The sequence below is a fragment of the Psychrobacillus lasiicapitis genome (assembly GCF_006861795.1).
In the GTDB taxonomy this organism is placed as follows: Bacteria; Bacillota; Bacilli; order Bacillales_A; family Planococcaceae; genus Psychrobacillus; species Psychrobacillus lasiicapitis.
Genome location: NZ_VDGH01000004.1, coordinates 281,664 through 330,758 on the forward strand (window position 1 = coordinate 281,664; position 49,095 = coordinate 330,758).

Consider the following 49,095-nt stretch of genomic DNA (forward strand, 5'->3'; position numbering starts at 1 on the left):
CTATTGAAGAGCTCATTTCTCTATCAATGCTCCCCCTCTAACATAGTTTTTATTTTTTTTTTATAATCATAGTCCAAAATGTGGCTAAAGAGCAAGTAGTGCCAGCAGGCGTAACATTTGGCGTTGACTTTGAGGTTTTAACGCGTGGACAATGGTATTGGAGATAACAAAAAAAGCGTTATTCCGCATTAGGTCATTACAGTGTCAATTGCTGTGGTGACTTTTTTAATTGAACCTCCCACAGCAGTCTTTGGGGATAGCCCTCAAGTGCTCTGCTCATTAAGTTGAGTGAGGCTTTTTTTTGAAAGAAACCTTGAAGAAGGATTTACCAAGATAAATTACCTTATGCATTTTAAATTCTTTGCATAATCTATATATAGCAAGAGGAAAGGAGGGGGAATAAGATGTCTGGATATTGTGGAAGTGAAGGTGGCGGATACGGTAATCGCGGATCGAACTTCGCGTTGATTGTAGTGCTGTTTATCCTACTAATTATTGTGGGGGCAAGTTTTATGAGCTACTAAACAAATATGATGTAGATTAAGAGAGAATGTCAAGCTTTAACAAAATCACTTTAGTCATACGGTATATTTTGTCCGCTGTACCTGATGACTTCAAGAATGGTTAGTAAGAAAGTTTAAAACGAAAGATGATTTCCCATTTTGTAACTCCTCTTCTAAAAAATCGATCTTCTTCTAATCGAGTTGATCGATTTTTTATTTAACAAAAACAATTAAAGGGTGGAGTCATGAAATTTGAGTGTACTATCAATAATATAATACGTAAAAATTCATAAGGCAGAAGGATTTCTACATATAAATGTGGAAAGTATAGTTAGAAGCGGACATTAGAGGGGGATTTTAAATGGAACAAACTATTTTACATCATATGGAAACCGTACGAAGTATAACGATGAAATCTATAGAGACGATACGAGAAGAAATAGCGGATATTGTTCCTGAAGGCTTCAATAATAATATTCGTTGGAATTTCGGACATATTGCATTTGTACAAGAAAGACTGGTATATAGTGTTTTAGGTGAAAAAATGAGTCTCCCAGTAGAGTATGAGAATTTTTTTGGCCCGGGAACAAAACCTGCTGATTGGCAAGGAACTCCTCCGACACTTAAGGAGATTTGTTCTGTGTTAGTTGTACAAACTGAAAGAATAAAAGGATTCGTTCCAGAACGCTTTTCCGATAAACTGCCAACTCCATTTACAAATAGGATGGGTATTTCTTTCCATACGCTTGGAGAAACCCTTTTATTTAGTTTTTATCATGAGGCAATGCATATGGAAACGATTAAAAGAATATACAAAAATATTTCCAATTAAATATTGCTAGTGGAGCTTGCAAAATATAATCCTCTTTAAGTAGTCAGTGTATGGAATAACACACGACTACATGAAGGGGATTTTATTATGGTGATGCTTAAATAGGAAATTTAAAGAAAACAAACAAACCTTCCATATAGGCACGTCGTCTAATGAAAAGAGAGGAGAGGCAGTCGCCCTTTATAGCGTTCAGTTAGTCACTAATATTACAATGACGCTAGGGTTTCTCCCAATGATTTCTATGTCACTTCCATTTATCAGTTATGAATTGATGCCAACCTTATTTAATGCCTTTCTAATCGGTGTCGTGCTAAGTGTATATCGCCGAAAGGATTTAGTTGCTAGTGGTTTTACAGAAAAAACTGTTTGTGTTAAATGATTCTTTGAAACCTAACCGTTCTTCACACGACTAACTTGGTGGAGGTGTGTGATGAAAAAAGTGATTATGAGTTTAATGATTGTTGCATGCTCTATCTACTTAATTGGATGCACAAGCTCGGAAACTGAAGAAGTGATAGTTTCTAAAAATCCAAATGCAGAAGAAGTTTTAGGTTTAGATCCCCATGCAGATATCTTTCAATGGGATGGAATTATTTACCAAACTAATATCGAGTGGGTGAATGAGATGGATCTTACTAAAGATGAATTGGTAGGAGAAATAGAAGTAGTTTACGATAATAACCTTAATTTTAAGGACCGAATGGCAAACAAATTGCCAATAGGAGCGAGGATCTTCTCAACAAAAGAGCGAAAAGATATTTTATTGGTGGAATACGCAGGAAAAAATAAAAAATACTTAGCACTCGGCGAAGGATAAAGGGAGCAGATGTCTCCCTTTGTGTCGTATTATGTAAGAGTCGAAATGAACTAATTCGATGTTCAACTATAGAGCATGGGGAGTAATCACTTGTATGGTAAAAGCCTGTTGGTCTATATGATTTTTTATCATTATGTCGTTGAAAATCTGTAATATTTCTGATTGTTGATGCTCTGAAATTTCTTTTATATTATTAAGAATGATATCAACCCTAATATCATTGGAAGAATATAACATAGCCGCAATGGAATACTCGTATCCTGCTTTTTCCATTTCAATCCTCACTTGTTCAAAGAATCCTCCATCTGTATAAAGGTACTCTTGAACATCGTATAAAGCTTGCTCTTCCTCTCCGGTAATTTGAAAAAGTGATTCTCTTGCTTCTTTTTCCGATCCAGATGGCTGAGGGTACATAAATAAAGCAACGAGCACTAATAGAAAGAAACCAAAGCTGCCTATAAGGCGATTCCATCTCCTCACATTGCCCCTCCTATAGCGTTTATTCAATTATATGTTTATATAGTTGAAATAATGACCATTTGCAGATTAGTGGGCAGTTTCAAAGTTAACACCAATAGAGTAATTCTTCGTTTAGTACAAAATTGGCCAACAGCTGAAAGATCTCATATTCTTTTACATAAAAAAACAAGCTAAGTCCATGTAGATGTAGACTCAGCTTGTTTGCAATGTTATTCGAAGTTTTCTTAAAATTATTGATTAAAATGATATACATCCCAAATATCAGGCGTTTCAGAACCAACGTACCAAGCAGCTACACCACCCAGATTATATTGTTTCGCTAGGTCAATTCGTAGCCGCATAGATTGTTGATCTTCTACCCAAATTTGATGCATCTCACCATTTGTATTGAATTCTACATAGTTTTGCTGGGTAGTTGGATCCCAAATTTTATCAATACCTTTTGAAGAAATAATTTGCTCCACTTCACCCATTGTGCGGTCTATACTTTTCACTTTTTTTGTAGATAAATTGGTGATCCATTCTCTTGTGAAGAAGGGAACCGCCAATACGATTTTTTGTGATGGTACTTCCTCCATTAAAAGCTCCACCCCTTGTTTTGTCCAAGGCATAGAAGCTACAGAACCAGCTTTCGGACTGCCTCCCCAATGCTCCTCATAGCCCATCATTATTATATAGTCAGCTATCTTTCCTAGCTCTTTACGGTCCAAGCTACCGGACCAAAAAGGGTCGCTGTTTTCGCGTGTGACATCTACAGAGACTTTAATTCCATGAGGCTGAAGTGCTTTTTTCAGTTCCGTTATGAAAAGAACAAAATCTTTTGTGTTTTTCGGATCAATATTTTCAAAGTCCACATTGATTCCGTCACTTTTTGTTTGAACTAAAGAATTCTTTAGCGCTGACACTAGTTTTTGACGATTTCCAGCATTACTTAATACTTTGTCTGTCAAAATTGGATCGAATTTATTTCCAATTAATGGCCATACTTTCTTACCCTTGCTATGTGCAGCTTGTAGATATTTTGAATCGGTTGCAATAGTAACAAAATTGCCCGTATTGTTTAACGTATACCAACGAGGTGACACTACATTTAAATTGGGATGATTTAATTGTTCTGTATAATTTTTAGAACTTCCATTATACTTCCATCCCATGATGATACGCACCTGTGTCTTTATTTGTAAGTATGATTTTTTAACCCATCCTGTTTTACCACCAAGTAACTGAACTTGTACGTAGTAGTCAGGGATTTTTAATATCTGTCCGATTTCCAAGTTGGAAGATCGTAAATTGTTCAATTTAGCTATATCATTTACTGAGACCCCGTATTTATTAGCAATCTTCCATAAAGTATCATCTTTCATAACAGTATATAAGTTGTACTTTTGTGGAATTATTAATTGTTGTCCGATACGAATTTCTGTAGTGTAGAGCTTATTTGCTGTTACTAGGTCATTCAGTGAAATGCCGTATTGGTTTGAAATTTTCCATAATGTATTCCCTGAAACTACTGTATGAATAATAGTATTAGAAGAGTCTCCCGAAAAGGTTGATAGAAGGGGGAATTCTTCTCCTTTATTTAACATAGTGATAGCCGAAGAACCTTGTTTAGGTAAACTCAATACATTTACGTTATCTGTTAGAACAGTTCCGATTGAAAGTGAATTCGCTGCAGCTAAACCTTGTACAGGTCCTGCATTTAAAAGTAAAATAAGTAGAATGAAAGGTAGTATTTTTTTCACTTAAACCCATGCTCCTCTGGTTTGAAAGTATTATTATAACTCTCCTAGATTACTATGGATCAAGACTAATAGATACAGGTACTTTGTGGTAAGGAGACCAATTACCATACACTAATTACTCGCTCTGAAAACGATAAGTTCCAGGATGTAAAGGTAAAAATCTAAATATCCTATTGAGGAGGAAGAGGAAATTGTACGAAGTAAGATACCTAAAAGAAAATGAAAAGAATTTTTTTCTAGAAATGCTTTATGAATCTATATATATGGAAGAAGAGAGAAAACCAAGGATAGAAGTACTCCTATATACAAATGAATTAATAAAATACCACCAGGATTGGGGAAGAAAAGGTGATACGGTATTAGTTGCTACTGATCATCTAGGAACACCTATTGGAGCAGTGTGGTACAGATTATTTAGCAGTGAAAAACGTGGGTATGGTTATGTGGACGATTACACTCCAGAGTTAGGAATTGCACTAAAAAAAGAAGTAAGGGGAAAAGGTCTTGGAAATAAATTAATGCATGCCATTATGGATGAAGCAAAAAACAATAATTATAGAAGATTATCATTAAGTGTAGATATTGATAATACCAATGCTTTAAATCTTTATCGTAGATTAGGTTTTGTTGAAGTAGGTGGTGAGGGAAATTCAATCACTATGCTATCGGGATGAACAGCATTGATTAATTAGACTATATCTTTAAACTGGAATAGCAATGTGCATTATTAAGCGAGACAACACAATCGTATTTTACATAAAGGATGAGGAAAAGATGGCAATGAATCAAAGAGAATTTCAAATTAAGGAGTTAGGTTACATAATACGACCAGCAATGAAGAAAGATGCAAAGGAACTATCTGAAATTAGGGTACAAATTGATGGTGAGACCGAGAATCTTGATAGAGAAAAAGGAGAAGCCTATATAGACACACTTAGTTTTGAGGGACTAATTAATGCGGATACGGAAGAAAGGAATAATCTTTTTTTAGTTGCCGTTATGAATGACAAGATTGTCGGATTTTCAAGATGTGAAGGAAATCTCTTAAAACGATTTGCTCATAAAGTGGAGTTTGGAGTTTGTGTATTAAAAGATTACTGGGGCTACGGTATTGGAACAAACCTGTTAAAAGAATCTATTGGTTGGGCGGATTCAAACAAAATTACTAAAATTACACTACAGGTTATTGAAACAAATGTAAAGGCAGTAAATCTTTATAAGAAATTCGGTTTTAAAATTGAAGGTATACTAGAACAAGATAAAATTCTTTCAGATGGGAAATACTATAATACTATTGTTATGGGAAGGTTTAATGGGTAGAGATAGTTCTCGGTTTTAAAAGAAAACGATGTGCATCTAGCTAGTGCACATCGTTTATGTTATTTATGGAAATAGGGAACAAGTCATTATTAAAAGACACTTCATAATTTAGAGATTTAAACTATGAAAGCGTTCTGCTACAAGCGTCAAGTCCTCCAAAAATAAAGCACGTAAATTAGGACGACGCCTAATTGCAAGTGGATGATAGGCGGCTGTTGTCTCAAAACCTTGTACCTTGTGCCAACTGCCACGCAATGACTTCACTTCGGCTTCTGGGTTTTGAAAAAAGGATTGGACCGCCACGTTACCTAAGCAAAGGATAAGTTTAGGCTGTTTTTCTTTTAGCTGCTGTTCTAAATGTTCCATACAAATTTGACGTACTAACTCTTTGTCATATGCATGGACGGGTTTTCTTTTAAGGATGAAAGTCACATACAAATCATCTATATTTAAGCCGGCTTCATTGGCCACTTCTTGCAGTGTTTGTCGCGTCCCGCAAATAACTGATTCACCTTCACGATTCTCACGAGCTCCTGGATTATCTAAAATGATCATAATACGCGCTTCCGGATTCCCTTCTCCCCAAACCATCCGGGTCCCTTGTTTATAAAGACCGCATTCCTGACAATTTATAAGATGATCGGGGGTCGATTCCTCTTTCAGTATTTTTGGGCAGAATCTTGTCATTATATTCAGCTCTCTTTGACTTTTATTTTCAATAATGAAAGCTTTCCATAATTCAGTGAAGATTAAACATGTATTATAAAACACTAAGATAGAAGTTATTCGCGTTCACTTATTTCCTGTAAATCCTAATTCTTAAACTGGATTTTTTGAATTACTTTACCAAAGATTGCGGCTAGCACTTGTTGAAATAGCATGCCAAAAACTACGGGCATCGCCACTTTTGGTGGGAAATACGTCGTAGCAACAATAACACCAACGGCAATATTTCGCATACCACCAATGAAAACAAATGTTGTTAGGATGCTTGTATCTTTCCATATAAATCGGCCAAGCAGCAAAGCAAAGGTATAACCGGAGATAGCGAGAAGAAGTACTACGGATATCACACCGATTAATTCCCAACTAATCTCCTTTAGGTAAGGTGCCACTGCACTACTATTAATCATCACTACACCAAAAAGACTCAGTTTTGAAAAAGGTGCTAAGTATTTCCCGAAGTTTTTTCGAATGGAGCCTTTAGAAACCTCATTAAGTATAATTCCAACAATTGAAGGAAGTACGATCATCCAAAGTAAGTCGATGATAATGGGCTTTGTATCAATTGCTATACTTTTACCTGCAATTACATCCAATAAAAAAGGCATAACAATAGGAGATAATAACGTATCAATCAATATGATAGATAAACTAAGTGGTAAATGGCCTTTGCACATATTGACCCAAATGACACTTGTAACACCAGTTGGCACAGCAACAGAAATAACGTATCCAACCGTTAATAAATGATCATCAAAAATAAGGGTGGATAAGAAATAGGCCCAAATAGGCATCAAAATATGTAAAAATGCGATGCTAAACAAAATAGTTTTCGGATATGTAGTAAATACCTTGATATCATTAAACTTCATACTCAGACTGCTGGAAAAAGTCATAAAAGCAAATAACCAGGGAACTAAAAATAGTAGATGCCCACCCACATCTTCCAGTAATACACCTAGTACTAAACTTAAAGGAGTTAACACAGCCATCCATTTTTGAATAAAGAAATTGAATTTTTGTAGCAAAAGACTTCCTTCCTTCTAATTATAGTGTGTGTACATTATACACCTGAAAAATAGAAAAGAGAGATTAATATATTAAAAAGGAATTTGAAGTGGATATGGAGAATATTACATATTAGTTCAAAAAATGGGGTGGAAATTAATGAGTAACATAATCAACTACTACAATCAATTCGACGAGTGGGGAAGGCTAGACAGAGAACCGATTGAATTTCAAGTAAACTGGCATTATATAAAGAAATATTTACCTACAACAGGACGAGTGCTAGATAATGGAGCAGGACCTGGAAAATATTCGATGAAGCTTGCGGCAGAAGGTTTTAAAGTGACCTTAACGGATCTAACACCTAAATTAGTAAAGTTTGCAAAAAACAAAGCTATAGAATTAAGGTTGAAAAAGCAATTTGAAGGTTTTTATTCCGCAGATGCCAGAGAGCTTAACATGCTGGGGGATGAACAGTTTGACGCATCCTTAATGCTTGGACCAATGTATCATTTACAGGAAGAAAAAGATCGTATTAAGGCAGTTGAAGAATTATATAGAGTGACTAAAAAGAATGGGCTGATTTTTGTGGCCTTTATGCCAAGGGTTAGGCATATCCTTACCTCCCTTTTATCTCCTGAAAACTGGAAACCAAATAATAATATAGATACAATTGTTCAATTCTCCCAAACAGGTTGCTTTAACCATTCAGATGAAGGACGTTTTACAGGTGCCTACTATTTCAATATAGAAGACATTATCCCTTTCATGGAATCGCAAGGATTTGAAAGCATACAATTGATTGGTTCTAATGTCGGAACCATATTGAACAATGAGAGTTGGAATTATTGGAGAGACAAAGAAGAACAAGAGCTACAAAAAGTAATAGATTTAATCATTGAAAAAGGAGCAGATCCATATATTCTTGGGATTTCTTCTCACTTACTTTACATTGGAAGAAAAAGATAAAGAGTGATTTTAACAATATTTAAGCTATAATGTTTCTTTTTGCGTTTTCCCTTTGGAATATTTGAGTAGTAGGAGAAACAAGAAATTGAACTGGAGGATGTTAGATGCTTTTTTATACAGTCACTTGTTTGTTTTGCAAAAAAGAGTTCAAGCTTTACGACAATGACCCGCAGTATCAAAAGTTTAAACGCAATATGAAAGGGAAATTTTCGTGTCCTACCTGTAAGGAAAGAATTGAAAGCGATGCTAGAAAAATGAGATTTTAATCGAGGTTTTGAAAAGCAGTAAGGATTAAGAAGATAGGGGTGAAATCAAATACAACAACTAAATCAAATTATAAAAAAGTTAAAACTGAATGTGCTTTCAATTGAAGATGTTCCAGATTCTTTTAGCTCAACAGTTTATAAAATAAAGCAAATTAATCAACAAATAGTATATCTGAAAATACCTTATTCTAAAGTAAAATTAGCACGTGAATACGAAGCGTTAGAGATACTAAGTGATACGCTGGAAGTTCCTAGATTATTAGAATATTGGGAAGGGAACGATGAAATAGCAGGAGCGCTTCTGTTGTCAACCATTAAAGGAGAACCACTCTCCGAAAAAGTGGATGAAAAACTAGCTTTTGATATTGGCGTTAACCATGCAAAATTACATCAAGTAGCTCCACAAAAAAAATATTCATATAAGGGAATTTCAAATGTATACGATCAATGGTCCACATTTCTTGAGAACCAATTTTACAGTTTTGCCGAAGATGTAAAAGATGTGATTCCTGAGGCTTTATATGAACAATCACTAGAACTATTTGAAAAACAGCGTAAATCGCTTCCTCATCCAGATGGACCGAGCTTTATACATATGGATTTTCGTCCAGCAAATATAATAATCCATGAAAATCTAGTTTCAGGAATTATAGATTTTGAGAGTGCTCGCTTTGGTTCGACGGAAATGGATTTTACAAAAATTAACCGCGATATTTTTATGAAAAACCCAGGCACTTTAGAAGCTTATCAAAAAGGATATCAAACAATTCGCCAGCTGATAGATTTAGAAATTGTACTACCGTTTTATCGCTTTACGGATGCATTCAATTCGATTGGTTGGTGTAAAAGGCGTGGAATCCAAAAGCATCAACAATTTTTTGACGAAAATTATGTTACTTTAAAATCTATTCTAACGAATGAACGATAATATCAGTTGCTCAAAGCTGTTCATACATTCTTTTATGTTAAACGCCAGGTTAGCGAATCTATAAAGGATATGCAATCTTGCACATCCTTCTTTTTTATTCTAATTCTGGACGTACCCATAGTTTTGAAAAGTCTACATAGCCAAAATGCTTAATGTTAATATTCATCAAATCTGCGGAAAAAGGTATTTGCCGTTTTGCATAATAGAGAGGAACAATAATGGATTGGTCGATTAATTCTTTTTCTACCTTTAGATTTAAATTAGTCCATTCTTCAAAAGGGGTATGTATATATTCCTCTAAATAACTAGCTAATTTCTTTTCTTTTTTGAGAATGCTAGCTAATTTTGAATACCCATTCAGTAGGAAAAAGAAAAATGAAAAGTTTTGGTTCATCTCAAATACTTCACCATGTATAAAAAGATCAGCTTCTTCGTTTGCACTATTATTTATCACTGTGTCCTTAAAAGACACCCACTTCGTTACAACTGGAACGCCTTCCTCTTCTAATAAATTTTTCAACCATAACGTTGTATTTTCTGTGTAATTTACTAATTTTAAAACGAGAGGTTCTGTAAAAACCGGCTTTCTTGTCTTGTGGATAGGGTAGCTTTGACTTTTCCCAATGAGACAGCCTTTATGATTTGGCAGTTTACGAGGATCTGTTCGGACAATTTCCTGTCGTTTTTTCGCAATAATATAATGTATATAATCACGAATTTCCTTCCGTTGTATCGCAGAATTTCTAAATGTATTCATCATTACTATCCCAAAACCAGAATCGCTTTCAACTTGAAATGTAGAGTGATTCTCTTCTAGTGCTGAGGATCGATACACTACGTCAAACTCCTCTGGAACTTGCACAAATTCTATCATATCTAGTAAAGGTCTTTCTCCAAAAAAATCCTTAAACGCTACTAATGTTGTTTTCTTTTCGTCGTTATCTTCCATGTAAAAACAGCCTGTGCCAACCAATCCACTTTTAGTTTCTTTATAAATGCTTGCATTCATCGTGCCCAGCATCTGCAGACAATAGCTACATCCAGTAGGGAAATGAATATCAATTACGAGTGGTGCTGCTATTTGTATTTGTTGAACTGGTCTCCATAGTAGTTGGTATTGTGGATAGGTACGTAATTTTTCTAAGCAAGTTACTACATCTTCAGCGGTTAATATAGAACCGTCGTGGAATTTAATATCTTTTTTCATATAGAGTCGAACTTTAGATGGACTGACATCCCAACTATGAGCTAATTCAGGTGAAACGAAGCCTTTTTCATCGACGGCTACCAATCGATTATATATATTTGCAACCAGGCTGGCGCTATTAACATCGGCGGCTTTTAATGGATGTATAGTCAAAAAAGGGTATCGTCTAGGAATGACAAGTTTGTCATTAGTTGATTGATCGTATCCAAATTTTGATTTGAACTTATTCATCAACCGAAGCTTACTGTCTGGTGACCAATCTAATACTAAATATTTGCTGCTAAGCTCTACAGGATCTTCGTCAATCATTGTCATTACCTGCTCTTCGAAAATCGCTTCCACGTTTTTTAGCCACTTAAGTGTAGAAACATTCCCTCTCCCGTGCCCAGAAATGTATTTTAGCCATCCCTCTTTGGTCCACTTTTGTAAACAACGAGCAGTTTGCTTCGGGCTTAATTGTAGTAAATCGGCTATTTCTATTTGTTTAATACTACCTGAAGAGATGGACTGCCATAAAGTCAGTAAATGTTTATCCATTAAAGGCCTCCTGTTAAAAGTGGACATAAGTATTTGAAGTGTCCATTTATAGATAGATGAGTCTAGTTTAATATACATAAGACAGAGGAGGTTGACAACATGTCTTGGAATAAGTATCCACAAAATATTAAAGTACGATTAATCACATCATTTTTTAATCGTGCGGTCTCATCAGCAGTAATGCCTTTTATGGCCTTATTTTTTGCCCAAGAGTTAGATAAAGTGTGGGCTGGTATCTTTTTAATTTTTACAGTTATCATCAGTTTTTTTGTGAGTTTGATAGGCGGCTATATTTCAGATCGTTTTCCACGAAAACGCGTGCTAGTGTTTACGTCATTTTTAAGTGGTTTAATGTTTTTCTTCATGACTATAAGCTTAATTCCAAATGACAATATTATTTGGCTATTTGCTATTGCGTATGTTGCCTACATAATCACGAGCAGTCTTGGTCGACCGGCGATGCATGCTATTATTATTGATTCCACTACTCCAGAAAATAGAAAAGAAGTGTATGCACTCGATTATTGGCTAGTAAATTTATCGATGGCTATAGGAGCGGCACTTGGTGGCTTGCTTTACATAAATCACCAAATGGAGCTATTTACATTGCTAACTCTTACTTCTATCATCCTTCCAATCGCTTATAAGATTTGGTTGATTGATGAACATACACACACTTTAGAAAAGCGTTATGAAAATGTATTCATTGATTTATTTCAAAATTATAAAGTGGCTTTTCAAGATATTCCTTTTGTCAAAGTGGTAGTGGGTTCTATGTTTATCTTTTCCGCTGAATTTACATTAAATAGCTATATAGGTGTCCGATTAGCAGAAACATTCAAGTCCGTTCAAGTTGGAGCATTTGAGCTAGTCGGTGTACGTATGTTAAGTATACTTAATATAGAAAATATGCTGCTCGTGGTTTGCTTCACGTTTTTGATCAATAGGTTTACTGACCGGTTCAACAAGCAAAGGGTGTTATTGATTGGACTGATTATTTACAGTATCGGATACATTACGGTGACTTCAGCAAATACCTGGTATATGCTGATTTTGTTCAATCTAATCGCAACAATTGGCGAATTAGTTTACTCCCCAGTTAGAAATGCAGAGCAAGCAAATATGATTCCGGGAGATAAAAGAGGTTCCTATTCTGCTTTTTCAAATATTTCGTTTAGCGGAGCTGATTTAATCGCTCGATCAAGCATCATCATCGGTGCTTTTTTAGTCCCTACCATGATGTCTGTTTATATTGGCATTATTTTAATGATAGGAATTTTCTTTGTGTACACTGGCCTATTTGTAAATCAAGCCATTTTTATAAATAAAAAAAGAATGAACGTAACTGATTAATTAAGTTCTCCACTCTGTTCACGTATAGCTGTGAAGTAAAAAAAGGGTTTATTGTTTTATATATCGAATATAATAGTGTTCCGAATTAGGGAAAAGCGATTATAGGGGGAAGTGGGAAGATGAATTTAAATATAGATTCTAAAGTATCCATTGTTAATACATTAGATGATTTGGATTGGGATGAGTTAGAACAGCTTTTTGTAGAGGTTGAATGGGACGGTTTTCCTAAGCATAAGCTTCAACAAGCTTTTAAAGCTAGCTATTTAGTTTCACTTGTTTATCTAGATGGTAAGTTAATTGGATGTGGAAGGGTAGTTACGGACGGAGTCTTTTATGGAAGTGTTTATGATGTTATTGTTCATCCAGATTTTCAAGGTATAGGCATAGGTAAAATGGTAATGACGGATTTATTGACAAAGTGTAGTGATATTTTCTTTCTTCATTTAACAGCAACGCATGGTAGAGAAGGATTTTATGAAAAACTTGGGCTTCGAAAGCATAAAACAGCGATGGGTAGATACACACATCCTGCTCCTGCTAAAGCTTATTTGGAAGAAATAGCAGACACAAAACAGTAAACTTGGAAAGGAAAAGGAACGATATGACCGAAACGATACAAGAGTTAACAAGCCGGGCACAATATTTAGAGGCATTTACAGTTATGAATCAGTTGCGAACCGAGTTAACAGAAGAGACATATCTGGCGTTACTTGAAGAAATGAAAAAAGATGGATATACCTTATACGCTCTATATAAGAATCGTGAAATTGTTTCTTTAGTCGGTTTTAGCTGGAGAACTAATTTTTACAATAAACGACATATTTTCATCTATGACTTGGTAACTGATCATTCACATCGTTCATTTGGATACGGAGAGAAACTATTAAGTTTTATACATAGTTTTGCAAAAAGAAATGGTGCTGAATATGTGGCACTAGAATCAGGCATACAGCGGAGTAATGCTCATCGTTTTTATGAAGAAAAAATAGGTTATGATAAATGGTGCTTTTCCTTTAGAAAATCTTTGAAACTACAATAACATTTAGAGGATGCAAATGGGAGTACGAAAGGGTTACCGATCAAAGAAATGGTCTGTAACTCTTTTCATTGGATTAGCTATGTGTTTAATTTATCGACTATCATTGATTATTTCACGGTAAAAAGAAATTCATTTAAACGCAAAAATATCAGTTTAGAAAGGAATGGGACTAACATGAAAAGAGTAGATGTGTCCTATGTACTTTTGTTTGACGAACTTGGACAGAACGTATTAATGGTAAAAAACAAAGGGACAGGAGATTCTTACTATACACTTCCGGGAGGGGCAGTGGAAAAAGGAGAAACGCTAAAGGAAGCTGCAGTACGAGAAGTGAAGGAAGAAACGGGATTAGATGTGCAAGTGGATGGTGTTTTTTCTGTAAGTGAAGCATTTTTTGAAGAAAGAGGACACCATGCTATTTTCTTTACTTTTACTGGAAAAATAATTAGTGGGGAAATAAATATTTCGTTTCCAGAAGAAATTGAAGAAGTTACATGGATGGATGTTAAACAAGCCGAAAAATACATACATATTTCCAGTGATATTAAAGGGTTGATAAAGGACAGAAATACAGTGCCATATATTCTTAGAGAAAGGGATAACTTTTGATGTCTGGTATTAAAGGGAGATCAAATAGGTATATAATAAAGTTATATCAAAAAAAGGTGGCAGGATTGTGAACAATAAATTATTACCAATAAATATTACTGGTACAGATGCTCTAAATAGTATTGGCGAAAATATTATTATTGCAGATATAAACTACAAAATAATTTGGTTAAATACTTATGCTAGAAAATCACTAAATTCAATAGCTCCTTGGTATAATCTTTCCAATTCAGATGATTTTATTGGCTTGAACATGGATTTCTTTCACAAAGAACCTAGTTACCAGCGTGAAGTGATGTCAGGATTAGAAAAGGGCCATAGAGCTAGGATCAATATAAAGAATAAATTTATTGCGGATATTGTAATAACACCAATAAAGAGCATGCAAGAACAAAATCAGGAGATTGTGGGTTACATGGTAATGCTCATGGATGTTACGAGCGAAGCGGATGAAGCAAAGAAATTAGAGGATAAAGTCAGTGAATTATCTACTCCAATGCTGCATATATGGAATAACACCATAGCTCTTACGCTTGTAGGGGAATTTGATGCGTTTCGAGGAGAGACATTAATACCAGTTGTATTAGAGGAATGTATTTCAAAAGGTATAGAATTTGTTATGGTGAGTCTCAGTGGTATTGGCAATTTTGATGACAGCGTGAGACAAACCCTTCAAAAATTGCACGAGTGTTTAAAATTATTGGGAGTACAATGCATTATAGTTGGTATTAAGCCTGAGTTGGCAGTCAGAATAGGAACGTTAGGTAGTATAGTTACTTTTGTTGATGCACATCAAGGTTTAAAGTATATTATGAAGCTACAAGAAAATCGTTCCTTTAATTAAATTCCTATCCAAAATCCAGTGAGCATGGTAATACATTTCCCAGCTCGTTTTTTTCTGCATATTAATTTAACCTTTATCCTTAGTATAGCCAAAAATTCTGCTGTATTTTATAAATCCTCTTGGGAATCTTAAGTACAAAAGGGTTGCTTAGACGACTGGAAGGCGTGAAGTAAATGAACAAAGCGGTATTTTTGGATAGAGACGGCGTCATAAATGAAGTACTATCGGATCGGGTTAAATTTGTGAACAAACCAAAGGAGCTTTATTTTCTACCGGGAGTGCCAGAAGCAATTAAGAAATTGAATGCTTTCTTTGATTACATATTTGTTGTAACGAATCAAGGCGGTGTGGGCCTTGGATTTATGAAGGAATCACAACTCCAAGAAATTCATAACCATATGATTGCAGAACTTAAGAAAGAAGGGGCAAATATTCAAGAAGCCGTTTATTGTCCGCATAAACCGAAAGCGGGTTGTGCTTGTCGTAAGCCAAATAGCAAACTAATAGAAGATCTTGGTCAAAAATACGATATTGATTTATCCCAATCTTATATGGTTGGAGATACCGATACAGATATCATAGCAGGAAAAAAGGCAGGAACAAAAGGAGTATACTTGGGTAAAAGTGACCCGCTTGCTGATGCCGTTTTCCCAAACCTAATAACTGCTGCTGACTGGATTATTAAAGATGCAACTTCGAGAGAAAGCCGGATTTAAGTTCTGCTCGAGAGGGTAAAGAAGACTAATAAAAAGACGAATGAGAAAAGGAGATACGATGACACAGAAAAAAGAAACAAACGAAAATGGATGGAATTTCGATAATAGTTATACTCGTCTACCAGAAGTGTTTTTTACAAAACAAAACTTAAATGCCGTGCGTGCACCAAAGATAGCGATTTTAAATGAACAACTTGCGAAAACATTAGGTCTAGACGTCCAGTCATTAAAAAGTGATGATGGGGTAGCTGAACTTGCAGGTAACAAAGTACCAGAAGGAGCCTTTCCGATAGCCGAAGCTTATGCGGGACATCAGTTTGGACATTTTAATATGTTAGGAGATGGACGGGCTACGCTCCTTGGGGAGCAAATTACACCTGCTAATGAGCGTTTTGATATTCAGCTTAAAGGTGCAGGAAGAACACTGTATTCTCGTGGAGGAGACGGTAGAGCCGCCCTTGGACCAATGTTAAGGGAGTATATCATTAGTGAAGCGATGTACGGTCTTGGGATTCCTACTACCCGAAGTCTAGCCGTAGTGACAACTGGAGAAGCAATTAACCGTGAAACAATATTGCCCGGAGCTATATTAACTCGAGTAGCTTCAAGTCATTTGCGTGTTGGTACTTTTCAATACGCTGCAAGATGGGGTAGTATCGAAGAGCTTCGTACGTTGGCTGACTATACAATACAACGGCATTTTCCAGAAGTTGAAATGGATGAAAATAGGTATCTTTCTCTTCTTCAGGAAGTAATCAAGCGACAAGCGGAGCTGATTGCCAAATGGCAACTCGTTGGTTTTATTCATGGAGTGATGAATACGGATAATATGAGCATTAGTGGAGAAACAATCGATTATGGTCCTTGTGCTTTTATGGATGTGTATGACCCGAAGACGGTGTTTAGTTCCATTGATACTCAAGGGCGCTATGCATATGGCAATCAGCCGAATATTGGCGGGTGGAACTTAGCACGCTTTGCAGAAAGCTTATTGCCGTTGCTTCATGAAAACAAAGAGGAATCGTATAAACTGGCCGAAAAAGCGCTTCAGGCTTTTCCTGAACTGTATTATGCTCATTGGATGTCCGGGATGCGAGCTAAATTAGGATTATTTGATGAAAAGGCTGAAGATGAAGCGCTTATTAAAGAACTCCTCGGCATGATGCAAAAGTATGGAGTAGATTATACAAATACATTCCGAGCATTAACTTTGGATAAAATGGAAGACATCATTTTATTTGGAAAGAAGGAATTTAACAGCTGGTATGAACAATGGCAGGAAAGAATAAATGCTCAGGATGAGTCAAGAGAATCTGCATATCAGTTTATGCGTAAAAGCAATCCAGCGGTAATACCACGCAACCACCGTGTTGAAGAAGCTTTAAGTGCAGCAGAGGAAGGGGATTTAACTGTGATGGAGCAACTTTTGAAAATTCTATCTGATCCTTTTGCGTATTCTCAAGAACAAGTTGATTACATTACGTTGCCTGTGCAATCTGATTGTAAGTATCAAACTTTCTGCGGAACGTAAGATTACGTTCATCTGCTTGAAAATATTGTTTATATCATATTAAATGCAATAGAAAAAGATGGTGTCTTTCTAACCAAATAAAAAGACGCCATGACAAAAGGGTTAATTGAACTAAAATCTCGCTTAAAAGACTGATTGATAAAGATATCAACTCAGTCTTTTTTGTTTATAACTTCAATATCAGGACTTATAAAATCCAAAGATGCTTCTTTACAGTAGTAGTTACATTAATGAATAGAGTTTTAATAGTACTTAATCTATTTTTATGTTGGCTTCTTGACTAAAGATAATATAATGAAGGACTCATCTAAAAGTCGTTATTTTGATTGACTTGGGGGAGCTTTTAACTTGGATAGCGATCCTACATTCAAACCTATGGCTAAATAAATAATCTTTGCAGCAAATAAGAAATGATACAGCCACCTCCTTAGAAAAGTATATGGAATAAATGAAAACAAGTTAAAACTAGTGTTCAGTAAAACGTAAAACGACTCAAATCTTGAAGAAACAACCGAACGGACAAAAGAGGAAATAAATAAATTACCAAGTTTATCGATAGTATTAAAAGCTTCTATCTAGAAAAGGAGCGAAAATTAGGAAGGGATAATCCCGGAAACTTCGACTCGGTAAATACTGTTATGGAAGCATTGGTAATGTATTGAAAAAAACGAAGAAGATCCTCGGACTAAAAAATATTATGGCTGTGGAAATAGACTTATGAAAAGTGAATTCACTTCCTTAATATAAACAGTGGAAATTATGATGCAAGAATAAAAGTGCATTTATCAGAATTTAATGTATATTTAGAAGGTGAAATGATAACATCAGAAACAATTCTAAAAGTGTCTTGCAGAGGGACGAGTAGCTTTGATATATTTGATTACAACGAACTTTATCTTTATCGAAGTAACAAATAAAATAAATCTTCCAGACCGGGCATTTCTTAATATGGGGGGATAGGAGAATAAAAAATGCTAGAAAGCTTTTTGGTCAATATATTATTTATTATTTTACCAATTTTACTTATTAATCTCTTTTTTGATAGTACTGAAAAAAAATATGAGCAGCTGATTTTCTTGCTTTTTTTCGCTATCTCGATGATTTTATGTATGAATTATCCGTTTAAACTGGAAGCTGGTATACTTTATGATTTACGATATATCCCATTTACAATTGTAGCGTTATACGGTGGATATAAGGGTTTATTTCCAATGTATGTATTATTAAATATACAGCGATTTATGATTGGTGGGGAAGGGACGTTTCAGTCATTTCTATTAGCGACAGCTACTTTTATTTTGTTGCCACTCCTAACTAAGCGTTTTCAAGAATATGACTCAAATAAACGGGTTATAGTTGGCGTTTACAGCGCGGTTATAGGAGTTTTAGTTTACTTGTTAACGTTGTCCCTATTTTTGGAAAAAATAACTTCTGAATTTTGGACATTAGCTTTTTATGCATTGATAATTAAAGCAAGTTTCATGATGATAAATCTAATTCTAATAGAAAAAATAATTTCCAATAAGAAACATCGAGAGTATTTTCTTTTAGCGGAGCAGCTTCATGTCATGGGAGAGCTCTCTGCAAGCTTTTCACATGAATTAAGGAATCCATTAACGGCGACGAAAGGGTTTCTACAATTGTTAGCCATATCTAAAACAAAAACAGATAAAGATCAATTGTATATCGATTACTCTTTAAAAGAAGTGATGCAAGCGGAAAAAATTTTAAATGACTATTTGGCATTTTCAAAGCCTCAGTCAGAGCATATGATTTATTCGGATTTGAAGGAAGAAATTCAATATGTAAAGGATATGTTACAGCCGGTTGCGAGTCTCCATAATGTAGAAATCCGCTTCCATTTTTCTAATTCATTAAAAAAGAACTATGACCAAAATCAGATAAGGCAATGTTTGCTGAACTTGCTTAATAATGGAATCATGTCTATGAAAGAAAAAGGAGGTATTCTTTCTATTTCCGTAATAGAGGAACGGAAGAATATCGTTATTCGAATAGTGGATGAAGGGGTCGGTATGACAAAGGAGGATCTCTATCACCTAGGTAAACCGTACTATTCCTTTACAAAAGAGGGAACTGGTCTTGGTATGGTACTCGTGTACGGAACGATCGTTAAGCTAAATGGGAATATTGATGTCCAAAGCAAAGTAGGTGAGGGTACAACATTTACTATCGCTATTCCTACATAAAGGTGATTAAATAGGATGTGTCTATGCACATCCTATTTTATTTAACAGTTAAGGTAGGATGTTCCCAGTAACTATCGGATACCTTACTAAAATTTCCAACTTTGAAATGTTCAAAGTTTACCTTATCTAATGTTTCCCTACTCATGAGCACAATCATCACATCTTCAGTCTTTACGTTGCCAAATGGATCCGTGAGTGGTGCTTGAACGATGAAATTAGCCTGGTTTACATCTGGACGAGATTTCATGGATTGCATATAATCAAAAGCTGTAGTCAACGAAGCCTGTTTGAGTGTTTTCGCAGTTAAAACTTTGTTTGCCACTATAATTACTTCCACGACCCCATCTTCATATTCAGCAGATATCATCGTATTTTCTTTTTCTTCCTTTGTGAATCCGAATCTTTTTTTGATCAAATGTTCTGCAATTACATCTGGTTTCGGCTTGTTCTCCACTATTTTTTCCTTCACTGCTTCCTCTTGAAAAGCAGCTGTAATCGCGTCTGCCCTTTCCATCTTAGCTTGGTCGCTGTCATCAAATGCATTTTCAATAATGCCTACCGCTAAAATAATTATTAATATGATAAACCACCATTGTTGATAAAAAGGATCCTTCCTATTTTCTGACAAAGTAAATCTCCTTTCTTACTGGGACAAGTCTTTTATTGTATGCAAAGAGACGAGAAAATATTTTATCCCGCATTAACGGGCAGTAAGACTCCCACTTCAAGATTTAAGAAAAGCGAAAAGATAAGTGGGAGATCAACTGCTGGCATGCGCCCGATGAAATGATCCCAGACTAAGTAAGCAATATCGTGTTGCTTCTGGGCAAAGCTCGTCGCAAAATAAAAGAGCGTTTGCAACGTCTGTGTGACCCACATCGTGTGGGACACAACTAACAATCAGTGGGGGATGACAGGGACTAAAAGCGCAACGTCCATGTCGCAACGTCCCCACTAGCACGTCCTGTGCGTCGCCCTCCTCTGATTGAAGTTTCATTTTATTGGATTTGCATGTTTATGTCACGTTGTGATATAGTCATAATACGACATAGTCGTGGTATGACATATAAGAGGGTGAATTAGTGGAAAAAGTGATTAAGAAATATGTGCCGATGACAGAAACGGCATTTTATATATTGCTTTCCTTAACTGAACCAAGGCACGGGTACGGCATTATTAAACGAGTTGAAGAAATGACGGAAGGTCGGCTTACATTAGGCTCTGGTACCATTTATGGTACATTAACTAAAATGCAACGAGATGAAATTATTACAATCTATGCAGATGAAAAACGTAAAACTATTTATGAAATAACTGATATTGGTAAGAAGCTGATGCGTGTAGAAATGAAGCGATTGAAAGAATTACATAACAATGTATTACGTTTCGAGGGGGACTTTCAATGATTGAAAAGAAAGTGAAGTGGCTTTGGAGCTACAATATCGAGAAAACGGAGCAATGGCTATCCAAAATGGCAGGGGAAGGTTGGCATTTAACAAGCGTCAACCGGTGGACACGAACTTTTATCTTTGAAAAAGGGGAGTCGAAAGAGGTAATTTATCGTATTCAATATGCTTCAAAGACTAATACTCTTCCCCAAACTCTGCAAAAAGCAGGCTGGTCAGTTGCTTTATCTAACGGAAAATGGTTATTTCTAGTGAATGAAGAGCAGACAGTACGGCTGTATCCAACAAGAGATGCTCTTGTGAAAAGAAATCGCACACATGCATACGTAATGAGCGCTATCGCTACCTTTTATGTTTCCACATCGATGCTACCAATTATGTTAATATCAATTATTTCGTCAGTACAGACAGGGGAGGAAGTTCCACTTGAAAATTTATGGCTGTTCATACTTCCTTTAACTGGAATTGTAGCGATCGCTAGCTTTGCTATTTACGTATTTAGAGCGTATCGTCGTTTTGAGATTAACGAGATGGATGTAGCTATCGATTCAATTCCTCTCGGCAAAAAAATGCGTAAATTCAGAGGAGCTTGGATGTATCAATTAGATGATACAAGAGAATGGTTAGAAGGTCTTGCAAAACAAGGATATGAACTAGAAAGAGTCAGAGCTTCCATTTTTACATTTAGAAAAACAGATCCTAATCATATAAAATATGAATGTATGTTCGAATATAAGGTACAGCCTTCCTATTTTGCAACGCATAAAGAAATGGGGTGGAAGCTTAAGTATTCCTCCAACATGACGCTATTAAATTATTCAATTTGGGCAAAACATTATGAAGAGGAAGAAGAGATCCCTCGTTTCTCCTATGATAAACAAGAACAAAGACAATCGATTAAACGAGCTTTTAAAATGAATCTTGGCATGAGTATCTATCTTATCCTCATCTTATCCTTTTCTTTTTATATGAATATCCTAATAAAAGACGAATATTTTGTTGCTTGGAGTTATGGCGGAGTGATGAGACCTTTATTATTTCTCGCATTATTATATTGGATTTATAAATTCGGTCAAATTTTAATCAGTTACCGAAAAACGATAAAGGCGTTAGAGCAATAAGCCAAAAACTATTGAATATAAATTTATAAGCGGTATATGGGATTAGTATCTGCTGAAAATAAAACGAAAATACCTATCGAACCAAATGAGTGCGATAGGTATTTTTGTAGATTCAGTGATAATATATTAAAAAGAACTCGATTAATAAACTGAATTAGTGGGTACATAGAGGAAAGTGAATGGGGTGTGATTTATGGTTTATGTAAAAATAATCATTCAAGTACTCATCATAGCTATGTTTATTTTTTATGTGAGTGGTCGATTGATGGGCTCGCAAATTAATCTAATGAAACGAATCATGTCCGTTTTTATTAGTGTAGCGTTTACTTCTCTTGTCTATTGGTATTCGTATTTGCGAGGTACAGATTTTTTAGAAGATGTTTATGTATTTATGGATGTACGAACGATTATTTGGATCGGCAGTATGTTACTTATTTCGATGCTCCTTTATCTCTTTTTCGAATTGTTTGATCCAATGGCAATCGGTGAAAAAGGGGAGCGTTTACCGAGGCAAAAATCGCTGTTATTACGTTTGCGAAACCAGTGGAGAAGTCAAAAAAGATTGCGCCAGGTTGTACAAATTGCTGTGAAAAATGGAATTTCTCGAACGTTAAAATATGCAAGACATAGAGAAAACGACCATGAGTTAGCGATAGCTTTTCGAGATACGCTCGAGGAGTCTGGAGGAATCTTCATCAAATTTGGTCAGGTGCTTTCTACTCGCAATGATATTTTTCCAAAGGCTTTTGTTCAAGAATTAGGAACGCTTCAACAAAACGTACGGCCGCTTTCTAGCGAACAAGTAAAAACAATATTGGAAAAGTCATTACCATTTAAGATGGAGGAAGTGTTTTCACAATTTGATATGAACCCAATTGCGGCTGCTTCCATTGGACAAGTACATAGAGCAGTATTACGAAAGAACGAGGAACAAGTAGTCGTCAAATTGCTGCGTCCGGATGTAAAAGATATGATGCGAGATGATTTGAATATATTAGTAGAATTTGCGCAATGGGTGTCGGATAAATCTACATGGGCAGAAAACTTAGGATTCAGAGAATTGGCGATTGGATTTGCAGCGAGTTTGCGCGAAGAAGTAAATTTTGATATTGAGATGCGGAATACGATGCAGGTGAAGACAGCCCTAAGAAATAGTCCGTACAAATTGAAGATTCCTCATGTCTATTCAGAGTTTAGCAACAATCAGTTAATTATCTCTGAATTTGTTCATGGACAAAGCGTCGCTACCGGAAATGCATTATTCACTACTTTGCAGGTAGATAGGGAAGAGTTTGCTCAAACCGTATTATTTTCTTTTTTTGAGCAAATGTTGTTTTCAGGAATATTCCATGCGGATCCACATCCAGGAAATATTTTTATCGACGAAGTAGATGGAACTCCTATTTTGTTGGATTTCGGAGCAGTTGGACGATTAGCAGGTCCTCAGCAAGAAGGTATTAAGTTATTTCTGATGGGAATTCAGCAAAATGACGCAAATATTTTATACGATGCTATTACACAACTCGTAGAAGATCATGAACATATAGACCAAGCGAAAATGGAGCAGGCGATGGCTCAAATTTTGTTACGTATCTCGTATGTTCCACGGATACAAACGGACGAATTAATACATTCTTTTTTTGAAGTTATTCGAGATTTTGGTTTATCCTTCTATCCTTCGGTAGGCTTAGCATTACGCTCGTTTATCACTTTAGATGGGACGTTGCGTTTGATACAGCCTGATTTTAATTTATTTAATGAAGCAAAAGAATTCTCTAAACACTATATTACTTCCATGATTAAAAGACCGTTTAAAGAACCGCTTGCTACAAAAGAGAGATTGGAAGAAGAGTTAGCATTGTTATTACCTGCTCTTCGTAAGCTTCCTCGACGTGTGGATAAGCTTATGCAACGGGTAGAAAGTGGAAAAATTACGTTACATCACGATATATTCTCAGATAAAAAGAATGCGATGTTCGTGACACAATTGTTTTCCCGATTTGTATTATTGTTTGTTGGTATTACATTTGGCATCTTATCGGTATCGCTTTTAGCAATCGCACAATTCATCGAAGCACCATATGCAGTATATTTAAACAGTGCTGCGTATGTTGGGTTATTCTTATGTGCAGTGCTACTCGTCCGGTTATCGATTCAGGCGATAAGATTGATGAAGCGAGGCTAGATAAAAACGCAAGAAGGATTAGAACTCCTTCTTGCGTTTTTTGAGATTTAATTAGAATACTACATGAAATACTACACTTAGAAGATACCCTAATAGGATAAAGGTTGCGGCTGATCTAGTAGACATGACCTTTATATTACGTAGAATAAATTCATTAACACTAGTAATAGCAATAAGTCCAATAGATATGCCTAAAAGGATACTTTGCGCCTTCATGTCGAGATGTATATGGTTGCCAATCCAAATAAACATACTAAAACAGAAAGATAAACTAATAAAACATAGGAATAAGTTTATTATTTTCTGACCCTGTGAAACAAATACAGAAGTAAGCGCAAAGCCTTCCGGGATATGATGCAAAATGGTAGAAGTTGTGATGGAGCGAGCGAAAGAAGAATCCTCTAGTAAATTTCCAATAGTTAAACTCAAGGGAATGGTATGTATAAAAAGAGCGATCGTTAGCAAATAGACAGACGGTTTATGTTGGTTAGAAGAGTGGAATGATGTGTTTACTAGTAATAGAAATATAAATCCGATGAGTATCCCAAGCGCTATTCCAGGTAATTTGTATGCATTTATTGCAGATGGGATAAGATCGAGTGCCAGTATTCCTACTAAGAATCCCCCGCATAAAAGAGCCAAACCTTCCTTGGAATGTTGAAATATAGTGGCGATTAACCAAGCCATTCCAGCTCCGATAACCATACTTATAAAAAGAATTCCCCCGAGAACTATTGCACTCAATATATCATTCCCTTTGATGAAATAAATTTGAACTCTATTTACAAAATATATGCTCCTTGTGTAAGTGTATGTATTCCTGATCATAAATTTTCTTCAATGAAAGCATGTATATTTCCTGCTAATAGGATTGAAAAGTGCTCTTTCGGTTAACCTATGCTTATCGAAGATTCTCTTTCCTGGAGGTTTGTACATGACAAATTTAAAAGAGAAACCGAATCCTCCTAAGTTGATGAGTGAACTTAAGGAGCAACTGAGTCCTTCTTTTGATGTTTTGCTAATCCCTTTACAGCTAGAAGAAGAGGCAGCATTCTTACTTTATTTAAAAACAGCAGTAGACGGCGATAAATTACAAAATATGATTATTAAGCCTTTTTTCGAAATGAAGTCGATGCAACATTATGCGTCTTATGTTCAATCGTCGCCTGATATTCTAGAAATTAAATCAGAAGAAAAAATCCCTCTTGAGCTTACAAAGGGAAGTGTCTTAATAGCGGTTCAGCATCAATTTTTTCTAATAGATGTGAAGAAGGTAAACACGAGTACAGTTCAGCAGACGCTTATGGAACCAACTGTATATGGACCTCAGCAAGCATTAAGCGAGGATATTCTTACCAACTTGAATATAATACGACACCGGTATAAGGAGCCCACTCTGAAGATTGAAATCTTAGAGTTAAAAGATAAAACGCATAATGACATTGCTATAATTTACGATGATCAAACTGTAAAGCCAGCCATTTTAAAAACGATTCGGAAAAGGCTGGAAGGATTAGATTCACCGCTTATTCAATCTGCGGGGGAACTTCAACTGTACTTAAATGGAAAGAAGTTTACTTTGTTTCCAACATTAATGCTGACAGAGAGGCCTGATCGTATTTGTTATAATTTGGATGCTGGAAAAGTCATAATTATGATTGACGGAAGTCCACACGCTTTAATAGCTCCAGTCGTCTTTTTTGATTTTATGGTGTCCATGGAAGATAACTATCATTTATTTTGGATTACTTCGTTTACGCTCGTACTTCGATATTTTGGGCTCATAACCTGTTTAATATTGCCTGCTCTATATGTTGCCATTACTTCGTATAATCCTGACATTTTCCGAACAGAGCTCGCTTTAACTGTTGCGGGGAGTAGGATTGGAGTACCTTATCCATCTTTTATCGAAGTGTTATTTATGCTTATTTTTATGGAACTATTAACTGAAGCGAGTATTAGGCTGCCAAAAGCTATTAGTGCCACAGCTACCACGGTTGGTGGTTTAATATTGGGATCTGCAGCTACTGAAGCAGCGCTAACCTCCAATATCATGATTATCATCGTATCAGCGGTCGCTATCTCGAGTTTCGTTATTCCTATTAACGAAATGAGTTTTTCAATTAGATTTTGCAGATATATTCTACTCGCTTTTACAACTTTTTTTGGTACAGTCGGTTTCATATTGGGCTTTTTAGGGATTCTTATGTTTTTAATAAATAAGGAAAGCTTTGGCGAACCTTATTTAAAAATGTATTGGAAGAGTAGAAGGAGTGAAAAAGGGGTGAAAAGCGAATGAGTCGTTTTCTTTATTATTTAATTTTTTTAACGATGATTTCTAATATCGTTGCCTCTGTGCCTAAAATACTTTTATTTGAAAGCAAAACTGGTGCAATTCCTTCTATGTTTGCCGCTGTTATTATTGGAACAATATTCGTGTTTATTCTAGTTAAATTATTCAACGCGTTCCCGGGTAAAAGCTTTCCGGATATGTTGAAACAATATACACCTAAATGGTTTGCTTACCCGGTGCTTTTTTATCTATTTTTATGTTGGTTTGGTGCTGGACTTATTACCCTCATTACGTATGTATTTCTATTTATCACTTTTTTTGCACCAGAAACATCCATTGTTATAACAACCTTAGCCTTTGTTCTGGTTATATCCTTTGGAATATTGATGAAATCTAGAAGTATGTTGTATATGGCAGAAATTGTGCTCGTTTTATTTGTTCCTTTAATTTTCTTTTTATTGATAAAATTTTATGTGAACCCCAAACTAGACTGGGATTTTATCAAGATTGCCATGATGCATATAAACCATGTTCCCTCTTATTGGGCATTTGGTGCTGCTCTTTACATATTTATGGGAATTGCAGATTTAGTCATTTTTAACGAACTTTTCACAAAAAAGCATAAAATGGGATGGAAACAAGTCCTGGTTATTGGGTTATCAGGAGCTGCCATATTGTTTACTACTTTTTTTGTCCCTATTGGGTATAACGGGGTGGAACAGATAGCAGAACTTACTTTTCCATGGATATCCACGAGTGATTCGATTCGCATGAAATATGGTTTAATAGAACGAGTTATTTTTATTTTCATCCTCGCTTTTTTGGGAATCGCTTTTGTTAGTTTATTGTTGCATTGGCATGTGGCTTTAAAACTTTTAGAAAGTATTTTTCAATTTAAACGTTTGAAATGGAAAGATAAAATGTTGGCACCTTATATTTTCGTTGTTATATTTGGCATCATTTCTTTAGTTTTAACAAGAAAATTGACACAGTACCAACTATTTTCCTTATCCAATTATTTCTTTGGGTCTATACCAATTTTTTTCGTCGTATTAATCAGTTCCTTAGTTCTTGTGAAAAGGAGAGCGAAACTATGAAGCGTCGATTCAAGAGTTTTAAAGTAATCGTTGTTGTAGCTATATACTTTTCATGTGTTTCTATATTGGCAGGGTGTGGATTTAAAGATATTGATAAGCGAGTTTTCGTAACGGGTATTGGTGTAGACCCTTCGGAAAAGGAAAAAGGGGGTTATAAAATAACATTAAAACTATCCTTACCAGTCGCTTCCATTAAATCATCTACTGGTCCTAACTATGAATATTTAGTGTATGAAGGAGAAACACTTGCAGAAGCAATCCGAATTTTGGAGACGCACACCGATAAAGTACTAGAATTTGGGCATACCAAAATGATCGTTATTAATGAAGGTTTATTACAAGAGAATATAAAGGATTTTATGGATTATTTTGTGAGACGGAGTGATATTCAGTTAATAGCATGGGTAGCTGCTGCTAAACCTTCTGCCGAATCTATTTTACGAGTTGAACCTGCTGCCGAATCGGCAGTATCCTCTACTCTTATAAACTTTTTTGGTACTAGTGGTACGGATAGTCCTTTCATCACCTCTACTTTCCTTTATGAATTTAGAAGAAATATGTTGTCGGATGGGATAGATGCAGTAGTACCGCTTGTAGAGGCATCAGAAGATAGAAAAGAGTTAATAGTCAATAAATCTCTAGTTGTGAAAGAGGAAACAAAACCGCTCGAATTAGACGCTGAGGAATCAAAGTATTACAATACTATCGTAAATGGAATGAGTGGATTTAGTTATAAAGCAGAATCAGATGATTTAAAATTAATCCTTAATATGGAAAGAACAAAGATACATTATAAGATTATAATGGTCGATGAAAAACCAACATCCATTAATATGAACGTAAAAATGGTTGGTGTAATTGGTCAGTCAAATAAAAACCTATCCTTAAAAGACCTAAAGGAGTATGACCAGATAGCTTCAAAAGCAGTGAAAAAAAAGATCATAGATTTTCTCACTACCGTTCAAAAAGAAAATTTTGACCCGATAGGCTTTGGTTTAAGGTATAGGTCGATGGTGCTCTATAATAAGAACACGATTTCTGAATGGCGAAAAGCATATCCAGATTTACCGATTGACGTAAGCGTTGATGTAGAGCTTAAAGGTACGGGAGCAATTGAGTAAAAAACGAAAAATCCTCTTTCGATTATGAGAGAGGATTTTTCGTTTAGTAGAAAATTATAAAAATTATCATTTACGGAAAACTTTCTTCAAGAACTTTTCCGTCCAGGCTCCAGTACTTTTGCTCTTTCTTCAGACTTCTGAGGAAGTTTCCCTTTCTAATGTAATCGTTGTCCGTTAATATATAATTAAGTTAATTTTATTTACATAGGGGGAAGCGAGAGCGTTCATATGACAATAGATAAAATGAAACAAACAATATTTAATAGAGCAACACTCGGTGATTGGGAACAAACAGCACTTAAATCACTAAAAGGGAAAACATTAGACTCCCTTTCTACAAAAACTTTAGAGGATATCATTTTGAAACCGCTTTATTCATTAGCTGATGCGGCATTTATACCTGTTTCACAAACGGATATTGTAAGACAAGCGAAAAATTCTTCCGAATGGTCCATCGCGCAACTTGCAGAGGGTGCTACAAGTGAGGAAGTTTTAATGGATATAAAAGAATCGCTTGGAAAAGGCAATGATGTCATTCATTATAAAGTGGAAAAAGAACATGTATGGAATGCTGAGCAAATAGAGGAATGGAAAGGTCTATTATCCGAACATAAGGCTATTTTAGATGTAACAAACAATCCGTCCTTTTTGGACCACTTCACGGAGTTAAATGGTTTAGTGAAGGGAGCAAAAAATGCTACTACTTTACATGCTAGAACGACTTTCTTAAATGGCTCAAGCATTCATCAAGCGGGAGGAGACGCTGTCAGTGAACTGGCGAGTGTTCTTGTACAGGCAGATTCACTTGCTCGTGAAACAAGCATAGGGGAGCTTGTTCAAAAGGCATTCGTTCAGTTTTCGGTAGATACAAATTTCTTTATGGAAATAGCAAAAATTCGTGCTTTTCGTGTGCTTTGGCAAGCTTTTGGCGAAGGATTTGGACAGCCTAATCTAGAAGCAATTCCTGTGCATGTGGAAACTTCATTGCGTTCATTTTCAGTACTAGATCCATATGTTAATATTCTTCGTGCAGGAAATAGTGCGCTTGCCGCGGTGCTTGGAGGAGCAGACAGCGTAACAACGTACCCACATGATTATTTAACAAAAGTTACACCGACATCTAATCGAATCGCGCGTAATATGCAACTCGTATTAAAAGAAGAAACGCATATACAGCGTGTGATTGATGCGGCCGGTGGGTCTTACTATGTGGAGAGTTTAACGAAAGAACTAGTGGAAAAAGCATGGGATTATTTTTTAAAGTTAATGAAGGAAGTAACGCTAGAAGATAGAGAATCCAAGCTTTTAGCTCGAGCACATGAAAAATGGCAGCAGCAGCTTGCTCTACTAGCTACTCGAAAAAAATCGCTTATCGGAACGAATATTTACGCAAATCCAGCTGATATATTACCGGAAGCTATTAAACAGATAGATTATAAACGTCTTGCCAAACCATTAGAACAGCTAAGACAAGCATTTCAACAAAAACCATTAAACACAGCTATTATTCCATATGGTTTATTAAAAGAATATAAAGCGCGAATGGATTTCGTTAGCGGTTATTTAGTCGCATTAGGTATTTCTCCAACTGTTGCACCGGAAAACTTAAAACCGTTCGATTTACAAAAGTGGATTGATGAACAACGTATTGACTATCTCATCTTTGTCGGAAATGACGAGCAAACAACAGGTTTAGTTCCTGCATTATTGAATGAGCAATTGTCAGTTCCAATGGATGTGGCAGGTAAATTCGAGGAGTATGAAGACTGGTTAGAAGCTGGTTTGTCTGGACGCATTTTTGCCGGACAGTCATTACTTGAAAAGGGACAACAATTGCTAGCACTTGCGCAAAAGGAGGATTCCAATGTCAACGCCTAATTATTCAGCCGTTTCTATCGAAAAACTAATAGAAAAATCAACGAATAGTCCACAACAAGGAGATTCCTTTTTAACAAATGAAGGAATCGAGCTAAAAAAAGTATATGAAGAATCTGACCGAAGCAATGTGCAGCATTTAAATGATTTACCAGGAATCGCGCCAAATACACGGGGACCTTATCCAACGATGTATGTGGCAAAACCATGGACTGTGCGTCAATATGCAGGATTTTCAACAGCGGAAGAAAGTAACGCTTTCTACAGAAGAAACTTAGCAATGGGACAAAAAGGTTTGTCGGTAGCATTCGATTTACCTACTCACCGAGGTTACGATTCGGATCATGAACGAGTGACAGGGGACGTTGGAAAAGCGGGAGTTGCTATCGATTCTGTAGAAGATATGAAAATTCTCTTTAGTGGTATTCCACTCGACCAAATGTCCGTGTCAATGACAATGAATGGAGCCGTTTTACCGATACTAGCCTTTTATATTGTCACTGCTGAAGAGCAAGGAGTAACTCCAGAGCAGCTTGCAGGGACAATTCAAAATGATATTTTAAAAGAATACATGGTTCGAAACACGTATATTTACACACCAGATATGTCGATGAAAATAATTGCCGATATTTTTGCATATACTGCCAAGTATATGCCGAAGTTCAACTCGATTTCGATTTCTGGATATCATATGCAAGAAGCGGGAGCTACTGCAGATATTGAGCTTGCTTATACTTTAGCAGATGGTTTGGAATATGTTCGGACAGGTTTAAAAGCCGGCATTGAAATTGATTCATTCGCACCAAGACTTTCATTCTTCTGGGCGATCGGTATGAACTATTTCATGGAAGTAGCAAAAATGCGCGCTGCTCGTAGAATTTGGGCACAAATGATGGCTAGCTTTGACCCAAAAAATCCAAAAACATTGGCGCTACGTACACATTCTCAAACATCCGGCTGGAGTTTAACGGAGCAAGATCCATTTAATAATGTAACGAGAACTCTAGTCGAAGCAAATGCCGCTGCAATGGGGCATACGCAATCACTTCACACGAATGCACTAGATGAGGCGATAGCACTTCCCACCGACTTCTCTGCCCGAATCGCACGTAATACGCAGCTGTTTTTACAAGAAGAAACGAATATGACTAAAGTAATTGATCCTTGGGGCGGTTCGTATTATGTGGAAACACTGACAAACGAATTGATGGAAAAAGCCTGGGCACTAATCGAAGAAATCGAAGAGCTTGGCGGCATGGCAAAAGCAATTGAAACTGGACTGCCGAAGATGAAAATTGAAGAAGCAGCTGCGAAAAAACAAGCGCAAATTGACTCTTCAAAAGAAATCATTATCGGAGTCAATAAATATCGTTTAGAACAAGAAGATGCCATTGATATTTTGAATATCGACAATACAGTCGTGCGTCAAAAACAAATGGAACGCTTGGCAGAAGTAAAAGCAAATCGCGACGAAGAAGCAGTACAAAAAGCACTTAAGGCCTTAACTGAAGCAGCAAAAACAGGTGAAGTAAATCTATTAGCAGCTGCGGTGGATGCAGCTAGAAAACGTGCAACGATTGGAGAAATCTCCGATGCAATTGAATATGTTGCCGGACGACATAAGGCGGTGATTCGTTCAGTGAGCGGCGTATATAGTGCAAACTTTAGTGATGCAGAAGAAATAGAAGCAGTCAAACAAATGGCAGAAGATTTCCGTGACAACGAAGGAAGACGTCCTCGTATTCTGATCGCCAAAATGGGCCAAGATGGGCATGACAGAGGTGCTAAAGTCATTGCAACAGCATTTGCAGACTTAGGATTCGACGTCGATATTAGCCCCTTATTTCAAACACCGGCTGAAACGGCGCAACAAGCAGTGGAAAATGATGTCCATGTAGTAGGGGTAAGTTCATTAGCGGCTGGTCATATGACACTTGTTCCCGCTTTACGTGAAGAACTCGCAAAACTAGGTCGAGAAGATATTTTAATCGTGGTTGGCGGAGTAATCCCTGCACAAGATTATGCGTTTTTACGTGAAAATGGAGCTTCAGCAATTTTTGGTCCTGGTACAGTTATTCCTGTTGCTGCTCAAAAAGTCATCGAAGAAGTATATAAACGATTGGGTTATGAGGAAGAAGAAGGCTAATGGCTGAATCGAGAGAAAATAAGGAAACTTCAATGCATGTCATGAGTGGGATTAAATCGCAGCATGATGGTATGGGGAAAGCTATTGTAAAAAAATTTGCGAAAAAGAAAGCACTTGTTATAGATGAAGACGAGTATATTCGCGAAATCCGTAACGGGTCCAGATTACATCTAGCAAAAGCGATTACGTTTATTGAAAGTACAGTAAGTGATCAGCAGGCAATTGGTCAGCATTTATTAAAACAACTTTTACCACATACAGGTAACAGTATTCGAATTGGAATAACTGGTGTCCCGGGAGCTGGGAAAAGTACATTTATCGAAGCTTTTGGAAAAATGCTCTGTGACCAAGGCTATAAAGTAGCCGTACTTGCGATTGATCCGAGTTCGTCTTTAACTGGTGGTAGTATTCTTGGCGATAAAACGCGGATGGAAGAGCTAGCGAAAAACTCTAATGCATTTATTAGACCCTCTCCATCTGCAGGGACGCTGGGCGGAGTCCATAAAAAATCTCGCGAAACGATGCTTTTATGTGAAGCAGCTGGATATGATGTCATATTAGTGGAGACAGTAGGGGTCGGACAAAGCGAAACAATTGTTCGGGGAATGGTTGATTTCTTTTTACTTTTAGCACTGACTGGGGCAGGAGACGAACTGCAGGGGATGAAAAAAGGGATAATGGAGCTCGCTGATGCTATTGTAGTCAATAAGGCAGATGGAGTGAATGAAAAGCTCGCCAAAAAAACAGTGGCAGAATATAAACAAATACTTCACTTTCTAGCACCTTCTACACCCAATTGGACAACACCAGCACTAGCTGTTTCCTCCCTATATAAAAAGGGACTAGATGTCGTGTGGGACACAATCTTGTCTTTCCAAAAAAGCATGCTAGAAAATGGCGTTTGGGTACAGAGAAGGAAAGAACAGACGGTTGATTGGTATAAAACAATGATCATCGATCGGTTGTATGATGACTTTTTCTCTTCTACTGAAAAGAAACAATCAATGAAGAAATTAGAACAATTAGTGAGAGGCGAACAGATCACTGTTTCACAGGCAGTTGATGAGTTATTTTCCTCGAATTCTAAATAGTAATCTGATAAAATGAAACTAGCTTGAAAAGGAGTGTTGAACAATGAATATGGATTTTAATTTATTGATGAATGATATGGTTATGCAAGCTCGTGGAGAAATGGAAACTAGTGGTTATGAGCAATTAACAACACCAGAAGAAGTGGACGCGGCTCTATCTCGTCCAGGTACAACACTCGTAATGATTAACTCTGTTTGTGGTTGTGCAGGTGGCATCGCTCGTCCGGCAGCAGCGAACGCAGTCCATTACGATAAACGCCCAGACCATCTTGTAACGGTATTTGCGGGTCAAGATAAATTAGCAACGCAACAAGCACGTAATATTTTTGGTGAAGATCATTTACCTTCATCCCCTTCATTTGTATTACTAAAAGATGGACAACCAGTGGCAGAAATTGGTCGTCACGAAATCGAAGGGCACGCTCCAACATCTGTTATTACACATCTTCAAGGATTATTTGAAGAACACTGTGAAGAAGTTTAATACAAGTACAAAACAGCGAAAGCATTTATAAATGCTTTCGCTGTTTTTTTGAGCATTCAAATTAAGAAGAGAGGAAGTGCAAAAATGAGAAAGATTACGTTAGCAAATGGAAAAATGATAGAAGTGGAGTGTTTAAGTTGTGCGTTATCAGGTGGTCTTATTCAGCCTTTTGGCGATGTAATAGTTGAAACAGAACACTTCCATGCACACCAAGATGTTGCTTATCCAATTAAAGGTTTAATCATACTGGCATCGAAGCGTCATTTCAAGTGTTTGGATAAAATGACACAAGTAGAAAAAATCGTTTAAATACAAATACTTACAAAAATTAAAAAAGCATAAAGAGATAGTTTAGATATGTACCATGTATATTATTTTTACAATGAAGATACTACCATTATTTTCATACTTGGATGGTTCCTCGATATGATTGGATGCACCGCTTTGGGCTTTCCGTAGAATCGGTAAGACCAACCCAGTCTTATGCTAGAAACGAAATGAATAACAAAGCAAATCTAAATGAAGTAATTCTTGGTATTGATGCTTTGAAAAAAGGAATGAATAAATAATAGGAAAAATATCTTCATTGATCGACGGTCAAGCTTCTCAGGATCACTTTCTCCATCTGCGATTGTAAGAAATATATAAAGAGACATATAGAATATATTTCTGCTGTATTAGATATAGAAGAGGCACACACATTATTATGAAATTTAATACGAACTCTTGTATAAGTCTTATTGAGCTAACGACGGAGGTTAGTTAAACAGGAATAACGAAATAAGTGTTAATAAAACATCCTTACTTGAAGGATGTTTTTAATATTGCAGTATTATGTTGTTTTTTATTTCTTTGCTAATTCAGAAGCAATTTTTTCAGCTTCTTCATATCCCTTTTGTAAAATTTTATCTCGATCAGCACCTAGTAAATCAGTTCCTTGTACCCGAATAATTTCGTAATCTTCAATTCCCATAAAGTTGAACATTGACTTTAAGTATTTATGAGAGTATTCAACTTCGGTATACCAGTCATTATTGGTATAGATGGCTCCACTTCCTTGTATCACAACAATGCTTCTTCCGTCTTTAAGTAACCCAACTGATCCTGTGTCAGTATATTTAAAAGTTTCCCTTGCAATCAAAATATTGTCCATATAGGCTTTTAACTTTGTTGAAACATTAAAGTTATGCAATGGGTAAGCAATAACATACTTATTTGCACTTTTGAATTGTTTTACTATCTCATTCATACGCTCAGTTACTTGTTGTTCTTGGTTAGTAAGTTCGTTTCCATTTCTCAATTTTCCCCATGCAGTTAGCACAGTTTCATCTATCATAGGCACTACTTCACTATACAAATTAATCTGTTCAACAATTTCGTCACTTGAATGTTGCTCTTTGTAGACGCTCATAAAATAATCAAGAACATTTAGACTTACTGAAGAAGTTGAATCAACTATTGGATGTGCGTTTATAACTAGAAGTTTACTCATAGATGTTCCCCCTAAAAGAATGTTTAGTATAATTATAGATTGCATTAATCGTCGATTGAGTTTGTCTACGATTAAGGCGCTTTTAATAATACATCGAATGATAATTTGTGTCAAATTAAAAATTATATGCATCTTCAAGTTTGTGTTAATATACAATTACACTTACTATCTCGAATAATAAAAGCAGGTGAACTAAATGAAGTATAGTGTTATGGTTGAATATGCTTTGCATAGCCTTGTTTATTTAATTGATGTTCCTTCAAACGAAAGTATAGGAATAAAAGATCTCTCAGAATTTCAAGGACTATCAGAGACATACTTATCTAAAGTTTTCGGTAAATTATCTAAGGCGGGTATCGTAAGTTCTGTATCTGGGGTAAAGGGAGGATATAAATTGGCTAAAGCCCCTGAAGAGATATCTTTTTGGGATGTAATAAAAGCAGTGGAAGGAGTTAAGCCTATTTTTCAGTGCCAGAATATTTTAAAGAATAATCTTATGTATGTAGACAAAGAAAAATGCTCTTCTTGCACTTCAGGTAATTCCACTTGCACTATTAATTTAGTTATGCTAGAGGCAGAACAGCAAATGTATGCGTTTCTAAGTAGTAAGACTATTTCATGGTTAGATAAAGAACTCGAACAAGTGCTTCCAAAAGAAATAAGAGTAGGTTCCCGAGAATACTTTAAAAGAAATGACTCTATTTAGATCCTTTACTTTAAACTCATTTATGTTAATAGCATCTTCAACTAAAAGACCATCATTTAGATGGTCTATTTTTACGTTCTAATAATTAGGTAAATTTCAGCTATCCATTGTGAAATGTTACACTTAAACTAACGAAGCTGTTTAGTCTAATCAGGATTGACAGTAGGCTGCGAGGTACAAAAGCGCTGGAGGCCACAGCATTGCATGGAAGAAGGATTGGTGCAGTATAGAGTTGTAGTTGAAATTATGCCATTGGTGTACGGATCAGTGAATTATCCTCATAAAAGAGGAAGAACAAAAGAGTTAGTCCAGTGTGGAGACCACATGCCCAGGCACTAATCCTGCCCAGCGGAAATTTAATACCGAACAGTTAAATCAAGCTACGATGCAATGCTCCACCACAACACGTAGGTGTACATCCGACTCTAATTGCGGGTCGGCTAAAGTAAGTTATGTCAGTCCAGTAATAGCACCCAGAACAGTGCATACCGGGTAGAAAAGTGAGCGTGTCCGAAGAATAGCAAATGACCATATTCAAAAAGTTACCCACATAAACCCTTAAAATCTAGCTTATGTGGGCTGTTTTGCATTGATCGCTTTTGCAAGGCTGTCATTAAAATGCTCTTCCTGGAATACAATGGGGATGTTAACTATTACGTAGGGAGTGAATATCCGATTCCGACATTTGTAACGCAATCGTTAGAGGAGATTCGATTTTGGTCACGGATAATGAAAGAACATGCTTTCTTTTTAAGTATCGGGTTTACTGCTGATCAAACGGAACTTGTTCAAGAAGCAAGGCATTTTATTCCAATATTTGAACAAATTCAAGAACAAGCAAACTTTTACAATGAACATACAGATCCTGGGGTCATTCAACAATTTAACATACAAGTGTATCAAGCGGTTGCTTCTATTTATGCTTTTAAACGGAAAGTACTGGGATTGATTTTGAGTTGTAAAATTGTTCAGAATAACATTCCATTATTAGTTGATCATACGAGTCGTGAAGCATATTATTTCGCAAAACGATTAAAGGAACTAAATGAAGGTAAACTAATACCATTACCAGAAGCAATTATTAAAGAGAACGTGTTTTTCTTGAAAATAATGGCAGACCACTCAAAATTTATTGGTCATTTGTTAGACCCTTCAGAAAGAAAACTCGTTGATCAAGCGCGGGAGTTCAGTCATGATTTCGATCAACTTCTTTTTCAAGCGCAAGATTTAGATCATATGAGGCCAGAATCAGAAACTCAACCACTTTTAGAACAATTTCTTGACCAAAATCGTATTTCTGTCGTGTCGTTACGCGACTTCAAGAAAACAGCAAGAGACCTAATTGAAGCATGCAAAATTAAGAGCAATATACCGGCTCTTCTTGCTGATCACGTTTTCCGTGAGGCGGATCACTTCCTTCATATTATTGATGCATTTGATGCGCACCTTATGGAACAAAAGTCTTAATTCGTCTTTAGACAGCAAAAAAGATCCGTCCCCGATTTATCTCATTCGAAGACAGATTTTTTACTGTTTGTAGGTAAATTCGAGGTGACAGAATAGCGTCAGATTTCAGTGTCTTTCAGAAAAATTGAGTCCTTCTACAAGGTAAGTTGTATCACAACGATTTGAAAGATTGCTACTGGTGTTCAATTATCCTTTTCTTCATAGATTACAGAAAAAGAATCTACCGTATCGATTTTTCATAAAGGAAAAATTGAACTAATTGTGGAAGACTATAGAATGTATTGAGTTTTTCTTAAAGAAAAGTGATTTTCACCCTGATCCATAAACTCTATTATTTTATCCAATTTCTTTTCAAGTTCATTAAGTTGGTGCTCTTTTGCCTGTTGATTCAAGTGTAATCTTCTTATAAATAGGTGAACGATACTACAAATAAAACGAAAAGCCCCAATACTATAACCTGATAAATCATGTCTCCCACATTAAACACTAAAACATCTCCTTGTACAATAATGATCAAACACAACTGAACATTACCTCTCACATTGATTATTTTCTTCATTTTGCGATTTTTCATTGACAATAGAGTCTTTTTAGACAATGATTGAGAATCATTTCACCTAAACTACGGGTGCTTTACTTTTAAAAAAGTAAAGCCTTTTTTCTTCAACTAACGAAGCAGGTTAGTTGAAGAAGGATGTTATCAATTAAATAATATACGATCGGACTTCCATAAAGCACAACGAGGAAAGTGTTTGACAACTTTATAATCAAGAAAATATTAACAGGCAGTTGGAAGTAAACAGTTTACTCCAACAGAATCTTTTAGTTTTCTGTATCTTATCAATTTCAAAAATGCTCAAATCCAAATGAGAGTAGCTTACGAGTCTCAAGGAAACGAGCGTCATCACTTTTTGTACCCATCACAACCGAAATAAGTCGTTTATCCCCCTTCTGTGCAGTTCCTGTAAAGCAATAGCCTGCAGTTTCCGTAAAACCTGTTTTTAATCCATCTACAGGATTAAAATATAAATCTTGATTATCGGGGTCTAGCATAGCATTTGAATTCTTTAAGGTTGTCCCATCGTATGCTAATTTGTATTCAAGAAGTTTAGTTGTTTCGATTACATCAGGGAAATCACGTAATAATTGGTTGGCTAGTAATGCAACGTCTTTTGCTGTCATAACATTTTCAGAACCATCGGTATTATATAATCCAGTTGAGTTTACAAAGTTTGTTTTGGAAGAAAGGCCCATTTTTTTAGCTTTATCATTCATTAGCTTTGCAAATTTTTTCTCTGATCCTGCTATGTGCTCTGCTAAAGCTATCGTAGCGTTATTAGCAGAATAAATGACCATCGCACTGTATAAGTCCCGAACTGTTAAAACATCATTGTCTTTAACATAAATTTTAACTGCTCGAGGATCCATATTGTTTGCACTGTGAGACATTACAACTCGGTCATCCCATTCTATATTTCCATTTTCAATTTGCTCCAGTACTAAATACTCTGTCATCATTTTGGACATGCTTGCGACTGGAAAAGGAATATCTGCATCTTGTTCCATTAATATTTCTTCTGTAGATGCATTCAATAAAATTGCTGAGTGACCTTTTATGGTAGCCTCTAAAGAAGAGTCTATGTAGGTTGTTGAGGGTCCAGATACCTCAATTATCTCGTTTATAAAACCTTGAACTTGATGGCTTTGGCTGAAATTGTATGCTCCTGCATAGCACCCTATCAAAATGATGAGAATAATTAGTAATTGACTTTTTCTTTTTAGCTTCCTGCGATTCATCTTTTTTCCTCCGTCTCTTCTTCTCCTAAATCCTTATTAACATATCCTTATTGTAGTTAGCGAATATTAAAAGAAAGGAAAGAAAAGTTAAAGAATTTCTTAAGATTTAGGTGTAGATAGTTTTTCGAAAGTATCTATGTTTATAATATAAGAAGAATTTAGAAAAATAGGTGGAGATGTCTTATGAAAGCAGCTATTTTAATAATAGATGACGATAATGATATTACGAATTTATTACGGATTTATTTAGAGGCGGAAAACTACGAGGTTCATTTAGCCCATGATGGGGAAGAAGGATTAAAAATGTTAGCAATGCAATCAACCGACTTAATTATCCTAGATGTGATGATGCCTAAAAAAGATGGTATTCATGTTTGTCGTGAAATTCGACAAGATAATCAAACTGTACCGATTTTAATGTTAAGCGCAAAAGCAGAAGATATGGATAAAATATATGGACTTACGACGGGGGCGGATGATTACCTTATTAAACCCTTTAATCCATTAGAGCTTGTTGCACGAGTAAAAGCATTGTTAAGACGATCTGGGTATTTACAAAGAAATACAGAATCCTCTAAGGAAGGTTTAATCTGTGGTCCTTTAGAAATAAATAAACAGAATCATACTGTGCTTATTGGTGATAACCCATTGAAATTGACCGCAATTGAATTTGATATTTTATGCCTGCTTTGCAGTAAGCCTGGCCGTGTATTTAGTTCGGAAGATATCTTTCAATTGGTATGGAATGAGCAGGAAATCTATTCAAGCAAAACGGTTATGGTTCATATAAGTAATTTAAGAGCAAAACTTGACCGCGCATTAAATGGTGAAAAAATGATTGAGACTGTTTGGGGAGTTGGTTATAAAATTGGTTATTAGATCGTTACTAATAGAAATTGGACTTTTCTCAAAGTGGCGTCTTGTCACTGGAATAATCCTTTCCGCTATTTTATCAGCAGTTTCTTTATTCTTTATTAAAAATGCGGTGGTAGGCTTTGTTAATACTTCAGTAGTTGGTAGTGGAATGGTTACTGAATTTATTACTTTATTTGGTAAGAGGAGAGTTTATAACATCCTGTATTCTCCTTGGCCTTTCCTTCTTAAACAGTTAAGTTTTTTTATAGTCTTCATATTTTACTTTTTCTTATTTTACCAACGTGAAAAAAGAAGACAATTTTTAAAATCCCTCAATCAGCTGATTGCTGATACTAAAAAATATGTTAACAATCCAGAGATAGTGTTTGAACCTGTTTATCAAAACAAGTATTTGTTGCAATTAACAGAAAGTATTAATATGATCATCAGCAAAATGGATACCCTGATAGAGGAAGAACGAAATGCCCAGAGAACAAAAAACGAGCTAATTACGAATGTTTCCCATGACCTTCGAACTCCACTGACTTCTATACTTGGTTATTTGTCTCTTATTACGGAAGACAAATATAGAGATGAAGTAGAACTTAGGCATTACATTGATATTGCTTATGAAAAAACAACCCTACTGCATAGGTTAATTCAGGATTTATTTGAATATACGAGAGTACAAAATCATCAGCTAAAAGTAAAAAAGGAACCGCTAAATATAAAGGAAATGCTTGGGCAGCTTGTTGAACACTATCGTATCGAGTTAGTGCAGAGGCAGTTCGTTTGTAATGAGACATATAGTTCTGAACCACTTATTGCTGAAGGAGATGGGAATCTACTTATTCGTGTTTTTGAGAACCTGTTATCAAATGCTTTAAAATACGGAATAAAGAAAAAACAAATTGATATTTTCGCTACTTTAGACAATAAGTGCATTTTAGTAGAAGTTACAAGTTACGGGAATACGATCCCAGCTACGGATTTACCTCATATATTCGAAAGATTTTATCAGGTAGATAAATCACGCAGCATGTATTCTGAAAGTTCTGGATTGGGGCTTGCTATTGCTAAGAGCATTGTTGAAATACACAATGGCGAAATACATGTGGCAAGTGACGAAGAAAAAACCGTTTTTTCAGTTTATCTTAAGCGCCTTAAAAGTTGAAAAAGTTATTGAGTTTATGAGAGAAGCTTATAGAAAGAATACCGTATTGATTGAAGTTAAATATGACCATCATTTCGATGGTCTATTTTTACGTTCAAAACATTGAGGGGATTTCAGCGACACGTTGTGAAATGTTACACTAAAACTAATGGAGCTGTTTAGTTGAACAGTGTTTTTTTACTTGTGTTCAACAATTGGGCCAGATTGTTGAGTATCTTACTAAAAGACATGAAATTATGTGTAGCTTATTGACTTGGATTTAGTTTAACACTTCGAAAGATATCGGGAAGTCCTATCGAAATTATTAATAAGAAATTTAATTGGAGTTGTATTACGAACAGGAAGGAGATCACTATGACAAGAATTAGGATAAGTTTAAAGATTAGCTCTATGCAAAGTTTTCACTATGAACAACGGCGGTTGTTTGTATAGAGCTAGAAATTGGTTTCCGCCGAATAGTAACCATTGTTTATAGAATGACTTTGCTGCCTTAAAAACTTTAATCTATTTTAAGGAGCGTAGCTAACATGAAATATGTAAATGCAAAAAGCATCTTCCCAGTAGAATTATTAAAGGAAATACAGAAGTATGTAAATGGAGAAATGGTTTACATTCCTATTTCTAAGGAATCACGCAAGAAATGGGGGGAAAGCTCAGGGAGTAAAAATTATTTGAACAATAGAAACCGTGAAATCCGTCAACAATTTTCCGACGGTATAACTATAGACCAACTTTCTGATCAATTTTACCTTTCCCGTGATAGTATTAAAAAAATTGTTTACTCAAAATAATAGTTTTTTATATGTCACATTGGATTATATCTTTTTTGTGTAAAAGATAGTTTATAGTCGTTTATTATATATATTCATTGGACTGCTTTTATTACAATTACAGGTATAGAATTGATAGTTGGAAAGGAGTTATACAAGATGTCTGTTATTCTAAAGGAAGTTTTAGAAATTGAAAAAACTATTTTAAGAAACCTTTATTCTTTGTATCTTCATGACCTTTCAAAGTTCACTTCAATGATTGACATTGGGGTAGACGGTTCTTTTGAATACGAGAGCCTGGATAAGTTTTGGGACATAGATGGACTTTCCCCATATTTTATTATATTGGATGGTAGTATTATAGGTTTTATATTACTGTTGGAGCGTCCGTTTTTGACAAAGGAAAATGATTTAGGAATAAATGATTTTTTTATACTTAATAAGTACAAAGGTAAAGGATTGGCCGCTAAAGCTGCAGTAAAATTGTTTGAAGAGAAACAAGGGCATTATTTTGTAATGCAGGTTATTGAAAACAAACGTGCTGTTTCTTTTTGGAAAAAGTTATATCAGGAATTAAATATTGAGATTAATGAAAGACAAGAGTTAATTGATGATGAGCAGTGTTTAATTCAAACATTTAAGATATGATTCACTAAAAGCAATCCTCAAGAGGTAAGAATTGCTCATTTGTTAATTAAATTAAAGATTTGAGTTAGTGAAAGAAGGGTAAGTTGAAGTCCAGTCAATATTATAAGGTTTGTGGAAGGTTTGACTTAAACTAGCGGGTGCTTTACTTCGAGAAGTAGTAAGTAACTTAATCAAACTAGTTTAACTCAGTAAATTAAGTATGAAAATGCTTGTTTTATTAACACTTTACGTAAGAGCAAAATCAACTGAGTTAAATAAAATTAACTCAAAAAAATAATTATGTGAGCAAATGTGTGAGCTTTATGGAAAGTAAGTGATCTATTTTTTAAGCTTTGGTAGGATGTTATAAGAAGGATTAACGCAAAAACGAATAAAAATCGGGCAAAAAGAAGGTAAAAATGAAGAAAAAGTTGTTTTTGGTCCAATTGAAGCTAACAAAGATTTTTAGATAATTGATGAAATAAATAGGAGTGTTGATTCTAGATCATTGCTTTTTTTTGAACTTATTGTACTAATGGGTCTTTAGTCAAGTAGAGCAACGTCTTTCAGATGTTGCTCCTTTTACATTTAAAAGTACTTCTGATAATACTCTTTCCTTAGCCTCCCGCTTAATTGAGCGTATATCTTGGTGGTTTCACTTTTCTCATGCCCCATAAGACTTTGTATGACTTCAATAGGAGCTCCATTATTTAACAAATGAGTTGCGTAGCTGTGTCTAAGTTGGTGTGGATGAATCTCTTTATTGATTTCAGCACGATTGGAAATCCGCTTGATGATATATCGCATTTGGGCGACACTCATTTTATGTGGCTGCCTTGCGGTCACAAAGATCGCAGGATTATGGTCATTTCGGCTTTCCAAATAATCCAGAGGTACGTGAGTTTGAATGCTTAGTAACTTATAATAATTGATATTCGTATTTATTAGAAAGGAGATAATTAATTGAAAAAAGTTGGAATGATATTAGGTTTATTTATAGCCGTTATTTCAGTGTTCGTATTTATAAATAAATTATATTATCCTTCTCTTCCAATAGATCATATGTCTGCAAAAGAAGCGATTGATAAACTGAAAGAGTCGGATAGTAAAATAGCTGAAATTGCAGTAGAAGGCGATTCTATTTGGTATATCACAAGTAGTGAGAACAAAGGTATTTCGATTGCTGATGAATATATAATACAAATGATTGGTTCAAATGGATGGGAATTTAAAGAAAAAGATGGTGCTGGTCTGTTCTTTTATAAAGAAGGAAAAAGGTTAATTGCAACCACTCAAATGTGGACTAAAAATTATGTTCTCGTTAAAATCCCAAGTGATTTTAAATAATTTTGAGAGGCTTTTTATTAAACTAACGGGGCAGTTTAGTTGAATAAGGAATGATTTGAAACAATATACACTTTCTTCACGTCTAACAATTCAAGGAGGCGACTTTTTGAAGAAATTAGCTATCATTTTTATATCACTGTTCTTATTATTAGCGGCTTGCCAAGCAAATAATTCCGATGCAATTACACTGGTGAGTCAAGACAACGAACATCCTATACAGGGTTCTGATAATGAAAATTTCACCTTACCAGAGGGTGAAGAATTAGCGGTAGACATTTCTGACATTGAAAAAATGAATATCGGTGCCGAAATGCCCAGACTTTTATATGCCGATAACAACATAGTGGTAATGCAGGGTACATTTGGTGTAGTCGTATACAATATACAAGACTCGATAGTTACGAATTGGATTTCATATGAACAAATTAAGTCATATGACCTTCTAATGATGTTGGCATCTGTTTCACAAGATGGTAAGACCATCTTTATGGGGAATGATGATATGTCTAATGAGTTTATATATACTTATCAATACAATATTAGTACGAGAGTAATCAAAAAAACTACACAACAGCCATCAAACTTATTTAGTCCCATAACGATCGATACACCTGGTTACAACGAGGAATACGATAAATATTTCGATTTACATTATCTTACGGGTGACAAAATTGTAGAAATGGATAATTCGTTTATCTATCTACGCTCTAAAGATTGGAATATGAAAAACCTACAAATCGTTATTTGCCAGTATGGAGATGGAGAAAACAAAGTTTTTGATGTGTTCAAATGATATGTTTAGCCATAGCCTTTGTTCACCAATCGGGGGCGTTGATCCAAGAATGATTAACTCTTTTTTTTGTGGAACTCATTTTACTAACGGGGCAGTTTAGTCGAAGAACGAACTAACTGATTCAATACAAAGGGGGGTATTCATTGCATCCAACTGAACTAATTGAATTGTTCATAGTCGGTGGGATTTTACTTGTTATTCTAATAGTTTCTATTATTTTGAAAGGAAAATGGAGAAAAGTTATTCAGGGATTGGCTATTTTATTTTTGGTGTCTTTTGGTATTTTTTATTTTGTACGTCCATATTGGATTGATATGCAAATTGAAAAAAAAGTAGGTTATATACAGATACATTTGGAAGAACAGTACCCTGGAGAAACGTGGGAATATAGGACAGTGCCTCACCGTGAGGACGGCTATAAACACCTGAATCCATATTATATAGGCGTAATATTTGATACTGAACCACTAGTGGAATATAAATATTTCGCCCGTAATAAAAGTGATATTACCCAACGAGGGTGGGATACATCTGATTTACATGACCTAAAACATTTAGAAGGTTTAGGAGAGTAATTACTGTTTATTATGAAGTTTCATCTTCTCTTATTGATTTGATTATTAATCTTCATTATGTTCTTCAACTAACGGGTGCTTTACTTCAAGAAGGGGGTAAAGCATTTTTTCTTATTGAACTAAAGCAGCAGTTTAGTTGAATAAGGATAACATATGAACTGTGCTGTATAATTGAATGATAGAAAATTTAAAGGGGCTAAATTAAATTATGTGGAAGAAATACATTGAGACAATATCAAAAGAATATCATTTCAAAGCACCAGCAACCAATTCTGAAATTACTCTTATAAAAAAAGAATTAAATGTTGAATTACCTGAAAAATTATTAGCACTTTTCAATGAAACAAATGGAGTATTTGATAAGCATGATTGTCCTTTAATTTGGTCAACCAAACAAATAGTAGAAGAGAATTTGTTTTTTAGAAATTTTGATGATTATAAAGATATTTTTATGCCATTTAATAATTTATTGTTTTTTTCTGATGGGGGAAATGGGGATTTATTCGGTTTCGGAATATTAAATGGGAGTATTCAAAGAGATGACATATTTGTATGGAATCATGAAGATGATAGTCGAAATTGGATTGCTTCATCATTAGAAGATTTTATAAAAGGTTGGATTACTTCCGAAATTTCGATATAGGTATAAGTTTCCGTTATTCAGCTAACGGGTGCTTTACTTCAAGAGTGAGTGGAGTCTATTTCTTGTTGAACTAACGCAACAGGTTCATTAATTTTATGGAGGTTTTTTATGAAAATAAAAGAAGTAGATAGTAAAGTGATAATAGATGACTTTGAATTTTATGGTCAAATTGAACAAGAGAAATATTGTTCTAAATGCAAGTTTAATTTAGTTTATTATGATGATTTTGATACGTATTTTTGTCCTAAATGTAATAGTTGGATTGAATCTAAATGTAGTGACCCTAATTGCAAATATTGCCCTAATAGACCAGAAAAACCTTTATCTGACAAGTAGTGTTATTCAACTAACGGGTGCTTTAGCACGATATGGCCATCAATTCGATGGTCTATTTTTATGTTAAAACATTAAGTTGATCGCAGGTATGCATTGTGAAATGTTACACTATAAACTATAGGGGCAGGTTAGTTGAACAAGAGATAAATATTCCAATAAGAACTTATTGACTAAAATGTGGATAAATTGTAAAATTGAAAAAATATAAACTAAGGAAAACACAATGAATGGGAGTATTAAGGATTATTTATTGATTAGAGAGCTGTCGGTTGGTGAAAGGCAGTCAATAAATTCCCCAACTCGCCCAGGAGTGGTAAGACTGATATTTAAGTCTTAACGGCTAACCTCGTAATAGGTTTTTGAGTGGATTTGTTTTAATTAAACAAATCAAAAAGAGTGGTACCACGTAGGTATAGCCTATCGTCTCTTATGGGATGATGGGCTTTTTTATATTTTTAAGGAGGGATGATAAGTGATAATAAAATATCCAAAAGCTTTACAAAAAGGCGATAAAATTGCTGTTACAGCAGTTTCGAGTGGTGTAGAGAAACCATTACATATATTATTAGAGAAAGCAAAAAGTAACATTGAGTCTCTAGGGTATAAAGTAGAATTAGCAAAAACGGTATGGAATGATGAGAAATCAAGAAGTGCAACAAAAGAAATAAGAGCAGAAGAATTTATGGAACTATTAGCTGATCCGGCAATTAAAGCGATTATTCCACCCTGGGGAGGACAATTTTCTTTAGAAATTCTTCCGTTGTTAGATTGGGAGAAAATCAAAAAACATACTCCCAAGTGGATATTAGGTTATTCGGATATAAGTACGATTAACTTTGTTTATACCACCATAACAGGTAATGCATCAGCACATGGCATAAACTTTGTGGAGATGTCCGCACCAACATTAGATGAAACGAGCAGTAGTTGGCATAATGTACTGACAGCGAATCATGGAGATATCATAAATCAAAAATCATCTTTTGAATTTCAATCCTCATGGGAGAAGGTATTTATAAATCCAGCAACAGGTTTTTATTTTGATACCAAAACGGAATGGAAAAGTATTAATACACATGAACATTTTTCTGGAAGATTGTTAGGAGGCGTTATTAATACAATACAAAATCTTCATGGAACACCATTCGATCAAGTGGAAGAATACTTAGATACGTATACAAAGGATCAAGGCGCTATCTGGTATCTTGAAAGCGTAGGAATGAGTGCGGCTGAAATCTATCGTGCTTTGTGGCAGATGAAAATAAATGGATGGTTTAAAAATACTAATGGAGTGTTAATTGGCAGATCAAGTGGATATGCTCCAACAAAAGATTATGAACTAAAAGATGTTTTGATGGACATTTTTTATCATGATAATATTCCGTTTATTTATGATGTTGATATTGGACATTTGCCACCACAAAAGTTAATGGTGCGCTCGCAAATGTATCATACAAAAATGGCATCGGAAAAATAACAATGCACTTTAAGTAGACTTTTTATAACTTAAGTGAGTTATAAGATATTTAAAGTTAACAAAACAATTAGTGTTCTTATTAAACTAACGGGTGCTTTCGTATTATAAGGTTAACCAGTTTTTACTGGTTGACCTTATTTTTATAGGATTTAATATATCAGTAGCCAGGGTAGGACGTACGGGTGCGTGGGACAATGATCCCGTGAACTAAACTGTCCACCCCCTACTTGTAGAAACATGTTTGAGGCTGGTTGGGACATAGATCTCGTATAACAAGCGAAGCTATGATACTACATGGAGGAATAGGGGTACTGGTGAGAGAAGTCAGAGGAGGAAGCTAAATGAACCCAGTAGTTGGTCTGGATGTGGCTAAAGGAGAGAGCCAAGTTCAGGCGTTTTTAGATAAATCGAAGCCGTTTGGAAAAAGTTATTCTATGAAGCATACAAAAGAGGAGTTAGACCGTTTTATAGGCTTTTTAAAGGAGATGGAAGGGATGACAGGGCAAATGCCTATGGTCATTTTAGAATCTACAGGTCATTATCATTCTCCTGTTATTCAATACTTGGAGGACCATGAAGTTTTATA

General features: G+C 35.5%; 51 protein-coding genes, 1 pseudogene and 1 other annotated feature. Of the genes and pseudogenes, 42 read left to right on the top strand and 10 right to left on the bottom strand.

Annotated elements, in window-relative coordinates:
* The first annotated feature begins 404 nt into the window (after nucleotides 1–404).
* From FG382_RS08885 to FG382_RS08900, 4 genes are all read left to right on the top strand, one after another.
* A complete protein-coding gene (locus tag FG382_RS08885) occupies nucleotides 405–524 on the top strand; it encodes a YjcZ family sporulation protein (RefSeq protein ID WP_142538538.1) in 120 nt (39 codons plus the stop codon).
* Between the two features lie 340 nt (nucleotides 525–864).
* Nucleotides 865–1,335 (top strand): DinB family protein, encoded by a 471-nt coding sequence (locus FG382_RS08890; RefSeq protein ID WP_142538539.1) that lies wholly within the window; start codon nucleotides 865–867, stop codon nucleotides 1,333–1,335.
* Between the two features lie 232 nt (nucleotides 1,336–1,567).
* Nucleotides 1,568–1,714: a hypothetical protein gene (locus FG382_RS08895; protein WP_373287600.1), complete on the top strand. Its 147-nt coding sequence runs from the start codon at nucleotides 1,568–1,570 to the stop codon at nucleotides 1,712–1,714.
* A 51-nt stretch (nucleotides 1,715–1,765) separates the two neighbouring features.
* A complete protein-coding gene (locus FG382_RS08900) occupies nucleotides 1,766–2,152 on the top strand; it encodes a hypothetical protein (protein ID WP_142538541.1) in 387 nt (128 codons plus the stop codon).
* 66 nt (nucleotides 2,153–2,218) lie between these two features.
* Here the strand turns inward: FG382_RS08900 and FG382_RS08905 are convergent, their stop codons facing one another.
* Both FG382_RS08905 and FG382_RS08910 read right to left on the bottom strand, forming a co-directional pair.
* Nucleotides 2,219–2,632: a hypothetical protein gene (locus tag FG382_RS08905; RefSeq protein ID WP_142538542.1), complete on the bottom strand. Its 414-nt coding sequence runs from the start codon at nucleotides 2,630–2,632 to the stop codon at nucleotides 2,219–2,221.
* Nucleotides 2,633–2,862: 230 nt separating this feature from the next.
* Nucleotides 2,863–4,374 carry a LysM peptidoglycan-binding domain-containing protein gene (locus FG382_RS08910; protein ID WP_229677357.1) on the bottom strand — a complete coding sequence of 504 codons (1,512 nt, stop codon included), beginning with the start codon at nucleotides 4,372–4,374 and terminating at the stop codon, nucleotides 2,863–2,865.
* A 191-nt stretch (nucleotides 4,375–4,565) separates the two neighbouring features.
* On the opposite strand from FG382_RS08910, the gene FG382_RS08915 reads away from it, so the two are divergent.
* On the top strand, nucleotides 4,566–5,048 hold the full coding sequence (locus tag FG382_RS08915) for a GNAT family N-acetyltransferase (RefSeq protein WP_229677356.1): 483 nt from the start codon (nucleotides 4,566–4,568) through the stop codon (nucleotides 5,046–5,048).
* A 100-nt stretch (nucleotides 5,049–5,148) separates the two neighbouring features.
* Complete coding sequence (locus FG382_RS08920) at nucleotides 5,149–5,694, top strand: GNAT family N-acetyltransferase (RefSeq protein WP_142538543.1); 546 nt, start codon at nucleotides 5,149–5,151, stop codon at nucleotides 5,692–5,694.
* Nucleotides 5,695–5,802: 108 nt separating this feature from the next.
* Here FG382_RS08920 and FG382_RS08925 read toward each other — a convergent pair whose 3' ends face one another.
* Nucleotides 5,803–6,381, bottom strand: a complete 579-nt coding sequence (locus FG382_RS08925) for a uracil-DNA glycosylase (protein ID WP_142538544.1) — start codon at nucleotides 6,379–6,381, stop codon at nucleotides 5,803–5,805.
* Nucleotides 6,382–6,506: 125 nt separating this feature from the next.
* Nucleotides 6,507–7,445, bottom strand: a complete 939-nt coding sequence (locus FG382_RS08930) for a bile acid:sodium symporter family protein (RefSeq protein WP_142538545.1) — start codon at nucleotides 7,443–7,445, stop codon at nucleotides 6,507–6,509.
* 139 nt (nucleotides 7,446–7,584) lie between these two features.
* Between FG382_RS08930 and FG382_RS08935 the strand changes: the two genes are divergently transcribed.
* The 3 genes from FG382_RS08935 (at nucleotide 7,585) to FG382_RS08945 (ending at nucleotide 9,588) form a co-directional block, all read left to right on the top strand.
* The gene (locus tag FG382_RS08935; RefSeq protein ID WP_142538546.1) at nucleotides 7,585–8,394 is read left to right on the top strand and encodes a class I SAM-dependent methyltransferase; all 810 of its coding nucleotides are present in this window, start codon (nucleotides 7,585–7,587) and stop codon (nucleotides 8,392–8,394) included.
* A 104-nt stretch (nucleotides 8,395–8,498) separates the two neighbouring features.
* Nucleotides 8,499–8,660, top strand: a complete 162-nt coding sequence (locus FG382_RS08940; protein ID WP_142538547.1) for a DUF2197 domain-containing protein — start codon at nucleotides 8,499–8,501, stop codon at nucleotides 8,658–8,660.
* Between the two features lie 91 nt (nucleotides 8,661–8,751).
* On the top strand, nucleotides 8,752–9,588 hold the full coding sequence (locus FG382_RS08945) for an aminoglycoside phosphotransferase family protein (RefSeq protein WP_373287598.1): 837 nt from the start codon (nucleotides 8,752–8,754) through the stop codon (nucleotides 9,586–9,588).
* 94 nt (nucleotides 9,589–9,682) lie between these two features.
* Here the strand turns inward: FG382_RS08945 and FG382_RS08950 are convergent, their stop codons facing one another.
* Nucleotides 9,683–11,332 (bottom strand): ABC transporter substrate-binding protein, encoded by a 1,650-nt coding sequence (locus FG382_RS08950; RefSeq protein WP_142538549.1) that lies wholly within the window; start codon nucleotides 11,330–11,332, stop codon nucleotides 9,683–9,685.
* 99 nt (nucleotides 11,333–11,431) lie between these two features.
* Between FG382_RS08950 and FG382_RS08955 the strand changes: the two genes are divergently transcribed.
* The 8 genes from FG382_RS08955 (at nucleotide 11,432) to FG382_RS08990 (ending at nucleotide 19,631) form a co-directional block, all read left to right on the top strand.
* A complete protein-coding gene (locus tag FG382_RS08955; RefSeq protein WP_142538550.1) occupies nucleotides 11,432–12,685 on the top strand; it encodes an MDR family MFS transporter in 1,254 nt (417 codons plus the stop codon).
* Nucleotides 12,686–12,804: 119 nt separating this feature from the next.
* Complete coding sequence (locus tag FG382_RS08960; RefSeq protein ID WP_142538551.1) at nucleotides 12,805–13,263, top strand: GNAT family N-acetyltransferase; 459 nt, start codon at nucleotides 12,805–12,807, stop codon at nucleotides 13,261–13,263.
* Nucleotides 13,264–13,286: 23 nt separating this feature from the next.
* Nucleotides 13,287–13,724, top strand: a complete 438-nt coding sequence (locus FG382_RS08965) for a GNAT family N-acetyltransferase (protein WP_142538552.1) — start codon at nucleotides 13,287–13,289, stop codon at nucleotides 13,722–13,724.
* Between the two features lie 174 nt (nucleotides 13,725–13,898).
* On the top strand, nucleotides 13,899–14,333 hold the full coding sequence (locus FG382_RS08970; RefSeq protein ID WP_142538553.1) for an NUDIX hydrolase: 435 nt from the start codon (nucleotides 13,899–13,901) through the stop codon (nucleotides 14,331–14,333).
* A 67-nt stretch (nucleotides 14,334–14,400) separates the two neighbouring features.
* Nucleotides 14,401–15,177, top strand: a complete 777-nt coding sequence (locus tag FG382_RS08975) for an STAS domain-containing protein (protein WP_142538554.1) — start codon at nucleotides 14,401–14,403, stop codon at nucleotides 15,175–15,177.
* 173 nt (nucleotides 15,178–15,350) lie between these two features.
* A complete protein-coding gene (locus FG382_RS08980; RefSeq protein WP_142538555.1) occupies nucleotides 15,351–15,893 on the top strand; it encodes a D-glycero-alpha-D-manno-heptose-1,7-bisphosphate 7-phosphatase in 543 nt (180 codons plus the stop codon).
* A gap of 58 nt (nucleotides 15,894–15,951) precedes the next feature.
* Complete coding sequence (locus tag FG382_RS08985; RefSeq protein ID WP_142538556.1) at nucleotides 15,952–17,424, top strand: protein adenylyltransferase SelO; 1,473 nt, start codon at nucleotides 15,952–15,954, stop codon at nucleotides 17,422–17,424.
* Between the two features lie 971 nt (nucleotides 17,425–18,395).
* Nucleotides 18,396–19,631 (top strand): sensor histidine kinase, encoded by a 1,236-nt coding sequence (locus tag FG382_RS08990; RefSeq protein ID WP_142538557.1) that lies wholly within the window; start codon nucleotides 18,396–18,398, stop codon nucleotides 19,629–19,631.
* A 37-nt stretch (nucleotides 19,632–19,668) separates the two neighbouring features.
* Here FG382_RS08990 and FG382_RS08995 read toward each other — a convergent pair whose 3' ends face one another.
* A complete protein-coding gene (locus FG382_RS08995) occupies nucleotides 19,669–20,259 on the bottom strand; it encodes a hypothetical protein (protein WP_142538558.1) in 591 nt (196 codons plus the stop codon).
* 484 nt (nucleotides 20,260–20,743) lie between these two features.
* Between FG382_RS08995 and FG382_RS09005 the strand changes: the two genes are divergently transcribed.
* The 3 genes from FG382_RS09005 to FG382_RS09015 all read left to right on the top strand — a co-directional run bounded on the left by FG382_RS09005 (nucleotide 20,744) and on the right by FG382_RS09015 (nucleotide 24,343).
* Nucleotides 20,744–21,037, top strand: coding sequence for a PadR family transcriptional regulator (locus tag FG382_RS09005; RefSeq protein WP_142538603.1), 294 nt, complete (start codon nucleotides 20,744–20,746; stop codon nucleotides 21,035–21,037).
* Entirely contained in the window at nucleotides 21,034–22,158 is a 1,125-nt protein-coding gene (locus FG382_RS09010) for a DUF2812 domain-containing protein (RefSeq protein ID WP_142538560.1), read from the top strand. The genes FG382_RS09005 and FG382_RS09010 overlap by 4 nt, the downstream gene beginning before the upstream one ends.
* Nucleotides 22,159–22,351: 193 nt before the next feature.
* Nucleotides 22,352–24,343, top strand: coding sequence for an ABC1 kinase family protein (locus tag FG382_RS09015; protein ID WP_142538561.1), 1,992 nt, complete (start codon nucleotides 22,352–22,354; stop codon nucleotides 24,341–24,343).
* 51 nt (nucleotides 24,344–24,394) lie between these two features.
* Here FG382_RS09015 and FG382_RS09020 read toward each other — a convergent pair whose 3' ends face one another.
* Complete coding sequence (locus tag FG382_RS09020) at nucleotides 24,395–25,087, bottom strand: ZIP family metal transporter (protein ID WP_142538562.1); 693 nt, start codon at nucleotides 25,085–25,087, stop codon at nucleotides 24,395–24,397.
* Nucleotides 25,088–25,277: 190 nt separating this feature from the next.
* On the opposite strand from FG382_RS09020, the gene FG382_RS09025 reads away from it, so the two are divergent.
* The 9 genes from FG382_RS09025 to FG382_RS23430 all read left to right on the top strand — a co-directional run bounded on the left by FG382_RS09025 (nucleotide 25,278) and on the right by FG382_RS23430 (nucleotide 35,019).
* Nucleotides 25,278–26,642, top strand: a complete 1,365-nt coding sequence (locus FG382_RS09025; RefSeq protein ID WP_188713316.1) for a spore germination protein — start codon at nucleotides 25,278–25,280, stop codon at nucleotides 26,640–26,642.
* The gene (locus tag FG382_RS09030; protein ID WP_142538563.1) at nucleotides 26,639–27,733 is read left to right on the top strand and encodes a GerAB/ArcD/ProY family transporter; all 1,095 of its coding nucleotides are present in this window, start codon (nucleotides 26,639–26,641) and stop codon (nucleotides 27,731–27,733) included. Before FG382_RS09025 ends, FG382_RS09030 begins: the two co-directional genes overlap by 4 nt.
* Nucleotides 27,730–28,854, top strand: coding sequence for a Ger(x)C family spore germination protein (locus FG382_RS09035; RefSeq protein ID WP_142538564.1), 1,125 nt, complete (start codon nucleotides 27,730–27,732; stop codon nucleotides 28,852–28,854). The genes FG382_RS09030 and FG382_RS09035 overlap by 4 nt, the downstream gene beginning before the upstream one ends.
* Before the next feature lie 243 nt (nucleotides 28,855–29,097).
* The gene (locus FG382_RS09040; RefSeq protein WP_211356382.1) at nucleotides 29,098–30,732 is read left to right on the top strand and encodes a methylmalonyl-CoA mutase family protein; all 1,635 of its coding nucleotides are present in this window, start codon (nucleotides 29,098–29,100) and stop codon (nucleotides 30,730–30,732) included.
* Nucleotides 30,719–32,875 carry a methylmalonyl-CoA mutase gene (gene scpA / locus FG382_RS09045; RefSeq protein WP_142538566.1) on the top strand — a complete coding sequence of 719 codons (2,157 nt, stop codon included), beginning with the start codon at nucleotides 30,719–30,721 and terminating at the stop codon, nucleotides 32,873–32,875. The genes FG382_RS09040 and scpA overlap by 14 nt, the downstream gene beginning before the upstream one ends.
* The gene (gene meaB / locus FG382_RS09050; protein ID WP_142538567.1) at nucleotides 32,875–33,966 is read left to right on the top strand and encodes a methylmalonyl Co-A mutase-associated GTPase MeaB; all 1,092 of its coding nucleotides are present in this window, start codon (nucleotides 32,875–32,877) and stop codon (nucleotides 33,964–33,966) included. The genes scpA and meaB overlap by 1 nt, the downstream gene beginning before the upstream one ends.
* Before the next feature lie 43 nt (nucleotides 33,967–34,009).
* Nucleotides 34,010–34,450 carry a BrxA/BrxB family bacilliredoxin gene (locus FG382_RS09055; RefSeq protein ID WP_142538568.1) on the top strand — a complete coding sequence of 147 codons (441 nt, stop codon included), beginning with the start codon at nucleotides 34,010–34,012 and terminating at the stop codon, nucleotides 34,448–34,450.
* 84 nt (nucleotides 34,451–34,534) lie between these two features.
* Nucleotides 34,535–34,759: an HIT family protein gene (locus tag FG382_RS23425; RefSeq protein ID WP_308421241.1), complete on the top strand. Its 225-nt coding sequence runs from the start codon at nucleotides 34,535–34,537 to the stop codon at nucleotides 34,757–34,759.
* 104 nt (nucleotides 34,760–34,863) lie between these two features.
* Entirely contained in the window at nucleotides 34,864–35,019 is a 156-nt protein-coding gene (locus tag FG382_RS23430; RefSeq protein WP_342354593.1) for a hypothetical protein, read from the top strand.
* A 275-nt stretch (nucleotides 35,020–35,294) separates the two neighbouring features.
* Here FG382_RS23430 and FG382_RS09065 read toward each other — a convergent pair whose 3' ends face one another.
* Nucleotides 35,295–35,942 carry an FMN-dependent NADH-azoreductase gene (locus tag FG382_RS09065; protein ID WP_142538569.1) on the bottom strand — a complete coding sequence of 216 codons (648 nt, stop codon included), beginning with the start codon at nucleotides 35,940–35,942 and terminating at the stop codon, nucleotides 35,295–35,297.
* 196 nt (nucleotides 35,943–36,138) lie between these two features.
* On the opposite strand from FG382_RS09065, the gene FG382_RS09070 reads away from it, so the two are divergent.
* Nucleotides 36,139–36,648 (top strand): RrF2 family transcriptional regulator, encoded by a 510-nt coding sequence (locus tag FG382_RS09070; protein ID WP_142538570.1) that lies wholly within the window; start codon nucleotides 36,139–36,141, stop codon nucleotides 36,646–36,648.
* 618 nt (nucleotides 36,649–37,266) lie between these two features.
* The gene (locus FG382_RS09075) at nucleotides 37,267–38,115 is read left to right on the top strand and encodes a DUF2935 domain-containing protein (protein ID WP_142538571.1); all 849 of its coding nucleotides are present in this window, start codon (nucleotides 37,267–37,269) and stop codon (nucleotides 38,113–38,115) included.
* 846 nt (nucleotides 38,116–38,961) lie between these two features.
* Here FG382_RS09075 and FG382_RS09085 read toward each other — a convergent pair.
* Nucleotides 38,962–39,912 carry a D-alanyl-D-alanine carboxypeptidase family protein gene (locus FG382_RS09085; RefSeq protein ID WP_142538572.1) on the bottom strand — a complete coding sequence of 317 codons (951 nt, stop codon included), beginning with the start codon at nucleotides 39,910–39,912 and terminating at the stop codon, nucleotides 38,962–38,964.
* A 183-nt stretch (nucleotides 39,913–40,095) separates the two neighbouring features.
* Here FG382_RS09085 and FG382_RS09090 point away from each other — a divergent pair, with 183 nt between their 5' ends.
* From FG382_RS09090 to FG382_RS09105, 4 genes are all read left to right on the top strand, one after another.
* Nucleotides 40,096–40,791, top strand: coding sequence for a response regulator transcription factor (locus FG382_RS09090; protein ID WP_142538573.1), 696 nt, complete (start codon nucleotides 40,096–40,098; stop codon nucleotides 40,789–40,791).
* Nucleotides 40,781–41,941, top strand: coding sequence for a sensor histidine kinase (locus FG382_RS09095; RefSeq protein WP_142538574.1), 1,161 nt, complete (start codon nucleotides 40,781–40,783; stop codon nucleotides 41,939–41,941). The genes FG382_RS09090 and FG382_RS09095 overlap by 11 nt, the downstream gene beginning before the upstream one ends.
* Nucleotides 41,942–42,468: 527 nt before the next feature.
* A complete protein-coding gene (locus tag FG382_RS09100; RefSeq protein WP_142538575.1) occupies nucleotides 42,469–42,732 on the top strand; it encodes a CD3324 family protein in 264 nt (87 codons plus the stop codon).
* 138 nt (nucleotides 42,733–42,870) lie between these two features.
* On the top strand, nucleotides 42,871–43,359 hold the full coding sequence (locus FG382_RS09105; protein WP_142538576.1) for a GNAT family N-acetyltransferase: 489 nt from the start codon (nucleotides 42,871–42,873) through the stop codon (nucleotides 43,357–43,359).
* 567 nt (nucleotides 43,360–43,926) lie between these two features.
* On the opposite strand, the pseudogene FG382_RS09110 reads toward FG382_RS09105, so the two are convergent.
* Nucleotides 43,927–44,223: pseudogene (locus FG382_RS09110) on the bottom strand (tyrosine-type recombinase/integrase); the annotation flags it as partial.
* A 78-nt stretch (nucleotides 44,224–44,301) separates the two neighbouring features.
* Between FG382_RS09110 and FG382_RS09115 the strand changes: the two are divergent.
* The 7 genes from FG382_RS09115 to FG382_RS23200 all read left to right on the top strand — a co-directional run.
* Nucleotides 44,302–44,685: a hypothetical protein gene (locus FG382_RS09115; protein WP_142538577.1), complete on the top strand. Its 384-nt coding sequence runs from the start codon at nucleotides 44,302–44,304 to the stop codon at nucleotides 44,683–44,685.
* Nucleotides 44,686–44,740: 55 nt separating this feature from the next.
* Nucleotides 44,741–45,478: a hypothetical protein gene (locus FG382_RS09120; protein ID WP_142538578.1), complete on the top strand. Its 738-nt coding sequence runs from the start codon at nucleotides 44,741–44,743 to the stop codon at nucleotides 45,476–45,478.
* Between the two features lie 143 nt (nucleotides 45,479–45,621).
* Entirely contained in the window at nucleotides 45,622–46,053 is a 432-nt protein-coding gene (locus FG382_RS09125) for a hypothetical protein (RefSeq protein ID WP_142538579.1), read from the top strand.
* Between the two features lie 208 nt (nucleotides 46,054–46,261).
* Nucleotides 46,262–46,696, top strand: coding sequence for an SMI1/KNR4 family protein (locus FG382_RS09130; RefSeq protein WP_142538580.1), 435 nt, complete (start codon nucleotides 46,262–46,264; stop codon nucleotides 46,694–46,696).
* Nucleotides 46,697–46,804: 108 nt separating this feature from the next.
* Entirely contained in the window at nucleotides 46,805–47,032 is a 228-nt protein-coding gene (locus FG382_RS09135; RefSeq protein ID WP_142538581.1) for a hypothetical protein, read from the top strand.
* A gap of 214 nt (nucleotides 47,033–47,246) precedes the next feature.
* Nucleotides 47,247–47,463, top strand: a binding site (T-box leader).
* A gap of 41 nt (nucleotides 47,464–47,504) precedes the next feature.
* Nucleotides 47,505–48,509 (top strand): S66 family peptidase, encoded by a 1,005-nt coding sequence (locus FG382_RS09140; RefSeq protein WP_229677354.1) that lies wholly within the window; start codon nucleotides 47,505–47,507, stop codon nucleotides 48,507–48,509.
* A gap of 341 nt (nucleotides 48,510–48,850) precedes the next feature.
* Nucleotides 48,851–49,095 (top strand): IS110 family transposase (locus FG382_RS23200; protein WP_244950528.1); only part of this gene is annotated, 245 nt, incomplete at its 3' end.

What these genes read in the sequence shown, in the direction of transcription:
- FG382_RS08885 (WP_142538538.1), top strand. Translation starts at nt 405, where the DNA reads ATGTCTGGATATTGTGGAAGTGAAGGTGGCGGATACGGTAATCGCGGA.
- FG382_RS08890 (WP_142538539.1), top strand. Translation starts at nt 865, where the DNA reads ATGGAACAAACTATTTTACATCATATGGAAACCGTACGAAGTATAACG.
- FG382_RS08895 (WP_373287600.1), top strand. Translation starts at nt 1,568, where the DNA reads ATGATTTCTATGTCACTTCCATTTATCAGTTATGAATTGATGCCAACC.
- FG382_RS08900 (WP_142538541.1), top strand. Translation starts at nt 1,766, where the DNA reads ATGAAAAAAGTGATTATGAGTTTAATGATTGTTGCATGCTCTATCTAC.
- FG382_RS08920 (WP_142538543.1), top strand. Translation starts at nt 5,149, where the DNA reads ATGGCAATGAATCAAAGAGAATTTCAAATTAAGGAGTTAGGTTACATA.
- FG382_RS08925 (WP_142538544.1), bottom strand. Translation starts at nt 6,381, where the DNA reads ATGACAAGATTCTGCCCAAAAATACTGAAAGAGGAATCGACCCCCGAT.
- FG382_RS08935 (WP_142538546.1), top strand. Translation starts at nt 7,585, where the DNA reads ATGAGTAACATAATCAACTACTACAATCAATTCGACGAGTGGGGAAGG.
- FG382_RS08940 (WP_142538547.1), top strand. Translation starts at nt 8,499, where the DNA reads ATGCTTTTTTATACAGTCACTTGTTTGTTTTGCAAAAAAGAGTTCAAG.
- FG382_RS08950 (WP_142538549.1), bottom strand. Translation starts at nt 11,332, where the DNA reads ATGGATAAACATTTACTGACTTTATGGCAGTCCATCTCTTCAGGTAGT.
- FG382_RS08955 (WP_142538550.1), top strand. Translation starts at nt 11,432, where the DNA reads ATGTCTTGGAATAAGTATCCACAAAATATTAAAGTACGATTAATCACA.
- FG382_RS08960 (WP_142538551.1), top strand. Translation starts at nt 12,805, where the DNA reads ATGAATTTAAATATAGATTCTAAAGTATCCATTGTTAATACATTAGAT.
- FG382_RS08965 (WP_142538552.1), top strand. Translation starts at nt 13,287, where the DNA reads ATGACCGAAACGATACAAGAGTTAACAAGCCGGGCACAATATTTAGAG.
- FG382_RS08970 (WP_142538553.1), top strand. Translation starts at nt 13,899, where the DNA reads ATGAAAAGAGTAGATGTGTCCTATGTACTTTTGTTTGACGAACTTGGA.
- FG382_RS08980 (WP_142538555.1), top strand. Translation starts at nt 15,351, where the DNA reads ATGAACAAAGCGGTATTTTTGGATAGAGACGGCGTCATAAATGAAGTA.
- FG382_RS08985 (WP_142538556.1), top strand. Translation starts at nt 15,952, where the DNA reads ATGACACAGAAAAAAGAAACAAACGAAAATGGATGGAATTTCGATAAT.
- FG382_RS08990 (WP_142538557.1), top strand. Translation starts at nt 18,396, where the DNA reads ATGCTAGAAAGCTTTTTGGTCAATATATTATTTATTATTTTACCAATT.
- FG382_RS09005 (WP_142538603.1), top strand. Translation starts at nt 20,744, where the DNA reads ATGACAGAAACGGCATTTTATATATTGCTTTCCTTAACTGAACCAAGG.
- FG382_RS09010 (WP_142538560.1), top strand. Translation starts at nt 21,034, where the DNA reads ATGATTGAAAAGAAAGTGAAGTGGCTTTGGAGCTACAATATCGAGAAA.
- FG382_RS09015 (WP_142538561.1), top strand. Translation starts at nt 22,352, where the DNA reads ATGGTTTATGTAAAAATAATCATTCAAGTACTCATCATAGCTATGTTT.
- FG382_RS09025 (WP_188713316.1), top strand. Translation starts at nt 25,278, where the DNA reads ATGACAAATTTAAAAGAGAAACCGAATCCTCCTAAGTTGATGAGTGAA.
- FG382_RS09030 (WP_142538563.1), top strand. Translation starts at nt 26,639, where the DNA reads ATGAGTCGTTTTCTTTATTATTTAATTTTTTTAACGATGATTTCTAAT.
- FG382_RS09035 (WP_142538564.1), top strand. Translation starts at nt 27,730, where the DNA reads ATGAAGCGTCGATTCAAGAGTTTTAAAGTAATCGTTGTTGTAGCTATA.
- FG382_RS09040 (WP_211356382.1), top strand. Translation starts at nt 29,098, where the DNA reads ATGAAACAAACAATATTTAATAGAGCAACACTCGGTGATTGGGAACAA.
- scpA (WP_142538566.1), top strand. Translation starts at nt 30,719, where the DNA reads ATGTCAACGCCTAATTATTCAGCCGTTTCTATCGAAAAACTAATAGAA.
- meaB (WP_142538567.1), top strand. Translation starts at nt 32,875, where the DNA reads ATGGCTGAATCGAGAGAAAATAAGGAAACTTCAATGCATGTCATGAGT.
- FG382_RS09055 (WP_142538568.1), top strand. Translation starts at nt 34,010, where the DNA reads ATGAATATGGATTTTAATTTATTGATGAATGATATGGTTATGCAAGCT.
- FG382_RS23425 (WP_308421241.1), top strand. Translation starts at nt 34,535, where the DNA reads ATGAGAAAGATTACGTTAGCAAATGGAAAAATGATAGAAGTGGAGTGT.
- FG382_RS23430 (WP_342354593.1), top strand. Translation starts at nt 34,864, where the DNA reads ATGGTTCCTCGATATGATTGGATGCACCGCTTTGGGCTTTCCGTAGAA.
- FG382_RS09065 (WP_142538569.1), bottom strand. Translation starts at nt 35,942, where the DNA reads ATGAGTAAACTTCTAGTTATAAACGCACATCCAATAGTTGATTCAACT.
- FG382_RS09070 (WP_142538570.1), top strand. Translation starts at nt 36,139, where the DNA reads ATGAAGTATAGTGTTATGGTTGAATATGCTTTGCATAGCCTTGTTTAT.
- FG382_RS09075 (WP_142538571.1), top strand. Translation starts at nt 37,267, where the DNA reads ATGCTCTTCCTGGAATACAATGGGGATGTTAACTATTACGTAGGGAGT.
- FG382_RS09085 (WP_142538572.1), bottom strand. Translation starts at nt 39,912, where the DNA reads ATGAATCGCAGGAAGCTAAAAAGAAAAAGTCAATTACTAATTATTCTC.
- FG382_RS09090 (WP_142538573.1), top strand. Translation starts at nt 40,096, where the DNA reads ATGAAAGCAGCTATTTTAATAATAGATGACGATAATGATATTACGAAT.
- FG382_RS09100 (WP_142538575.1), top strand. Translation starts at nt 42,469, where the DNA reads ATGAAATATGTAAATGCAAAAAGCATCTTCCCAGTAGAATTATTAAAG.
- FG382_RS09105 (WP_142538576.1), top strand. Translation starts at nt 42,871, where the DNA reads ATGTCTGTTATTCTAAAGGAAGTTTTAGAAATTGAAAAAACTATTTTA.
- FG382_RS09130 (WP_142538580.1), top strand. Translation starts at nt 46,262, where the DNA reads ATGTGGAAGAAATACATTGAGACAATATCAAAAGAATATCATTTCAAA.
- FG382_RS09135 (WP_142538581.1), top strand. Translation starts at nt 46,805, where the DNA reads ATGAAAATAAAAGAAGTAGATAGTAAAGTGATAATAGATGACTTTGAA.